We start from the raw sequence: 57,159 nt of genomic DNA, 5'->3' as shown, positions 1-57,159 counted from the left end.
TTCAATTCTGTCAGCCCTTCTTCCGTTACAAGGTATAGAGGATTGTGGCCACAGTTCACGTATTCAAAGGTTCGGGACCTGAAATCATATATGCCTAAAAAGAAGGTAATAAAATTCTCCCCATTTCCGCTGTGGGTAATCACATGATTAAGTTCTGTAACAATCTCCTTTGGGTCTTGTGTTTTACGGACGAGTGTTCGCAATGATGCCTGGAAATTTGACATTAATAAAGCCGCGGGAACGCCTTTTCCGCTCACGTCAGCCACACAAACCAGAAATCGGTCGTTATCAATGGCCAGATAATCATAATAGTCACCTCCCACATCATGATGAGGCAGATAAACTGCTTCTATTTTTAACCGGTGAGTTTTTGGCAGAGCTTTAGGGAAAAGGAAGTTTTGCACCTTTTTGGCTATTTCAAGCTCTTTACGATAAGCCTCCTGCTGTAACTGCCTTCTGGCCAGTTTCTTATTCTCAATGGCCACAATGATAATATTGGTAAGTGCTTTAAGAAATGTAGACGAGCTGGTGACATCTTCTTTTGGCAACCCTCCCACAAAGACTACTGCCAACTGCTTATTTTTATGTGAAACAGGAATAACCTGATCAAAAGCCTGAAAATCTCCATCTTCACTTCCCAGGATACGTATCTGATCCAGTGACTGAAACTGGTCCGGTAAATTGACTTTTCCCCAGTCGGTCTTTGTGCCAAAATGCACCTTACATATCCAGTCTTCATCCTTTACATACAACGCCAGTTGCTTTACCTTCAGATCACCCAATACCGTAAAACGGTAAATCCTAAATAAATCTACCTCCGATAAATTATTATTTATCGCCTGTGTGATCTCCAGGAGCGCGTTAAGCTCCAGGTCTTTTATATCTAGGCCTGCAGACATACGGTTTAAGAATTGTGAGCCATTAAGCCACTTTTGGTGGCCATAAAGTAATAATTCTGCTGGTCGAGGGCTTTAAAATCAAGCTTATCCCTGGAAATCTCATCATCTATGTTTTCCAGTATTTTTATCCAACCCTTATGATAAATACGTTCGAGGACCGGAACGAGCTCTTTTTCAGACTTACCGGTAAGGCTCATCAGTTCTTTAAAGGACTGAACAAAATACAATTCATCTAATACGTCAAACTCGTCATCGGTCATTTGTATTGCCTTCCTTTCCAAGAATATTTCCCAAAAATAGAAGCTAATCCCAAGAAAGTCACGAAGAGAGGGTAAAATATCTCCACCAGCAAAGAGACTCCAAAAAGCTTTTTTTGGTTTAAAAAAGTCAAAACCTCGTGAACAAACAAATAGGTGAATATCCAACGGATTAGAAAGATAAAGGCAAAAAGATAAAAGCCTGTAACACTCAAAATTCCCTCTGAAAATCCATACAGGACAGAAGCATAATTAAAAAAGACCAGTATTGCCATTAGGCGGATAAAAGAACTCTTATGAAATTTCCATTTTCCAGCCCATCGGACACGCTGATTGATCAATGATCGTACGGAACTTTTAGCCGAGGTAGTAACCACCGCATCAGGGTTATTCAAAAAACTAACATCTTTAGGGTGTGTATCATGTATTTTTTGCAGAAGAAACTCATCATCCCCGGAAGGAATGTGTTTGTTACCTTCATACCCATCCACTTCCACAAATACCTTTTTCTCATAAGAAAGATTGGCTCCATTACACATCCCTGGATTACCTGATCTTAAACTTGCAGCCCCTACTCCCATCAGGGCGGCAAATTCATAGCTCTGCATCCGGTGAAACAGGCTTGCACCTTCCATCCGCACAGGACCAGTGAGCATTGCATGTCCGCTTGAAGTATAAGCCGCATTATAAGCCTCCAACCACTCCGGACCTACCCGGCAATCACCGTCAGTGGTCAGAATAATTTCTCCGTTGGCATGATTTACACCTGATGTAATGGCCTCTTTTTTACCCGAAACGTCATCCAGGATCAGGATATGATAGGACAAAGTCAATTCCTTTAAAATTTCCCTGGCCCTGGATGCTGTGCCATCGTCAGAGTGATCGTCTACTACAATGACCTCAAAATAATCTTTAGAATAGAGCTGATTTTCAAGGTCATGCAAAAGATTTCGGATATTTGACGCTTCATTTCTAACGGGAATAATGACTGAAAAAAAATACCCGGGTAAATCTTTATTACTCAAACATTCAGCACGAGGGATCTTTCGCCAGTAGTACCTTGCCCAGGAGAAAAAAATGTTGTGAAGTACGGAAAAGGCAATGAAAAAGATCATTGCGCAATGTTAACCCTTAATTTCAATAAAAAGAGCGCTCCGACAACCGATGGTAAAACGGTGTTGATCACCCAAATCAAAAAGCATGGAATAAGGATGAGTTCGGGATTTGAAAGGAAAGAATTAAAAAAGAACAAAGCGCTGGCTTCCCTCACTCCGAAGTTGCCAAAAAGCGAAGGAATGAGAGAGCGAAAGAGGAAAACCCAACCAATACCCAGACAGATAAGTAAAGGTGGAATAGTGGGTAAACTTAACCTGATCAATAAATAAAACTGGATAGTAAATATTGCATACCTGGCAACAGACAGGAGAATGATCTTTGTTACCTCTCCGAATGTAGACTGAAACGTTGCTTTACTCTTTAAAATGAAAATTATGAATACTGCACCGGCACTGGTTAATAACAATAAGGTCCACCCATTAAGCATATCGAAGTAGTACAAAACCGCCGTACCTCCGTACACCCCGGTAAATAAAAGCATCACAGATCTATTGAGGAGCAAAGCAAGAGCTGATCGCTTTTTGTCCTTGAGTGGGGCAAGCCTTCCTCCGACATCTCCAAGGGTGAAAGGAACTACCCAGTTCATCGCCAGACCTGAGAGCACTCCCTGCAGCGCCTGATTGAAAGAAAGGCGCTCATCCGGCAGGGATATCCTCCACCGTTCAGCTTCAAGAGCCCAATTAACGAATGACAAACCAAAGACAACTGCAATGCCAAGGTTAGTGGAAATGTTTTGAGGAATTGTGCCATTAGCCAACGTGCCGGCGTCCATGTGCTCATAAATGAAATAAAAACAGAGGGCGCTGATTGTGATCTTTATTATCCACTCTCCGCATTTTTTCAAGTTCTGCTGGTAATGGTTAATTTGCACCAATGTCTGTAGTTGCCTCATCTGCAAAAGAAAAAATCATTTTAGGACTGGACCCCGGGACCACCGTGATGGGCTACGGAATCATCAAAGTCAATAAGCAGAAAGTGGAGCTGCTCCAATTTGGTGTGATCCACCTCCGAAAATATACCGGACATGAGCTAAAGCTAAAAAAAATATTCGAACGGGTACTAAGCCTGATCAATGATTATCATCCGGATGAAGTCGCGCTGGAAGCTCCTTTTTATGGAAAAAATGTCCAATCCATGCTAAAACTCGGACGTGCACAAGGTGTAGCCATGGCAGCTGCCCTTTCCCGGGAAATCCCCATCACCGAATATGCCCCAAAAAAGGTAAAGCAGTCTGTAACCGGAAATGGTAATGCTTCCAAGGAACAGGTCTCGGCAATGCTCCAAACTCTCCTTAAGTTTAAAGATTCACCGGACATTATGCTGGATGCTACCGATGCATTGGCGGTAGCATTGTGTCATCATTACCAGGGAGGAAAGGCACAAAAAAGCTTCAAAAGCTGGAAGGCATTTCTGAGTGAAAACCCTTCCAGAGCTAAATGAGCTTATATTTCTTCTTTGATTTTTTTAGCTATCTCGGCCAGCTCCTCTTTAGAAGGCGATAGCTTCATACGGCCAAAGTTCATATCATCCACGTTATTAATGGGGATAAGGTGTACATGTGCATGCGGAACCTCCAACCCAATAACGGTAACACCTATTCGCTCACATTTTACTACGGACTCAATCCCCTTAGCCACCCTTTTTGCAAATAAATGGAGACCTGCCAGCGTTTCGTCGTCCAGGTCAAAGATGTAGTCCACTTCCTTTTTTGGAATAACCAGCGTATGGCCTTCTACCAAAGGGTTGATATCCAGAAATGCAATATAGTTTTCATCCTCTGCCACGATATGAGCAGGAATCTCTTTCGCAATGATGCGTGAAAATATAGAAGGCATTAATACGAGATTGAAAGTATTTCAAATTCCATTTCACCAGCGGGCACTTTAATCATAGCTTTTTCGCCCTTCTTCTTACCTAAAAGACCCTTTCCAATCGGAGATTTTATCGAGATTTTGTTTTGCTTCAAATCAGCTTCCTCCTCTGCCACGATCTGATAAGTCACTTCCATGCCATTTTTGGCATTTTTGATCTTTACAGTGGAGAGTATCCCCACTTTTGATGTATCAAGGTTTGATTCGTCGATTACTCTGGCATTACTCACCACAGTCTCCAGCTTAGATATCTTGAGTTCCAAAAGCCCTTGAGCATCCTTTGCGGCATCATACTCAGCGTTCTCACTAAGGTCACCCTTATCTCTGGCCTCAGCAATCTGCTTTGCCATATCTGCCCTACCCTTAGTTTTCAGTTCAGTTAGCTCATTTTTGAGCTTCTCTAAACCTTCCTTGGTGTAATAATTGACTGCCATAATTTTTTTATACTTTATGCCATTTAAACAAAAAAGAACGGCCCGTAAACGGACCGCCTTCCTTTATTTAAGTTTTCTTAATTTTCTATATCGAGTTTGCAAATATAGGGCTTTTACAAGATCAAAACAATTTACCCCGCATAAGCCAGACCCTCTTTTACCAATTTTGAAACGATCACCTCATTTATTTTACGATAAGACTCAAATGTCCATCCGGCTACATGAGGTGTCATGATAACATTTTTCAGCGCTGCTAACCTATCAAAATCAGCTTTTTGCTCCGGTGAGTGATTATTAAGCTTCTCATTTTCCAGCACATCCAGACCAGCTCCCAGTAATTTACCTGCATCAAGCATGTCCGCCAGTGCCGACAATTTTAAAACCTCGCCACGGGATGTATTGAGAATAAACTGCAGCTTTCTAAATGCATGGAGATAATCAGCATCAAAGAGAAATCTGGTTTCAGTAGTCAGCGGCACATGGATGCTCAAAATCTCAACCTCTCGCTGAAACGTATCTACATCCACTTGCTCCACAATATCATTGGAGATGCCCGTTTTGTATTTATCAAAAGCCAAAATCCGTACTCCAAAGCCTCTGAGTTTCTCCGCAAAAGCTGAGCCCATAAAGCCATAACCATAAATGCCGACAGTTTTACCCATAAGCTCATAGCCTCTATTCCCTTCACGATCCCAGTTCCTCGCTTTCACTTCCAGATTAGCAGTGTGTAGCTTATGCATCAGAGACAGGAGCATCCCTGTTGTATGCTCGCCTAAAGCATCACGGTTGCCTTCCGGAGCATTCACAAGCTTTATTCCCCTTTCAGAAAGATAAGCGTAATCTATCTGATCCAGTCCGGCTCCTGCCCTGGCCACAAAACGCAAACTAGTAGCCCTGTCTACAAGCTCTTTATCTATTTTTAATTTACTTCGAACCACAAGTCCGCCGTATTGATCAATAACAGACAATACTTCCTCCCTGGTAATCGCAGGTCGATAATCCGGCTCAAAACCCGCTTCTGAAAACAATTCGCTGATGCTGTCATGCATAGCATCAACAATCAGTACTTTCGGAGAATCCTTCATAAACTGTAAAGCAAATGGGCGACGGAAAAATAAACGGCTAAACCGATCAAATCGTTCGCAGTAGTGATAAAAGGCCCGGATGCCAAAGCAGGGTTAATACCAAATTTATTAAGCAAAAGAGGGGTAATGGTTCCCATGAATGAAGCCAGCAATACAACACTAAACAGTGCTATGGAAACTGTTGCAGCCAGCGACTCATTCCTATTTACCAGCATAACTACACCAAAAACCATTAGCGCCAGGATGACACCATTCACTACAGCCACAAAAAGCACCTTGATGAGTCTTTGGAAAAGTGATCCTGCAAAAACATTAGGATTAGCAAGACTCTGAACAACAATAGATGAAGACTGAATCCCTACATTACCACCTGTAGCTGTGATCAGTGGTATAAAAAAAGCCAATGCAGGTATCACAGCAATATCTCCTTCAAAGAGTCCCAGAAACTGAGCACCTATCAGCCCTCCTACCATACCAATGATCAGCCAGGGCAGACGAGCTTTTGACAACATCCAAACGGTATCATCCTCCTCTACATCTGAGCTGATACCAGCCATCATTTGTCGTTCTTCTTCAGCCATTTCGGTGATCACATCCACCACGTCATCTATGGTAATCCTACCTACCAGCTTTCCTCTGGCATTTACTACAGGTACAGCCTCCAGGTCGTACTTTCTCATAATGAGGGCTACTTCCTCCTCGTCCATGTAAGTCTCCACGGAAACCACCGAGTCATCATAAATGTCTGCTACCCTGGCATTATCATCCGCAAGAATGATCTTTTTCAAGCTCACCTTACCAAGCAGCTTACCCATGTTATCTACCACATACACGGAGTAGATCTTCTGAACATTTTCGGCCTGTTTTCTGATCTCTTCAATGCACTGGAGAATCGTCCAGTTCATATTCGCTTTTATAAGCTCTTTAGCCATCAGACCTCCCGCTACATCTTCGTCATAGCGAAGCAGGTCTATCAGGTGACTTGCCTTCTCTTCATTGCTGATAAATTTGATGACCTCTTCCCGCTTTTTCAGGGACATCTGGTAGAGGATGTCAGCGCCATCATCAGAATCAAGGTGCTCCAGGTATTGTGCCAGCTGTTCGGGAGTAAATTCAGCAATAAAGTCCCTCCGAACATCATCCTCCAGGTCATTTAAAATCGCCGCGTCAACTTCCTTCGGCAACAGCTCAAAAACATATCTGCACTCCTCAGTATCAAATTCATAAAGCAGCGCTGTAATATCCGCAGGGTTCACCCCATCGAGTGATTCTTTGATAAAAGCCTCATCCTTCTCATCAATTGCTTGCTGAAAACGCTCCAGGTATTCCCTGGAAAGCTCAAATGGCATCACTGCTTCCATCCTCAGAGATATAGTTTGTTAGTGAGATAAAATCTGATACTGAAAGTTGCTCGGCTCGTTGATCAAAAACCGGCTTTGAGGTATCAAACTTCAAATTTAGGTCTTTTAAAGCGTTGCGCAAGGTCTTCCGTCTTTTTCCAAACCCCGCCTTTACCACCCGCCTGAAGAGCTTCTCATCGCAACCTAATTGATCAGTGTCATTACGCACCAGCCTGATAACAGCTGACTGCACCTTAGGTGGAGGATTAAAAACATGGGGTGGCACAGAAAACAGATATTCTATATCATAAAATGCCTGTAAAAGAACACTTAAAATGCCATATGTTTTATTCCCTTCTTTTGAAATAATACGATCAGCCACCTCCTTTTGGATCATACATACCACCTCTATTACTGCATTTTTATGATCCCATATCTTAAAAAAAAGCTGCGAGGAAATATTGTAAGGGAAATTACCAATAACCGCTAATGGAGGCTCCAGCTTTTGAAGATCATATTTCAAAAAATCCTCAAGAAGGAAATGATCAGTGCTGGCCGGATACACCTCTTTAAGGAAAGATATAGACTCATTATCCACATCAAAGGCCAAAAAATGGAGTGACTGGTTCTCTAATAAGTACTTTGTCAGAACTCCCGTTCCAGGCCCTATTTCAAGAATTGTTTTTGCTTCGTTACTTTGCAAACCATTTACAATCTTCTGAGCGATGTTTTCATCTTTCAGAAAATGTTGGCCTAAATACTTTTTGGGAGTAACTTTTTTCAAAGAGTGACGATCATTTAAATTGGACTTTCAAAATCGATTTGTAAAATTGACAAATATGAGTGAATCTTCTCACAACAAAGGTGATTATCCTGTTATCGGTATTTCGATCGGGGATATAAACGGCATAGGACCTGAAGTGGTCATAAAAGCCCTGAATGACAACCGAATCAACCGATACATTACGCCGGTTATCTATGCGGACGGTCGAGTGATTTCTTACTACAGAAAAAACCTCGACCTTCATAGCTTCAACTACAACCAAACCAAACAAATCGATAACATTCATCATCGCAAAGCCAATGTTATCAATCTGGGTGAAGAAAACATTGAAATCACTCCCGGCAGGGGAAACGCTGAAAGTGGAAAGTACGCCCTCCTCTCCCTGAAAGCAGCGCTGAAAGATCTGAAAGAAAGCAAAATAGATGCGCTGGTCACTGCTCCATTGAGCAAAGACCTCATTCAGACCGATGACTTTAAGTTTCCGGGCCATACAGAATTTTTAGCTCAGGAAGCCGGGGTTCAGGACAGTCTTATGTTTCTGGTCTCCGAAGAGCTGAGAGTAGGTGTAGTCACCGGACACATACCTCTGCAAGAGGTACCAGGTGCCATTACCCAGGACAAAGTCAAAAGCAAACTCAAGCTGATGCTTCAATCTCTCAAAAAAGATTTTGGCATAAAAAAGCCGAGAATTGCACTCCTGGGGCTAAACCCCCATGCAGGAGAAAACGGCTTATTGGGCGATGAAGAAAACAAAATCATTGAACCAGTGATCAAGGAATTTAAAGATTCCGGAAACCTGGTTTTTGGTCCCTTCCCTGCAGATGGGTTTTTCGGATCATCTCAGTACAGAACCTATGACGGTATCTTAGCCATGTATCACGACCAGGGACTGATCCCTTTCAAAAACATCGCCTTTGATAATGGTGTTAATTTTACCGCAGGACTGCCTTTTGTAAGAACCTCACCAGACCATGGTACAGCATTTTCTATAGCAGGAAAAGGTGTGGCGGATGAAACTTCCATGAGAAACGCGATCTTTATGGCGGCAGACATCGTAAAATCCCGCAAGGAAACCGGTAGCTAAACTTAAAATCATACCTGATAAATTAGTTTTTTTATATCTCGTTTATTCCTAAATTTGCGGTTCTTTAAGCAAAAGAAGGAACTGTGCTATGAAGGGGCTGCGGGAATTTCAAATCGACATTTACAGCTTAGGCCATAAGCTGCATGAATTCGAATACGAAATTACTGATAAGCTTTTCTCGTTTTATGAGCACAGCATTGTGGACAAAGGTCGTGGTAAGTGTAGGCTAACCATTGATAAGTCCGAAACCATGATGACCCTTTATTTTGACCTGGATGCAGAGGTAGAGTTGACCTGTGACAGAAGTCTTGATACTTTCTGGCATCCGATCAAAAGCAAAAAAGAGATTATCATCAAGTTTGGCGATGATAATTATTCGCTTAGCGAAGACGTACTGGTGATCAAAAGTGAAACACCCAGTCTAAACGTTAGCGATTTTATTTATGAGTTTATCAGTCTGGAAGTACCTATGAAAAAGCTGCATCCCCGATACGAGGATGTAGAAGAAGAGCAACCTGACCTGATATATTCATCAGAAGATCACCCAGATGAGGAATCCGGTGGTCGGGATCAGGAAATAGATCCAAGATGGGAAGCATTAAAAAAACTAAAAGGAAATAAATAGAATAGCACAATGGCACATCCAAAACGTAAAATCTCAAGGACCAGGAGGGACAAAAGAAGAACACACGTAAAAGCAACTCCTAAGAATTACGTGATCTGTCAGACCACTGGCGAACCTCACTTGCCTCACAGAGCCTTCTGGCACGAGGGGAAACTATATTATAAAGGAAAAGTAGTGATGGAAAAAGAAGTTTTGGCTTAAGTTAGTCAAACAATTCGATCACTATGACAAAAATCCGAGCAGCTGTCACCGGAGTTCATGGGTATGTCCCTGATTATGTGCTTACCAATCAGGAACTGGAAACCATGGTGGACACAAATGATGAGTGGATTCAATCCCGAACGGGCATTGTAGAACGAAGGATCCTGAAAGGAGATGACCAGGGCACTTCAGTGATAGGAACAGAAGCCGTAAAAGGGCTACTGGAAAAAACAGGTACGGATCCAAAAGAGATTGACCTGATTATCTGTGCTACAGTTACCCCGGATATGCCTTTCCCTGCTACAGCCAATATCATCGCTGACCAGGTGGGCGCGGTTAACTCATTTGGTTATGACCTGAGTGCGGCCTGCTCAGGCTTTCTTTACGCCCTGGCTACAGGTGCACAGTTTATTGAAACGGGGATACACAAAAAGGTCATTATCATAGGGGCAGATAAAATGTCTTCCATCATTGATTATACAGACCGTACTACTTGTATCATATTTGGTGATGGTGGAGGAGCTGTTCTTTTAGAGCCCACAGAAGAAGAAGTAGGAGTTATGGACTCTATTTTAAAATCAGATGGATCTGGTGCACCATATTTACATATGAAAGCAGGTGGAAGTCGCCGCCCCGCAACTGCAGAAACTGTGGCACAACGTGAGCATTTTGCCTACCAGGAAGGGTCTACTGTCTTCAAATTTGCAGTGACCAATATGGCGGATGTAGCTGCCCGGGTTATGGAAAAGAATAATCTGACAGGAGATGACATTGCGTGGCTGGTGCCTCACCAGGCCAACAAAAGAATTATAGATGCCACCGCCAAAAGAATGGGTGTGGGTGATGATAAAGTCATGCTCAATATCCAGCGATATGGCAACACTACCGCAGGCACACTACCACTTTGCCTGTGGGACTATGAACCTCAGCTGAAAAAAGGAGACAATTTGATCCTGGCTGCTTTTGGAGGCGGATTTACCTGGGGAGCTACCTGGCTGAAATGGGCATATAATCCTAAATAGCATTTTAACCTTTTAGTAAAAAATCATGGCAACGACTGCTGATTTCAGAAACGGATTGGTGATTGAGTTCAATAATGACCTGTACACCATTGTAGAGTTTCAACATGTAAAGCCGGGGAAAGGTCCCGCCTTTGTACGAACAAAACTTAAAAGTCTGACTACAGGCAAAGTCATCGACAATACGTTTACTTCCGGCCATAAGGTTGAAACGGCCAGAGTAGAACGAAGGGATTATCAGTACCTGTACCAAGATGATATGGGCTACCACTTCATGGATAGTAACACCTTTGAGCAAATACCCGTACAGGAAGAATTAATCAACGCTCCTCAGTTCCTTAAAGACGGACAGGCAGTGGAGGTGATCTTTCATGCCGAAGAAGAGCGCGTGCTGGGTGTAGAGCTTCCTCAACACGTGGTCTTGCAGGTTGTGTATACGGAGCCTGGCCTGAAAGGTGATACGGCAACTAATGCTACTAAACCAGCTGAACTGGAAACCGGAGCGACAATTCAGGTGCCATTATTTATTGATCAGGACGAAGTGATAAAGGTGAATACTCAAACCAACTCTTATGTGGAGCGAGTAAAATAAAATTATATACCTTTATCCCGGTTCAGATAACAGAAAAACAACACTGAAAAAAGCTAAATAATGAAAGCAAAAGAAATTCGCGATTTGATCGACTTTATTTCAGCCTCCGGGTTGGAAGAGGTCAATATAGAAACCGAAGAATTCAAAATAAATGTGAAACGATCTTTAAATCAGGCCGTTTCTTCACCAGCTCCAGCCCCCACAGCACCTGCACCTGCTGCTCCCAGTCAGCCTGCTCCTGCTCCATCAGCAGCTGGCGAAGCACCCAGGGCAGAGTCTCCTTCTGATGAGGCTAACCTGATTCCGATCAAATCTCCTATGATCGGCACATTTTATCTCACACCAAACCCAGACTCAGATCCATTTGTAAAAGTAGGAGACACAGTAAAGCAGGGTGACACGGTTTGCATCATTGAAGCAATGAAATTATTTAACGAAATCGAATCTGAGGTTTCTGGTAAAATAGTGAAGGTATTAGTGGAAAATGCCACCCCGGTTGAATATGATCAGCCACTTTTCTTAGTAGATCCATCATAAAATATTTATCCTGTGTTTGATAAAATTCTAATAGCTAACAGAGGAGAGATTGCCCTCAGGATTATTCGTACCTGTAAAGAAATGGGTATTAAGACTGTCGCAGTTTATTCTACAGCTGATCGGGATAGTCTTCATGTGCGATTTGCCGATGAGGCAGTCTGTATCGGACCTCCCGCCAGCAAAGATTCTTATCTGAAAATACCACAGATCATATCTGCTGCAGAAATCACCAATGCTGATGCCATCCATCCTGGTTATGGTTTTTTGGCTGAGAATGCGGAGTTTTCACGTGTTTGTGAAGAGTACGGGATTAAATTTATTGGCGCTTCAGCAGAAATGATCAATGCTATGGGGGATAAGGCCACGGCTAAGGCTACTATGGAAAAAGCCGGCGTACCTACTATCCCCGGATCAGAAGGCTTACTGGGAAGCTTTGAAGAAGGGCTGGGTAAAGCTGAAGAAGTTGGTTATCCTGTAATGCTAAAAGCCACTGCCGGAGGGGGCGGAAAAGGAATGCGGTTTGTGAAAGACAAGAGTGGCTTTAAGAAAGCCTGGGATGACGCCAGACAAGAAGCCGGAGCTGCATTTGGAAATGACGGGCTCTATCTTGAGAAATTTGTGGAAGAGCCTCGTCACGTTGAGATTCAGATCATCGGCGATAGCAACGGAAAAGCCTGCCACCTTTCAGAACGAGACTGTTCGATTCAAAGGAGGCATCAAAAGCTGGTAGAAGAAACTCCCTCGCCAATTGTAAGCCAGGAGCTTCGTGAAAAAATGGGACAGGCTGCCATCAAAGGAGCTGAAGCCATCAAATACGAAGGCGCCGGAACTGTGGAGTTTCTAGTAGACAAGTATGGAGATTTTTACTTCATGGAAATGAACACCAGGATACAGGTAGAGCATCCAATAACTGAAGAAGTAACTGACTTTGATTTGATCAAAGAACAAATCAAAGTAGCTGCAGGAGTGAAAATATCCGGAAGAAATTATTACCCACAGCTACACGCTATCGAATGCAGGATCAATGCGGAAGATCCGGCGAATGGATTCCGTCCAAGCCCGGGTAAGATCACTAACCTTCATTTACCTGGTGGTCACGGAGTTCGTGTAGACAGCCATGTGTATGCAGGCTATGTCATTCCTCCGTTTTATGACTCTATGATAGCAAAGCTTATAGTGTCTGGTCAGGATAGAGAGGAAGCGATTGTCAGGATGAAACGAGCTTTATCAGAAATGGTCATCGAAGGGGTAAAAACCACGATCCCATTTCACCTGAAACTCATGGATGATAAACAGTTTAAGTCAGGGAAGTTCACGACCAAGTTTCTGGAATCGTTTGACTTTTCAGACCTTTAATAGAGAATAAAATGCAGAAGACACCCTGGAAAGTTTTTTTCAGGGTGTTTTTTTTTATAACTAACCCATTGGCTGACTTCTTTCTTTCGTGGATCATTACCTAATATCTATCTTTGAGAAAATTCGTTAAAGGTTACAGATTGGCTTCACAGGACCATATAAAGCAACTCACAGAAGAACAGCATGAAATTGTTGCCGAACTGGTGAATAATGCGATGGCTAAGGCCATTACGTCCATGGAGCAGATGCTTCGAATAAGGGTAAATGCCAATCATGTAAACTTTGACGTGGGTCCCTTAAGCAGCATTACAGAGCTGGACCAGCTTGGAAGATTCAAAGTGCACCTGGTAAAACTTGTTTTCAGCGGTGATATACGCGGAGCATTTTACTTTGTGATCCTTGACCATGAGGTAGACCTGATAAATTCGGTTTGCCTTCCTGAAGAGTTTAAATCAGACAAGCGTACGGAAACCAAGCTTATGAAGCATGGGTTTATGTCAGAGATCGAAAATGTCATTGCAGCATTATCTATCAAAGAAATATCCGAGTACCTTGGCGTACAGCTAGAACTGAAAGTACCCCAGATACAGATCATTCAGTGTGATAAAGTAAACGAGTTTTTTGAGAAAGAAAACAGGATCTACAAAACTGCATTTCATGTAAAATCGGTCCTGGAAGGAGTAGTGGTCAACATTGCGCCGTTTTTCATCTGGATCCTCGATGACAACTTCATCAAAACCCTTTCTCTAAATACTTCCGGAAAGTAATTTTTCTTCTAAATGGCAAAACCGATGATCAGGACGTCATCAAGCTGATCGCTGGACCCGGACCAGTCCTCCACAAAGGACAGTATATCCTCCTTCTGCTTCAAAAGTGGCTTTCCAAAGTTCTTTTGTAACAGGTCAGTAACTCCCTTTTTTCCTAATTTTTTGTCTTCAGGCCCACCAATAAGATCTTTAAATCCATCAGACGAGAGGTAAAAGTTAGACTTTACACCATTTTCGAGTGATACCTCTTTTGTACTATACTTGTGGTCATAATCCCAGAGGTCTCCTATCTGCAATCTGTCAGACTTTACAATATCAAGCTCACCACTCTTAAAATGCAGAAGATCAATTTTAGCACCTGCAAACTCAATCATACGAACCGAGAGGTTAATCTTCAATATTCCAATATCTGCACCTGACCCAATCTGTAGATTGTCTTTCCCCTTAAACTTTTTGGCTATTTCATCATGCAGGTTTTCCAGGATAGCTCCCGGGTCTTTGATCCCGTTTGTTTCTACTACCCGGTTCAGGGACTGGATATACACTCGTGTCATCATGCTTGCCATGTGTCCATGTCCCATACAATCAAATACAGCAATATACAGGTAGTCAGATTCCTGATGAACCCAGAAGCCATCTCCTCCCACTTTCCCAGCCATCGGTTTATTGATGATAAATGCATCAAGAACACTGGCTATCATCTCCTCCGGGAAGAGGGAAAAATAGTTCTTCTTGGTCTCATCACCTGATACTCCAAGGTTAAAATATGCTGGCTCCTGACTAATCATTGTAAACCTATCACTACAAATGCTTCATGTTTATTCCATTCGATCGGGATAACGTAGATGGACACATCTTCAGGAATTTTTAGTTGAGACGGCATTCCCTGAAAAACAAGCGGTACGGAAATCATAAAATTAGCTCCCAAATTAGCTCGTACATTTCCCGCCACAACATTAGAAATTTCTCCAGCCATATCCAGTATATCTTCGTCGGAAGGATCATCTATACCGATAAAGATCTTTATCAGGTCTTCATACATCTCCCTGTCTGCAGAGATATATACAAACCCCTTACGGTTTCCCGAGATCCCTATCATTCCTGTAAAATCCTTCAAAACCAATCCTTCGGATTCCTTAAGGTAAGGAACATTCAGTTCTGAATCAATTTCAGTTAAATGTCTGAAGTAATTATTAACAGAGTTAATAAATAAATTGCACGTAGCGTCAAATTCTGCCTTACTCGTTTTCATCCTCTCTTCAATAATTTATCAAACGCTTTTGCTAAATCCCCGGCATTTACCGGCTTATATAAGAAGCCTCTTGCTCCTTTATCCAGTGCTTTAAGACCCGTGAGCTTATCAGATAAAGCTGTGATGATCATAACTTTAGCTGATGGCTGAATAACCATAATCTCCTCCAGACAAGCCAACCCGTCCATTCCGGGCATGGTAATATCCAGCGTGATTACGTCCGGCTGTTTATCTTTTACTATCTCCAGGGCCTCTTCACCATTAGCTGCCATGCCAATAATTTCAATGTCATAGTCCTTCAGATTTTTTTCTATGATTCGTCGCATGATCGACGAGTCATCAACTATCAGCAACCTCATGGTCTTCTATTTCATCTTGAGTAATACTTATTGGTAATTTGATAGTCATTTTGAAAAATCTACCTTTTTCAAAATCAACTTCAAAAGTCCCATCCATTTCTTCTATCAGGCTTTTGACCAAACTCATCCCCTGGCCTCTTCCGGCATTTTCATCTACTTCTCCGGCCGTACTGAATCCCTTCTCAAAGATCAGCCCCACGACCTGTTCAGTACTGAGCTTTTTGGCTTCAAAAGCAGTAACCAGGTTATTTTGTATGGCCTGATCCTTAATTTTATCTATGTCCAGCCCCTGTCCATCATCTTTATAAATAACTTCCAGACCCTCATCTAACTGATCCAACTCAATGGAGATGCTTCCTCTCAGGTGCTTACCGGATGATACCCTTTCATTTTTCTCCTCGATACCATGCTTCACTGAGTTTCTGATCAATTGTATCATTATATCCCTGAAAGAGTCAATGTTATCGTTTGGTAAAACTAAGTTTTTCTCATTCTTAAAAAAGAAATCTACCGGCTTATCCATTTTCTCAGATAACACGCTCACAGCCCTCTCCAGTGTGTCTATCAGCATAATGTTAGAAACCACATGCCCTCCGGAGGGGTACTTTCGGTAGATATCTGCAACCTTACGAAGCATGGTGCTCATATCATCTATGATTTTATCAGCATCATCAATTTCATACAATATGGTGAGAAAATCCTTACCACTAATGGCTTTGCCTTTAAGTTTATCAAGAGCTTCCTCCACTTCATGAAACTTCTGGCTCATAATATCGAGACCAATCACTACAGCATTGCCTTTCAAATTGTGAATGGTTTCAAAAGTGAATTGAAGGAGCTCCTCAAGATCTTTCTCTTTGTTTTCCTCGTACCTTTCTGAGATGCCCTTAAGGGTACGCTTTGCATTGTAAAGGAAGCCTCGGATAAGAGAAGGGTCAATCTTCAGAATGCTCAATACCTGCTCGGTTTCCTGCTTTTTCTTTTTCTCAGCTTCTTCCAGGTGTTTCTGAAGTAAAATTGATTCGGTTTCGTCAGAAACGGTCACCATGATATTGGTAATCTTATTTTTTCTCCATATACGGGTAAAGTTCACACGAATGTGCTTAGTGGTTACGACACCTTCGTCCGTTTCGCTGTAGATCTTTACCTGCTCAATAGGATTTAGCTGATTTACCACATCCTCATCCATGTCTTCATTAAAGAGATGTCTCATGAACATTTCAAGCGCTTCCAGATCTCTGGGAATAATGAGTGGACGCATGAAATTTGAAAAGTTTTCGCCCGCAATTTTCTGCACCCCAAAAATCTTCTCCAGTGCTTTAGAGTACAATCGACTCATTTTGAAATTTCTATCCAACAAGAAAATTCCCTGATGGATGTTTTCAAATACCACCAGTGAAACCCGATAAATATTGTTGTAGAGAAATTTAGCCTTATCCCTCTCCTTTCTGAGAATCTCATGAGACTTATTGATCTCATCCACCATTACATTAAAGGTCTTTGCATATTGACCTATCTCATCCTTCGTTGCTACTCTTACCTTCTTCGAAAGGTCTCCTTTGGAAATCCTCAAAGTAAATCGCTCAAGAATTTTTACGTTGGTAAGCAGGTTAGTCACAATGATGGACATCAACCAGATAGCCAGTACGCCTATGGCGATATCAAGGACGATAAATGTCCAGAAATTTCCCAACGCTGCTTGAGAAATTTTTGCAGTTCTGCTGACCAGCCTGGAAGACATATAATCCTCTACATTCTTTAGAGCATCTATCCTGCTGGTGGTCATTTCGTACCAATAGGTAGGATCTGCATCAAACTGGTCCCTGTCATGAATAATTTTTCTGAGTCGATTAACCTCCTCCACATCATGGCCGGAAACCAATCGATCATAAGCATCTTGTGAGTCCTGATCCGCGATAACTAAAAAAGCATCCATGTAAGAGCGTTGTTCAGCAACTAAAGTAGTGAAGTCACTGTACAGATCGTTGTTCATCTCTTTAGTAGAAAATGCCTGGGTACCAATAGCTCGTTCAATACTCGCTCGCTCTTTTGATTTCAGAAAATAAATCAATGCATGAACCTGCTGAGCAATGTCCTTATCCCTGGTTTCATTGATCAGCTGGTCAACAGCATTGAGAGCTACTTCATTGATATCTGAATAATAGCGCAGAACCTGATTGGCCTCCAGAGTAAACCGGTCAATCTTGTCACGAATGCCTTCTATAGTAGAAAAATTGGACTTAAGAAGTTCTATATCATTGGCATGTACTGCAAAAACCCCTTCCAGGTCAGCATTCTTAAGTTCTTTATAGAACTGAGCCAATGTACTGTCAGTAACTTCTCGTTGACGAGTAATTTGAGCAAACTCATAGCCCTCACTTGAGAGGTAACCAATAGACATACTTCGCTCTTTTTGTAGCTCATGTACCACATGGTTTATCTCAACACCCAAAATTATCGTCTTATTCAGCCGCTTTGAATCAGCGTAATCCAAATAATGGTCCCGGATCTGTAAATAATCCAAACAGACAATTATAAGGATAAGCGGAACGAGAACTACCGCAAATTTTTTCCTTATGGGTAGATCGTATAATATTCTCATTACTGGTTTTCTTTTTAGGCAGGTTGCCTTATAATATATGTATTATAAGACTCGATTTACAACTTCCAAAAGGCTTTCTGAAGTGAAAGGCTTAACTATATAGTCAGAAGCTCCCAGTTCTTTCCCTTTGTTTACAACAGTCTGCTGTCCTACAGCACTGATCATAATAACTTTTGACTCAAGTCCCTGGTCTCTTAATACCTTAAGGATTTCAAATCCCATCATATCTGGCAGGATATTGTCCAATGTAATTAAGTCTGGTTGTGTTTCCAGGGCCATATCTATAGCTGTCTCGCCATCTTTGGCCTCTCCGGCGATTTCTAAGCCAGCTTCCTCAAGAGCACTTCTGATCAAAGATCGCATGTAAATTGAGTCATCAACTATTAATACTTTTTTGCTCATATCCATAATTCATTTTGCGTATAAACGCGGGTCAAACCAATTCTTTTATTTTATCGACAAATTCTTCCTGAAAAATCCAAACAAAGTCCGGAGATATATCTAACTCCACTCCCTGAAATAAAGCTTTAAAGTGCACAATAGAATCAAATTCTCCTGATTCTCTTTTAAGATAATCATTGACTTCACCAGACTTTAAAACCGTGAGCGATGGCACATGGCCATAGATTTCCAATCCCAGAAAATTTGAGAACTCAGTAATTACTGCTGCAGCCATCATGTTGTCAATTTCCGTCAGAAAACCCATTTTCATCATAGCGCTCTCCGGCGAGTCACTTTCTAAGATCTGGGCAGGAAGGCAAGCTTTATAAATTTTAGCTACTTCATCCTCTTTGAAAATTAGATGGCTTGTTCCTTTCAACTCACCTTTTAGTTCTGTTTTAATCGCATGAACACTCTGGTTATCAATTTTCAGAAACTGTGGTAAGGGGACACTTACAGTATCACTGTAGTCAATCTTCTCCATAGAAATGGGGCTCTGTAAAATCAGCTCCATTGATTTTTTAGCCATGGAAAGCCCATCAAAGACCAGCTTTGATGCGATTTCAAGCTCGTTATTATTGAATTTATCCAGCATAGATTAAATTGATTGATAATGTAATCTGTTTAAAAACTTTTTTTTCCTCAAATGAAAGTCGATCAACGGCGACAAATTCATGGTGGACTAGGATATTTTAAGGTAAAAGTGTGAAAAATACGTTTAGTTCATTTCCATGTATTTACTCCAGTACTTTTTTGATTTCTTCCACTAATCTACTCGCATCGAACGGCTTTATCAAATATGCGGCCGCTCCAAGGCTTAATCCCTCCTCAATTGCCGATTGCTGACCCACGGCACTGACCATAATTACTTTTGACTTTAGGTTTTGATCTTTCAACGTATTGAGGATCTGGAGACCGGTCATATCCGGCAAAATATTATCAAGAGTAACCAGGTCCGGCCTCAGTTCCACAATCTTATCTAAAGCTTCAGCTCCATCTCTGGCCTCCCCTACTACCTGATAACCAGCGCCTTCCAGAATATTTCTTATCGTAGACCTTGAAAAACCTGAATCATCGACTATTAATACAGAATAGCTCATCTCTAAAAATAATGGTTAAGCGGTAAAATCATTTAATTTTTTTTCTATAAACCCGAGTCTTTATATCATCTACAGCAAATAGCTTTTTGCCCTCGTCCGGCATTATGTCGTAATACCCAATGATCAGATAACCGTTTGGCTTAAGGCTCTGATAAATCAGGTTCAGGACCGTTAGTTTAAGTTGGTCATCAAAGTATATCATCACATTACGGCAAAAAATAATATCATACTTCCTGTCCACCTTATCATGGACCAGGTTATGTCGCTCAAAGTTTATCCTTTGCTTGTAATGCGGCTTTATCGTGGCATGCTTGTCATGAAAATCAAAATAATCCTCCAACTGACGATTAGGAAAAAATTTTAGAAACGGATTCAAATATTGTTTAATCAGCTCTAACGGATAATCACCCTTCCTGGCTTTATTAAGAGCTTTGGTGCTCAGATCTGATGCCGCAAGCGTTGCCTTACCAAGCAATCCTTTTTCTTCAAGCACGATTGCCATGGTATATACCTCCTCACCGGTAGAACAACCGGCATGCCAGATGCTTAATGGTCCATTTTTAAATTGATCCAGAATCTCATCTCTCAGCTTGATCCAAACATCAGGGTTTCTGAATAACTCCGTGAGGTTAACTAACAGATCGTCTATGGCTGTCATGAAGAAATCATAATCCTTAAGAATTCTGGACCACAGGTCAAAAGAAGACTCCATTCCATGTTTCATCATGAGTCTGGTAACACCGCGCTTCAGAGAGGTTTTTTCATAATTGGTAAAGTCAAGCCCGTACCTATTCTTAATGGCGACCATGAGGGCATTCATTTCCTCATCGGTGATAAGTTCTACCTGGCGAAATTCTTTTGGAAGTCCTGTATCTATTGGCTTCATCCGTTGACTTTTTCTTGTGTTTGAAGCACTTGTTTGTAAATGAGGTCAGAAATTATGGCTACATCCACTACGGGGCAAACGTTCCCATTACCAAGGATCGTTGTCCCGCTTAGTAATTTTATCCGGTCATAAGGCTTAACTAATGGCTTCTCAATAATCTCTTTTTGCTGAAGGACCCGATCCACCAGAAGGCCGGTAGTGTGGCCCGCATAGGTCACGATAATTGCATCCAGCATGGTCTCATCATCTTCCAGCGAATCAAATGTTTTATGCAAAACCCCTTTATTGTTTATTTCAGAAAGGTTCTTCATTTCGAGCAGGTCTTTCAGGAAGACAATTGAAATAGCTTCATCCTGAAACTTAGTCATGAGGCCGCCGCTCAGCTTGTATATCTCACCTTTTGGGATCGCTACTACTGCCTCGGTATAGGAAAGGGCGATCGCATATTCCTGATCATTTACTTCAAAGAGTAGCGTCCCTTTCAATGCAAGCGATGAAGGAACATGTAAATGGATGCTCGTGCCTTCTCCTACGTTGGTCTCTATCCGTACCTGTCCACCGATAGATTCCACTGCTTTTTTCACTACATCCATGCCCACACCCCGGCCGGAAAGTTCATTTACCTTGTCGGTATTCGAAAAGCCGGACTCAAAAATGTACCTGATAATCTCCTGCTCACTAAGCTTAGCGGCTACAGCGTCCTGTACCAGACCTTTTTCTACAATTTTCTTCCGGATCACTTCCGGATCTATTCCGCCACCATCATCCCGAACGGTTATTACCACCCGGTCGCGCTCGTAACGAGCTTCCAATGTTACTGTGCCGGTAACTGGTTTGCCATTTCTCTTCCGTACTTCTCCAGCTTCAATGCCATGGCTTACCGCATTTCGAACCAGGTGGACCAGTGAGTCACTGATAATTTTCAGAATATTTCGGTCTATTTCTATTTCAGAACCTCGAAGCGCCAGATCCACCTTCTTGTTTTCGATAGCTGCTGCATCCCTGAGTACCCTGTGGAATTTATTAAAGAGGAAACCGACCTGCACCATACGGGCATTCATGATGCTGTACTGCAGATTTGACGTAATGCGCTGCAACCGGTCAAATTCAGAAGTTTGTAACCCGAGCTCCTGTGAGTATGCCATCAACCTGTCCCGCTCAATTAGCAGCTGACCTACCTCATTCATGAGTTCGTCCATTTTCTTCACGGGAATCTGTATCACATCAGAAAAGGTAATCTGAGTGCTGCCACCCCCATTGGATGCCGGAGCTTCACCCTGATCATCAGACGCAATTTCCGCATCTTCTTCCTTTTTATCTCCTCCTTCTTTCTCCAGCTCATTTTTCAGGTGGATAGAAAGACTTGTTTTCACCCCCAGGTAGCTGACTTTTTCGCCAGACTCCAGTGACTTTACAAGACCTCCTAACTTATCATTTGCTCTGAATAACAGCTGGAAAAGTTTTTGCCCAAGATCAATCTGCTTATTGCGGATTGCGATCATCACATCTTCCATCAGGTGAGACAGCTCTGCTACTGACTCAAAACCCATCCCCATGGCGTTCCCCTTTAGCGTATGGGTAATCCTGAAGATTGCATTGATAGCATCCTGGTTACCATGGTCCTTTTCCAACTCCACAAAGAGCTGATCTAATTCCTCGATATTGTCTTTTGCCTCAACGAGGAACAGTTCTTTATATTCTGATTCTTTTGATTTCAAAGCCTATAAACAGTTAACCAAATATCCACCTATTTCTTTTATATGCAATACGGTACCGGCCGCACCGGTCTCATACGCAATCTTTGGCATACCATAGATCACACTGGAAGTTTCGTCCTGAGCTATGGTCATTCCTCCGGCATCTTTTATGGCCTGGAGTCCCTTCACTCCATCTCTCCCCATTCCCGTAAGTAAAACCCCTATGGTCTTACTTTTATACGCTTTAGCTACTGACAGCATCAGCGCATTAATGGACGGATGGTTATATTCCCTATATTTTTCGTCGGTAAAATCTACCCGAACGTTTTCTTTTTTCTCCCGCTTTACTACCATGTTAGAGTCCCCCGGAGCTATAATAACCATGCCGGGTTGGGGCACCATTCCTTTTCTGCCCACCACTACATTGAGCGGACTCAAAGCATCCAGCCGGTCTGCAAACGACGGAATAAAGTTTGCCGGCATATGCTGCCCTATGATCACCGGCACATTCAGATTAGCCGGCAATGAGGATATTACCTTTTCCACAGCAGTAGGTCCGCCGGTAGAAGCACCAATCACAATGACCTTGTAATTTCCACTATCATCAAAAGTATGGGGCAATCGGCTCAACCCATCTCTGACAATATTGGTGGTCCTGGGTTTGGCTCTGGCGACCCTCTTTACAGTAGACAATAGATGAGCATTGATCTCCCTGATTTTGGATCCCCCGCGTACGGGTTTATTGATATAGTCAACCGCGCCCAGCTCAAGCGCATCAAATATGGTGTCCAAATTGGTATTTCCCACCGAGCTTAGGATAAGAATCGGGATCGGGTTTTCGTTGATGATGTGCTCTACAGCATAGAGGCCGTCATACTCCCCCATATTCATATCCAGCAAAACTACGTTTGGCTTAAGCTCTCGAGTCTTTTCCACTGCCTCTTTGCCATCGGTAGCAGTCCCGGCCACTTCCAGATCAGGATCATGGGATATGAGGTCTGTCAGCAACAACCTCATGAATGCCGAATCATCTACTACTAAAACCTTGATCTTTTTACTCAAAACGCAATGGGATTCTATTCACTAACAACTCTTGCCTTAAGCCTGTCACCCTCTACCAGCTCATCTATATCCATGAAAAAAATCATTCGGTCACCTAACCGTATAAGTCCTTTTATGTAAGTTTCGTCCAATGCGGTATCGGAAACACTATCAGAAACACTCTGCACCTTGCTACCGGACACCATTTGATTGTAAGGCACTTCAGGGACCAATATACCTACCGTGAACCGATTGGTCTGGATCACTATGGTATAATTGGTTCTCTCTTTAATGTCCTTATTAGTCTCTGCTAAGCCCAGCTTATAAGCAATATCCAAAGTCACGATACCTTTGCCACGGATGGTAGCCAGTCCCGGGATGTAATCAGGGGCATGTGGCATACGGGTGATACCCGGAGTAACAACCACCTCATCGACTTTATCTATTTCTATAGCAAACTCTTCATCACCAACCCGGAAGACAATTAAGTGAAGCTGCTGCTCCTGGAGATCCTCTACCTCTTTTTTGAATTTCTGATGTAGTGAATGACGCTTTTCAAACTCCTCTTTTCTCAGTCCCTGCTTAAGCGCTATGGGTTCCTTTTTCTTTTCAGCCGGCTTACTCTTTTTAGACTTAGTAGTCGTAGTCTTCTTACTGGTTGATTTATCAGTACTTTTCCTGGACGAAGATTTTTTAGGATTCTTTTCATCATCCGGGATCAGGGGTTTCTTTTTAAGGTTACGTCCTAGAGGCATAATCAGATTACAGTTAAAAATTCATTAGCAAATGCCCGATAGTCAACCGCGCTATTGGATTCAGGTGCGTACGTAAGTACACTTTGACCAAATGAGGGAGCTTCAGAAGCACGTACATTTGGTCGGATTCTTGACTCAAAGATGAGTAAGGAATAGTTTTCTTTAATGTGATCGTATATCTCTGAGCTTAACTTTCTGCGAGAATCTACCATGACCGGTAAAATACCGAGAACTTCAAGGTCAGGGTTCAAAGCTTTTTTTATTCGACCAATGGTCTCGGTGATCAGGTCCAATCCCTGCAAGCTAAGAACCTCCATCTGCATCGGAATAATCAGTTTTTTAGCTGCACATAACGCATTAATCGTTAAAAGAGATAATGATGGCGGACAATCAATCAGCACAAAATCATAGTCGTGCAGAGGATCTAAAATGTTTGTAAGCACTTTTTCTCTACCGTCAATTTCGGCAAGGGATAGCTCAATATCCGCAAGACTCACATCCGAAGCAGCCACATCCATTCCTTCCTTGTTTTCAAGGATCTCCTCCAGCGTGGCATCTTCAGTAAATACATCTGCTATCGTTTTCTCACGGCCTGCTATGCCTAAAGAATAGCTCAAACTCCCCTGGGTATCCATATCCACCAGTAGGACTTTCTTTCCTGACTCAACCAGCGCACGCCCCAGATTTACTGTGGTGGTCGTTTTGCCCGTACCCCCTTTCTGATTGACAATCGCTATGGTCATGGTTTTGCTCATTTTATCACTTCATCTTTGAACAACTCGATCACATCTATTAAAATGATCATTTGCTTATCTTTTTTTACAATGCCTTTTATGAAGCTATCCTCCGTAGCTAAATTTTTAATCAGTGTGGAGGATGTACTGATCTGTGAGGTATCAACGGCTATAGTATCTGGAACCTGCTGAACCAACAAACCGGCATGATAAACCTCGTCTTTTAAAACCACAATAAACTCACGCTCGCTCTCTGAAGCCTCAACGCCGGAAAGTTTTCTCTTCAGGTCAATCACGGCCATTACATTACCCCGGATATTAGCTACTCCTACCATGTAATCCGGTGCCTGTGGCAGTGGAGCTATGGCAGGTGTTTTTGTCACTTCCTTCACCCGGTTGACAGGTATGGCATATGATTCCCTGCCGAGAGGAAAAACCATAAGTAACTCCAGGTTTTTCTTTATTTCACTCTCTGTCTGCTGCTGAGATTGCTCAATGCCTTCCGCCGCCTCTACCCAGCTCTTCTTTGAAAGTATTTTCTCTGTTGACTGTGTAGCCTGCGCTGTACTTTTTTGATCGCCGGACTTAAGATTTTTTCCTAAAGCCATTTAATTGATTTTTCAATAATCACATTAAAAAAATTCGTTCATCCCAAATTAAGGGATCTCCATGGTTAAACATCAGCTGTTTCGGTAAATGGTCAAATGGGTTCGATTAGACTTTTTTAAAATAAGGTTAGAAGTTAACTTAAAAAATAAAATTCTAATCCAACCCCATCACACTGGTGATTTTTCTTTTAATCTAGTTATTTTTCAACCGAAACCGATCAACCCAATCAGATAATTTCGTAGCTACCTCTGAAAGTTGCTGAGATTTTTCCACATAATTCTCCATTCCCGTAGATAATTCGGAAGCAGAGCTTGCAACTTCCTCTGTCCCGGCAGCGGTTTGCTCTGCAATTACCACAACTGACTCGGTGATAGCCACCACTTTTTTGATGCCTTCCAGCTGTTGCTGCACACGCTTCCTGATCTCTTCTGACATAGTCAGTGTTTTAGTAGAGGATCCTGTAATCTCAGTAAATGCCGCACTCGCTGAGTTGGTAGCATCCTCACCACTCTTAACACTCGCTTTCATCATCTCAATGGCCTGGGCGGTTGTTTCCACATCATTCCGCACATCAATCACCAATGTTTCGATCTCTTTGGCTGACCGCTTGGAGTCTTCGGCCAGCTTGCGAATCTCTTCAGCAACCACCGCAAAACCACGTCCGGCCTCTCCCGCCTGAGCCGCCTCAATTGCAGCATTCAGAGCCAGCAGGTTGGTCTGCGAAGCTATATCAGTAATGACTCCCAGCACTCGTGAAATTTCGTTGGAGCGCTTAGTAAGTACCTGGATGGAGTCATACGTGTCTGAGCTGAAAGCTGCAATATCCCGCATACTAAAGCCAACCTTTTGAACCAGCTTGAGTCCCTTTTCGCTACTTTCAACACCCTCCTGAGCAGCTTTATTGATACTATCTGCCTGCTCACCCATCTCATTAGAAGAACCCAGAATGCCTTCTACAAGGCCGGAAGATTCATCCACTTTTACCACCTGATTTTGGGCTCCATTGCTCATCTGAGAAATAGATGATGCAATTTCCCGGGTATTTATGGTCATTTCCTCACTTACTGACAGCATTTCTGTAGCAGATTCGTCTACTATTTTGGCACTATCGGTGATTTGGGATATCAGGTCATTCAGGTTATCCAGAGCTTTATTCAAGCTGCTTGTCATTACCTGTATATCCCCTTTGGCCTCACCTTCAAACCTGACACTCAGATCTCCATCAGCCATCGCATTTACCACTTGATTGATGCTGGAGAATTGGTCAGAAAGGATATCCAGTAGATTATTTACTGAATCACTCATTTCTTTCCAGGCTCCGAGCTCCCAGTCAGAAGTGATCCTTGCCGTACTTAGCTCACCATTTTTCCCGGCTCTCAGCACCACATCTTTTGTTTCTTCTATCACTCGATGCAGGTTCTTTCTCATCATTAGCAATGAAGTACCAAGCACATCTCGGTCACTGGCCACTTCAAAATCTACATCCAGGTTACCTCTACCAATCTGATAGGAAAAATCCGCCTTTTTTCTCAGCTCAATGATCAACTTGTTTACCGATTGTGCCAGGACACCTAACTCATCCCCGGTGTTTTCTTTCAATTTATTATCAAGGTGAAGGTTTCCCTCGGATAGCTTTTTCAGAACGGTACTTGACTTTCTGATAGAAGTAGCAATATTCATTGCAATCCGATAGGTTATTGCTATAAGCAAAACAAGCCCGATCAACCCGACAATTACAGTGGTAATAAATGTAGCAGTAATGGACCTGGTCACTTCCGTAACCGGAACCTCAACCCCCACAGCCCAAGGAGTTTCTGATCTGCCTATATGAACTGGTGAAAAAGAAATGAGAACATCTTCGTCATAATAACTATCGTTGGTCGTAAAACTGAAAGGCTCTCCACTTGCAATTTGCTCCTTCAGATCAGAATTTTCAGCATCATAAAAACCAAGTGAATCAATCGGATCATTGACAAAACCTGCTTTCTCATGAGATATTACCACACCTTTATGAGAAAGGAGAAAAGCAAAACCACGATCGAAAAAATCAATTTCAGAAATTGACAGGAACTCCTCCAGTAACATATCAGTACCAATAAGACCGGCAAAACGTCCGTCCAGCATTACCGGAGCAGAAGGGGACAACCCTAGCAAAACCTGATCCTCCTTGCCGCCGTACGCTGAATATTCGTATGGCTCACCAATTTTTTCCCGTGGGTTTCTCTTAATATCTATGTAAAGCCCACTGGCTGGGTCTCCATCCATATTGACCAGTTCCTGATAGTGCTTTAGCTCACCATCTTCATAGTAAGTTGTATTTCTTCGCCTTCCGTAGGTTTTGGTATAGGTGGGGTCTATCGCCCAAAGCTCCAGACTTACCCAGGTGGCCTCATACTTACGGTTTGATTTGAGAACGCCCTCCAGCAGCGTCCACTTTTGTTCCTCCCGCTCCTCAGGAGATAATTTCAGATATCCCTCCATTGCAATCGCCATGGACCTGGATATGGCAATGTCCTCATTCAGAATCTTTTCAATCTCCTGGGCCTTTTGGCTTGCTGCTGTCTTTACAAGTTTTTTCCCTTCTGTCAGGGCTTTTTCCCTAAGCGATAAAATGATGTAGCTAAGGGTAACTACGTATGTCAAAACACTTACTCCCACAATCAGGAGCATCATTTTCCTTCTTATAGTCAGATGGAAATTCATGGTTGATGCAGTTAAAAAAGTATTAGTCTATAGCTATAAGAGTCACCTGATGTGCCTCTCAACAACATAAATAAAAACATTTTAAGCGAGAAGACCACCCATAATCAAGCTGATCAGGCATTTTTTTGGTGTGATTCAGCAGGCAAATACTCCTGCTATAAGACTTGAAATACCCACACTTTTAAGGTCTGTTTTTCAGAAAACGGATTCTATTAGGAGATTTGCAATAAAAGAGAATCCAGGACCGATAAAATATGGAGCTTCTAATTATCACCAGGTCGCTCAATAGCATCGCAAAGTTCCTGGTACCAATCCTCACCAAACCTTCTGATCAGAGCTTCTTTTAAAAACTTATAAACGGGAACGGAAAGCTTTTCACCCAGTGTACAGGCAGGAGCACAGATACCCCAACGGTCGTAATTTAAAGCAAGAAATTCGTGAAGCCTCGCCACTCTGATCGGATACAGGTGACAGGATACCGGTTTTCTAAAAGAGGTCTTGCCATCCTTCCACGCTTGTTCGATACCACATTTCAAAATGCCTTTTTCATCGTAAAAAGCAAAGGCGCATTCTTTATTATCAATGGTAGTGGTACTAAAATCACCCTCTTCATCTAATAGATAGGCTCCATTTTTTTCCAACGCCTGTCTGGCCTCAGGGGACAGATATGGTTTTACTACCTCTACTACTTCCTCGATCTCCGCCAGCTCATCTTTCTCCAGGGGAGCCCCCAAATCCCCCTCTACACAACAGGCTCCTTTACACTTATCCAAATCACAAACGAAAAATTTCTCCTTGATATCATCTGAAATAAGCGTCTTCCCTATCTGTATCATAACTGCTCCTGCTGTTGGGGTTGCAAAGTTATAAGTAAGAAATCTCTATTGCTACAATTTTTTTCACGATTATCTAAACTCTTTTTGACTTCTGTCGTTATAGGTGTATTAACATACATGTACATACATTTAATTTTTGAAACTAAAGCACCATGTTACAATCAATTTTACTATCACTAACAGTTTTATTCTCTAGCGGAGATGGAACCAAAGCAACTTACACTGTAGATACAGATGCCAGCAAAGTAGAGTGGCTGGGCGAGAAAGTCACAGGAGAGCATAATGGCACTGTGAGCCTCAAAGAAGGGAACTTCACCTTTGAAGACGGTAAACTAACCGGCGGCACTTTCACAGTAGACATGACTACCATCACCTGTGAGGATCTCTCTGGTGAGTACAAAGGAAAGTTAGAAGGTCACCTTAAGTCTGATGACTTTTTCGGAGTAGAAAAGTACCCTACTTCTACTTTTGTGATCACGAAAGCAGTACCTCAGGGACCAGGCCGGTATAAAGTAATAGGCAATATTACGATCAAGGAAACGACAGAAGAAATTCAGTTTCCGGCAACGCTGGAAGAGAAAGACGGACAGGTTGTTGGGACGGCTGAGCTGACTATCGACCGATCTAAATTCAACATCCGATACGGCTCAGGAAGCTTCTTCGATAACCTCGGAGACAAAACCATCTACGATAATTTTGGACTGACTGTGAATATTGTAGCAAGTAAGTAAGGACAAACATTTTCAAATCTTGACGAAAGCCGATTGACGAATCAATCGGCTTTTTTATTTCCGGGTATTGAATTAAAATTAAGGTGTATATTTTTACCAGAAAGATATTCTAGTGGCACGCCTTCCTATATTAATATTCATTTTTACTTTCACTTTTGAGTTTTCAGGCAATTCACAAAACCCCTTTGACTCACGTATTGAAAATCGTGTTTCCTGTGAAGATGTCTTTTACTCGGCTTTTTATCTCATTCCAAAATATTATGAAAACTCTGAGCTAGACTCCATTAGACAGTTTTTAAACTACTGGGAAGACAAGTGTGGACCCAATAACTTCTCAAAACAAGTCCGAACTCTATTCGAATTGGAAAAAGGAGTTTTTAACTCCAAATCTGTAGACTATGAACTCTTTCAACACCTAATAGGCGCTGTGGGATATGTAGAGTATCTCTCTATGATGGACTCCATGAAGCTTTCATACTCCTCTATGCCCCACGAGACTCGCGAAGAGTTAGCATTATCTTATGAATTCTTTGTTTTCACTTCCGTTTGGGCTACTGACCTTTTAGATAAGTATGAAAGCTGTACGGACGAACACTTAATCCTTTTAGCTTATGCCAGTGACTTTGATTCATTTTTCAACACGCTGAAAGAAGGGAAATGCACATCAAGTGTCATATCTCAATTTTATAATGAGGAAGTTCAAACCTATTTAAACAAACCCGAAGGAGATTTGGGCTTGATCGTAGGTATGTGGAATCCACTGGGCAATGCTCGTATTTTAGGCATTCATCCTTCCCTGGGTTTTTATCTTGGGCTTCAGGATGGTAGACTTCTTTGGGATCTTACCATGCTTTTTCGGTTTATCAAAAGTCCCGAGCCATACCTGGTGGTGCATGATGGCGCCCCTTTGGAAACTACTCACTTTTTGGGTGGCTATATCGGTCTGGATGTTGGTTACCAACTCCTAAATACTCCCAATAGCAACTACTTCCTTGTGGGAGGAATGGGATTTGATGGGTTTGATGCTTTTAAGCCCGATCCTGATACGGATGAAGAGCCATCTAAATCTATTAATTCCTTAAACACCAATATAGGCCTGGGTGCAAGGTGGTTTTACAATGAATCAACCTATATCGGCTTAGAGTGTAGATACAATGTAGTGCGTTATAATAACCCCGGAGGAACCGACCTTTCAGGAAATACACTCTCCGTCAGGCTATTATTTGGTTTTACGAATAATTTCCAAAAACGACAAGCTCTAAATCAACTAAGATACTATGATTAAGTGGCTGATCCTTCTTTGTACTATCTGTGGATGTGCCTGGTATGGATCTTCAGGAAAGATTTATAACAGGAATATTGAAAAGGGGGACATTTTGGTCATCTTTCACAGATCAACATACTCGAACTATAGTGATGATTTACTCTTCAATAAAGAAATTATCTCCGCACTGAAAAAGCAAACTACAGGAATACGTTTCCAATATTTGAATCAGGATTACACCCCAAAAGCTTTCCACGCATCAGAAAATTTCAATGAGTATAGAAATACAGTTAAAGGATTCTTATTTGTTAATTCATCCTATAGAGCTAATTACGTAGACCTTGAAGTAGAATTGCTACTCTACAATAGTGACTTTGAAAAAATCTTACAAGCCAGGCATAATACATTCTGGGGAAATTCATACTTTATGCCGCCATCCAAAGAGCAAACAAGCCATGACGCAGCACATGGAGTCGTAAGGAAATTCTCCCGGAAATTAGAAAGGATACATTAACACATTAAAAATGCTTCCAGCCCTGCGCCCTTAGCTCCACCACATTCCCATTCCGGGTTACCATTGCTTTGCCCTTTCCGGCTTCCTGCATGTAGCCAATTGTATGAACAGCATCATGGTTTTTGATCTTCTCAAAATCATCCTGGGTAATGGTGAATAAAAGCTCGTAATCCTCTCCGCCATTCAGCGCACATGTATTCGGGTCAAAGCTAAACTCAGCTGCCGTTTCATAAGCTTCTTTATCAATAGGAAGCTTATCCTCATATATGGCTGCTCCCAAACCTGACGCTTTACAAAGATGAAAAAGGTCTGAAGCCAGTCCGTCAGAAACATCGATCATGGAAGTAGGTACTATACCAAGGTCTTTAAACTCGTGAATAATGTCCATTCGCGCATTTGGTCGTAGCTGTCGACCCACCACATACGGGTATTTATCCAGTTTTGGTTGCATGTCAGGGTTTCCGAGAAATTCCTGTTTCTCCCTTTCCAGCACCTGCAGACCAACATAAGCCGCTCCCAGGTCACCAGTCACACATAATATTTCTTTGTCGCCGGCTCCACTACGATAAACTACCTTTTCCTTTTCTACTGTACCCAGGGCAGTTACGGATATGACCAATCCGGAACGGGAAGCTGTGGTATCTCCTCCTACCAGATCTACATTGTAAGCCTCACAAGCAGCTTTGATTCCTTCGTAGATAAGCTCCACTGCTTCTACCGAAAAGCGATTGCTCAGGCCGAGACTGACGGTGATGTGCTCAGGCGTGCCATTCATTGCTGCAATGTCTGATACATTGACCGCTACAGCTTTAAACCCAAGATGCTGAAGAGGCATATAGGCCAGATCAAAATGGACACCCTCGATCAACATGTCCGTAGTAGTAAGCAGATAATGATCTCCTGCATCTACCACAGCCGCATCGTCACCTATTCCTTTAATCGTATTTTTATGATGGATCTTTACCCCTTTAGCAAGCTGGTCAATCAGTCCAAACTCACCCAGATCCCCTATTTCTGTTCGTTTTTCTTCGCTCATGTTATTTTATTTCCTGACACAGCTCTACTAACACGCCGTTTGTACTTTTGGGATGCAGGAAACATATCAATTTGTTATCCGCACCTTTCTTTGGATGTTCATTTATCAGTTGGAATCCCTCGTTTTTGAGCCGCTCCATTTCCCCGTGGATATCATCCACCTCAAAGGCTATGTGATGGATGCCCTCACCTTTTTTGTTAATATATTTTGAAATGGCGCTATCTTCAGTACCAGACTCCAGCAGTTCTATTTTGTTTGGCCCCACTTTAAAAAAAGAGGTGGTTACCTGTTCAGACTCTACGTTCTCCTCTTTATATGCAGACACTCCGAAGAGTTTTTTGAAAAGGTCATTGGCCTGACCAAGGTCCTTTACTGCGATACCGATATGCTCTATCCTGACCATGATGTCTTAATAATGTATTAATTTCGCAAAAATGAAGAAACTTTTTCTGGATTTGAAGGGTTTCTCAACATGTTGTATTTTTAAGTAAATGCGCGTTTATGGAATACCGGACTGACGTCCATGTAGAAGCAGCTAGAATACAGACCGAGATCCAGAACTTTCTTGGTCTAAGAAGCGCTGATCTGGTTTTTGAATATACCAACAATGATGGGAAAGTAAAGCTGGACCTCATTACCATAAACCCAAGACATAACCAGTCTTTTTTGTTTAAGTCCGTCACCGGTTTTGATAAGACCGATGCTCTAAACAAAATGCTGGACTATGTAAAAACGCATAAGGAAAAAGAGAGCTCATATACCATCCAGTGGACTACCAGGGGAATGAATGAGCTGCAAACCTCTTACTTCCGTGCAAAGAATATTTATGATGCCATGGATAAATTATACTATGGTCGTGATATGAACAACATCACCGTTTTTAGTGTTGTATTAAATCCAATAGCCTGATATGATCAACGTAACAGATAAAGCAAAAGAACGAATAGCAGAACTGAGAGTTGAAGAGGGTCACTCTCCAAAACACAATGTACGTGTGGCGGTAAAAGGGGGTGGCTGCTCCGGCCTGATGTACGATCTGCTTTTTGATGATAAGCTGACAGACAGCGATGAAGTGTTTGAAGATAAGGGGGTAAAAGTGATAGTAGATAAGAAAAGCATGCTCTATCTACTGGGAACAACGCTCGATTTCTCAGATGGATTGAACGGTAAAGGTTTTCAGTTCATCAACCCCAATGCCTCCAGAACCTGTGGCTGTGGAGAAAGCTTTGCCGTCTAAATACCGAACAAAATGTACTGGCGAGCCAATCCTGAGGGTTGGCTTTTTTTATATCCAAAAAATAAACGACGCCCTGAAGGCGTCGCTTATTTCATATTAACCAGTATAAATAAAGAAGATTCTTCATTATATTCACCCGAAGGGGTGATCCCGGACAGGCGAGCCTGCCCGGAATAGTAATCATCGAAACGAAATCATTTCGATACCCGCATATTCAATGTATTTGGTCTTTGAGCCCTGGATGATCACCACGCCCTGGTTTTTGTCACTCACATCCTGAGCTTCTCCCAGCAAAAAGCTGTCTCCGTTCTTTAGCGTTACAGAGCTGTAATCATAATTTTTAGGCGTTATCTCTTTGATGTTTCTGAATGGGATCAAAAACTCCACATCATCTGACATCCCCTGCAGTACCTCAAAATTGTAGGTCTCGTCCAGGTCAAAAACAATCTCTCCGGTAAAGTCTGCACCTCCGTTTGCAGTCACTTTTCCTTCAAGCTTCACCTGGTCACTAAAGTCTTTGTAAGCAGGACCGGAATGTGGAGCTTTGGAGAAAGTCACTTTGTCAAATTCGTCCCACGGGATATCCACTCGACCAAGTCCCTCTACAGTCACAATAATGCCGCGATTTTCATCATTTACATCATTGCTTCCTCTCAGGGTCAGCTCCCTGCCAGACTTTAGCACTACGATACTTCTGCTGCTGCCATACCGCTCGATGGACTCAATATTTTCAAACTCGATGGAAATATCTCCATCCTCGGTATCACCATCCAGCACATCCGTACCTACCCGCTCATCATGATCCCACTGCACAAACCCGGTAAATGTACCCGCACCAGATTCTACCGTACCGTAGAGTGGCTCACCAAACTTATCCTCCAGGCTATTGGGAGTTGGCATAAACTCTATTTCTTCTATTTTACCCCATGACAATTCGATCGTCCCCAGCTCAGGGTCATTTACCCGCACTTTGGTGCCAATATCATTGTACCCTTCCCCATCTACTTCGTAGTGCAATCCGTTTTGCAGGAAAACATCAGCACCCTCTCGTCGGTATGGCACAATCTTCCTGATCTCTCCAAACTGGCAAACAAACTGATGAGTAAAATCATAGTCATCTCCCCACTCGCCATCCCAGGCAATGCGGATCAGGTTATTACCGCTCCAGCCATCTCTTCTTCGATCTTCCAGCGCTTCACGCTCATCTCTTGAGAGGTAGTCCAGGTTGGTATTTTCTTCTTTGGCAGCATTGAACATATCCGTCCAGAAGACTTCTTCCTTGCCCCAGCGAAGCGCCCCGACATACTTATCTCCATCGATAGTGGTCACCTGACCATAAATGAAACCCGTGTCCTGAGCGCAGGTCTGCTGAAACCCAAACAACAGCAAGCCAGCTAAAAAGAAGTAAAATGTAATTCGTCCATTCATGATGAGTAGTAGTTTTTGTTTTTGATTCTTTAGGTTCAATCATTAGCGATTGATGACATTACGAATATGAAAGGAAAGCGCACCTTTTAAAATAGATTCCCGACGAGTCGGGCTGTGCTAAAACCGAATCGGGATATGGGGAGGCTTAAAAAATAGTAGGCAATAGGCTGAATAGGCAATAAGCAAAATGGTAATAGGCAAGGTTGTTAAGGAGCAGTAGGCAAGTGGCAGAGGCAGAATAGGCAATGGGCAATGGGCAATGGGCAGTATGCAAAAACACAAAAGGGATCTTATCCCTGAAAAGAAAGAAAATACAACTAATCCTTAAAAAAAGAGGTGAAGGAGGGTCGCCTCTAGTTGGTATTTCATAAACCCAATTTTTCTTTCCTTTCGGGTGAGTTGAAGCTTATAGAGTATTAACTAGTGGTTATGGAGCCAGAAGGTGTACTGAAACTACGGTTTGTTTGATCCGTATAATTTCTTCAGCAAGGAAGATGGATCTTGTCTGTTATCCCAAACGAGTAATAGCTTCAGATAGTCCGGATAGTTTCGGTAAAATAGGGAGACAGACTTATGGAATATCAGCTGACGAAATTCACTGTTTTTTGAATGTCGGAGCTAGTTCCGGGTTGCGTTGTATTTGCTCTATTCGGAATTAAGAAACTCATCTACGACTTGTTCATTCCAAAGCTCCAAAATAAAGTCAACTGTCTCTTGTAGAGAGTCTCTGGCAATGGGTGTCCATATAACTCGCTTCACTATCTCTTAAGAAGGGTTCTGGAATCAGTGTGATCTATACAATCCTCTTCTTTGGTTTCATCTAAAAGTAATAGCAGATCAACAATCTCTTTTGGCAGCTCATTTAAAGAGGCACTTCGAAAACCTTCTATTTTGCTGATTACCTTCTCGTCATCCAGGTTAGTAATCCAGTTAATAAGGGATATTTTCCTTTTTTCAATGGTTATAAAGAAAAGTTAATAATTTCTAGGCTGAAGACAATTGTCAAGTAGGCAGTAGGCAACCTGTGGAGAAATGATGTCTACTTTTTAAGGTACTCAGTTAAAACAATATGCATCTCCCTTATGTTGTTAAGCTGCTCTTCATTGAGATTAATAATTGGAGATTCAAATGCTAGAAAATGGGTATCTCTTAATTCAACGGGCCAGGACAAGTAACCAAAATGAGTTCGCCATTTGAATGAGTTAATACTTTGAAGAAGGTCCTCCAACCGTTTTTGGATTTCATCATTATCCAACCCCTTAATGATCACTTTCTTCTTGCCGAAAAGTGACTGCCTGGTCTTTATCAATAATTCTCTTTCCGGAACTTTTGAGAAAACTCGAAACTTACTGCCATACATGTTAATTGGCTTGGAATGTCTCAGCTCATAAAATAGAGCACCTTCCTCTTCTAATTGATAGTAAGTGACTTTTCCTCCAATGTATGGCACTTCTTCAACTTCAATATTCAACTGATTTTCAGAAGCAAAAGACTTGATATTTTGATCGAGTTTTTTCCAGTTCAATGGAGATCGTATTTAGATAGGCCAAATTGATCAATCACCCTTGCCACCTTTCCATTCCTGGATCACTACAATGTTAGCAATGATTATACACACAAAAGCAGTGTTCCTTAGCCAAAATCCAGCATTGGAGACGTCAAACTCAAAAATGAAATTCAATACCATGCAGACTAAGCTTATTAGGATAAGCACAAGTGCTTTTGTTTTATTCTTCATATTTATTTACGCTCGTGTGGTGGGTATTCGAGCCCGCCTTTGAGATCCATTCTTTCATGTAGAATTCTGGTTATTTCTACTTTATCCAAGGTTACTATTCGATAGAATATAATATGTCGGTTCACCTTGAGTCCAAATAGGTCATTGGTTATTCCATTGTAATTTCTGCCAGAGTTTGGGTTATCAGCAATTTTCTTAAAGCCATTGACGAGTTGTTCGTAGTAATAATCAGCTTGTTCTTCAGACCATTTATCAAAAGTGTAGTTCCAAATGTCAGCTAAATCCTTGACAGCAAGATTGGTCAGATGATATCTAGCCATTGGCCTTTGCAGATTTCAGCTGTTCCAAATGAGTTGTTGGGTTAAAATTATCCACAATACCACTGTCTATTCCTTCTTGAATGGCTTTTTTTAATGTAATAGCCTTGTTTTCTTCCTCTTCAAGAAGTCTTAATCCCGCACGAATAACTTCACTGGCATTCTTGTATCTACCTTCCGAAACACTGTGCCTTACAAAGTTGTCAAAATAGTTTCCCAGAGATATTGATGTGTTCTTGCTCATAGCTAAAGACTTTTCGCAAAGGTACCAAAAATTGGTACTTATTGCAAGCCATTTGCCTCGCGAGGCTCATATTCGTCATGTTTAGGTTACCCCAAAGCCCTCACCAGTCGCTCGGCTGTGTGTAGCAGACCAGGCCGAATGACTAATATGACCGAGGCCTCCGACCGTACCCCTCGCTCATACTCCACCTTGCCTATTGCCATTTGCCTACTGCCTATTAACATATCCTGTCTTAAATCTTTAGTCTTTCTACTTAAGTCTAAAGATCTCACTGATCCAGCCAGCTCTTAAACTCAGGCGTTTTATCAGCGCTGATGACCAGCTCCAGGTCTGATGAAGGGTTCAGGTCCAGCTTCAGTCGGCCTTTAAAATAAGGATGGATCTCAGCGATAGCCTCAAAGCTGATGATAAACTGTCTGTTCGCCCGAATAAACTTCCCCGGATCCAGCTGCTCTTCCAATATCTCCAAAGTTTGATCCATGGGTAATTTTTTACCCTCTTTGGATACCAGGTAAGTCAGTTTATTCTGGCTGTAGAAATAGGCCACTTTCTCCACTGGCACGGCCACAATCTTCTGGCCTACTTTGATCAAAAACCGGGACTTATAAGATCGTTTCTGGTTCTGGATCAGATTGTACAGGCTCTCAAAATCTGCGGGAAACTTATTCTGAGCTCGCCGGTCTTTAAATTTCCGGATGCTTTCCTGGAGCTTTTCCTTTTGGATCGGTTTGAGTAAGTAATCGATACTATTTACCTCAAAAGCCTTGATGGCGTACTGATCATAGGCCGTCGTGAAAATCACCGGAGTTTCCAGCTCCAGTTCCTTAAACAGATCAAAGCTGAGACCATCCAGCAAGCGGATGTCGCTGATCACCAGATCCGGCGCTTCATTGGCTTCAAACCATTCCTTCCCTTCTTCCACAGACTTCAGCACATCCACGATCTCAACCTCAGGATCAATATCATGGATCAGTTTTGTCAGCCGGTCTGAGGCTAGTGTTTCGTCTTCCAGTAGTAGAATTTTCATGTGCTTAAAGTCTCAAAATTTGACATTTGGTACATACTTCAGTTATGTCGATTGGACTACGCGTCCCGGTGTTGCTCAATAATTGGGTCGGACCGCGTAGGTTGAGGCTACGCGCCCCGGCATCATGCTCATTTCATGGCTATAACACTTCAATTTCAATTAATGGTAAGCTGGCTCTAAACGTACTGTCCCTTTTCTCCAGCTCCACCGGCTCATCCGAGTAGTAGCTGTATCGTGCTTTTATGTTTTTCAGCCCTGTCCCTGATTTTGTCTTTAGATCTTCGGGCTTTTCATTGATGTTATTTTCCACAATCAGGCGATCGCCTTCCCTGAAGATCCTGATGATCAAGGGCTTCTTCTTGGTTATACTGTTGTGTTTCACTGCATTTTCGATAAGCATCTGAATAGTGAGAGGTGGAAGCATCAGGTAGTTTGCTTCCTCATCCAGGTCGATCTCAAACTGAATGTGATCCTCAAAGCGTGTGCGGATCAGATAGATGTATGTCTCAATAAAATCCATCTCCTCCTGAACCGTAATCAGATCCTCGGCTTTGGTCAGGAGCATGGTCCGGTAAACCTGAGCAAAACGCCCCAGAAATTCCTGCGACTGCTCCGCATCTTTATCAATAAGCGCACTGAGGATATTCAGGTTGTTAAACAAAAAATGCGGATCCAGATGATTTTTCAGGGTTGCCAATTGAGAGCTCATGCTTTCTTTCTGAAACCTTTCCATTTCCAGCTCAGACTTCTTCCAATGCTCGAGAAAATGAAGGCTGAAGTAAATGGAAAAGATCGGGATAATGACGATCGCTCCGTAAACATTGGTCACAATCATCTGCTCGGTAGTTGGTAAAAAGTCAGTCAAAATGGATTTTACAAGAAAATAAGCCACATTGATCAACCCTATGGAGTAGACTATGCCAATGACTAAATGAGTAAAAAACCTTCTCAGACCAAACCGTGTCCAGGGAAACCACTGGTCAAGCTTTCTGGTTATAAGCCGATTTCCCCACCACAGGAAAATGACAACTAACAGAAAGGTAACTACCGTATAATACAGAAAAATCTCCGGTTGGTAATACCAAAATAAAAACACCACTGAAGCGATCAGCAGTGCATAAATGATCAGAGCTCTTTTGGTTGGTTTTTTAAACATTAATTCTGGTTATTCGGCGAAATGCTATTCGGATCAATCAAAAGTAATCTCAACAATGTCCTTCCATGGAATGTATTCCGGCTCATTGGCGCCTCTCTTGTAGACAAGCAGACCATCGTTTTGGTCAGAAACATCCCGGCCGTCTCCCAGCAAAAGGCGCTCTCCGTTTCTCAGTTCCACCATGGAATAATTATAATTCTTGGGAATGATGGCCTTAATGTTTTTAAATGGCACTTCATACTCCACACCATCATCCTTGCCTTCCAGCATTTCTACCTCCCAGGCTTCGTCAATATCATAAAGTATCCTGCCTGCATGTTTCTCTTCACGTACTGTGTATACGGTCCCTTGCAAACCTTGCGGCGCTTTGTAAGTACCGTATGCCGGTCCGCTATCCGGGTTTTGAGTGAGGGTAACCGATCTGAAATATCTCCAGGGAATATCCACTCTCCCTATCTCAGGTATATCGACTATAATCCCCCTGTTTTCATCATTCACATCGTTAGAGTTGGTCAGATAAAAAGTACGACCACTAAAAAGGATCACTTTGCTTCCGTTTCCATCCTTTTCGATGTACTGGATCTCCCTAAATGGGATAGAGATATCACCATCGCGATTATCACCATCCAGTTTTTCATTGCCCAACCGCTCATCATGATCCCACTGTATCAGCCCGGTAAAAGTGCCTTTTCGGAAAGTTTCCACTGTTCCATAAATAGGTGTAGCCAGTTTGGTTCTATACCCTTTGGGCGCAGCAAAAAACTCTACTTTCTCCATACGGTCCCAGTCAATGGATATATCTCCAAGCTCTTTGTCATAGACAATGATGTCCGTACCTATATCATTATAACCCTGACCGTCCAATTTCTTCTTTTGGCCATTTTTGAGCTCCAGGATAATCTGTGAGTGACCGTCGTTATAGATGGATCTGATATCACCAAACTGGCAACTGAACTGATGAACCACATGTGACTTGTCCTCCCATATGCTTTTGAGGTCCCAGTTGAAATCACTCCAATCCGATGATTTTTTCTCTTCTTTTTGACGGTAAATTTGCAAACGATCATCTTTTCCCTTAGAAGCATTGAAATGGTCCGTCCAAAAAGTTTCCTCCTTTCCCCAGCGGATGTTCCCTTCATAGAAATTATCACTGGTGGTTACCCGTCCATAGATATACCCCTGAGCATCCTGTGCTTTTACTTCATTGAGTATAATGAGGATGGCAATCAGGTTGCCCGCCAGGATCAAAAGAGTGCGTTTATGCTTCATCATCCATTTGTGTATTTCGCTTACACGTATCATAACCCCAAATATGGAGCGATGGATTCCTAAATATAAAGTACAATTGACTCACCCGGGTAGACTTCCTCCCGAATCTGGCTATTTACTTACCGAAATGGATGGAGGTCTTAGGAGATTATTTAGGTATTGTAGAGTGTCAATCCACTTATAAATCCAAAATCCTTCTTCCCGGCAGAGTCTCCTGAAAGGGACTCTGCCACTCCTGATTAATATATAACCTGACACTTTCTGGGTAGCAGGTGATCGGGATGATTGGAGTAAACCCCATCCTTTAAGGTATTTGTATCTGAAGCTTTTTCTATTCGCAGAGTCCCTGACGGAGACTCTGCTGGGAATTAAGGTAATGTTCTCCTGTCCAATGGATTTAAGTTCACTAACAATTCGTGGGTTTTCTTTATAAAACTCGATAAGAATATTTGTATCACAGAGGACTAATGACTTCTCTCCCATGCTTCTTTACGGAGTTTTTTTGAATCAATCTGCCTACCTTTCAAAAGACCTGCAGAAGCAAAAAAATCATACTTATCCTTTTGTTTTTGCTTGCTTTTCCGGACTTCAATAAATTCAAATTGACTTAACAGTTGAAGCAGGAAATCTACTTTCTTATCATCTTTTATAGTAAGTGTTATTTTTTGCATAGCATAATGCTTTCATACAAAAGAAACGATTTATTTGAATTTTTTGATTCAAATAGCCTGATTTTCTATCGTTCTCTCAATCCCTGAACCTCATATTTATCCCCGTCACTTACTAAAATAACCTCTCCGGAACCGAAAGCCTATGATGAAGTAAAGACCAAATACCACAAAGACCCCTACCGCTGCGGTAAAGGAGAATGGAACTTCGAAAAGCTGCAAATCAAACCAGGAAGCCAGCGTTTGAGTTGGTAATGTCCAATCCGTTAAAAAGCTGAAATCAAACTGATCCATAGAAATGGCAGGAAAGCTGGAACCGGTATCCAGCCAAAACAGGTAACTTATCAGCATTACAAAACAGCTTGCCATAGTGATCCATGCCCTCTTTCCAATCACAGGCTTATATTCAAACACCTCCCTGGCTTCCATAATTTCCTTCATGATCTTGTTATTAAGATCCGGAGAGGGTTCGGAGGCTGATTGTCGAAACATAGCTTTTAATGCTTCCTCCTCATATTGATTTCCGTCTTTTAATTCCATTCCGCTACTCCCATTTTATTTAAAATCTCAAGTAACTTTTTTCTGCTTCTGTGTAAACTCACTTTGACATGAGAGGCTTTCTTTTCTGAAATATCGCAGATCTCTTTGATTGATAGCTCATTGTAGTAAAAAAGGGTCACAATGGCCTTTTCCTCTTGAGAAAGTTGATCAAGCGCACTATCCAGAATCTGTCTCATATCGCTTAAATCAGTCAGCTGACTCACATTGTCAGCATAAAGGTCTTTTTGGTTCTCCACCACATCCCCCGTGATCGGCCTTACCTTACGCAGCTTTGTCATGCAGGTGAAATATGCGATACGCAACAGCCAGGTAGAAAACTTAGCTTCATTTCGAAATTGCCCAAGAGATCTGTAAGCTTTAACAAACGTATCCTGAACAACTTCATCAGCATCTTCCTTATTGCGTAATGTGTATAATACAAAATTGAACACCTGCTTCTGATACTTATCTACCAGATCTGAGAAGGCAAGATCATCTCCCCCTAAGATCTTTTCAATCAAATAAGTATCATCCAGGTTAGGCATTTGCTCTATAGACTACTCTTGGGATCTCCCGGTTACAATTAAATTTAGGTTTTTCTGTAACCAAACTTCTTACCCGGTAGTCAATCAGGGCAAAAATCAATTTTTAACAAATAATCTATGGAACCATTAATCGTTTTTCTTGCTTTGTTTGCTACCATTTTTGGTATCTCTTATGTTTTCCTTTCCACCCGAAATAAAGAGCGTCTCGCATTGATCCAAAAAGGTGCTGATGCTTCACTATTTGAAAGGAAGGGCACCAAATTTTCCATTGCTAAATTTATACTGAATCTTGCACTATTACTGGTCGGCATTGGATTGGGGATATTGATCGGATTTTCACTTCACGAGATCTTCAAACTGGATGAAGAAGTGGCCGTTCTATCCATGTTATTCACTTTTGGAGGATTAGGGCTGATCGCTGGTTTTTTTATAACCAGGAGGATAGAACGAAATGATACATAAAAAACGACAAGGTCAAAACCCCTTGTAAAGGCCTCAAAATTCAAAGGAAGTTTTGAGGTTTATTTTTTTAAGGAAAACAATTAAACTAATTAAAGTCCAACAATGGTATTCACAGAAGAGAAAAACTTTGACGCCTTCTTCCCGGCAGAATCTCCTGAAAGGGACTCTGCCACTCCTTATTAATTATATAACCTGACATCTTCTGGGTAGCAGGTGATCGGGATGATTGGAGTAAATCCCATCCTTTCAGGTATTTTGTGTCTGAAGCTTTTTCTATTCGCAGAGTCCCTGACGGAGACTCTGCTAGGAATTAGAACTTTCCGAAAACAACTCAATTAAGCTGCATCCGTAAACAATGGAAATGAAAGCAAAAATTACCCGAATTCTTCCTATTCTCATTGTTTTAATTGTCAACATTAGCTGTGATCAGGTGTCAAAACAGCTAGTTAGAGAAAATATTGTCTACAATGAAAAAATAGGTTTTCTAAACGATCACCTCCTCCTGACAAAGGTTGAAAACGAAGGAGCATTTTTAAGTCTGGGGGGCACGCTCCCAAAACCAGTTCGTTTCCTGGTTCTGACTGTTATTCCTGGATTTGTTCTTTTGTTGGCTTTGTTTTTTATTACATCCAAAAAGAACCTTTCGAGGCATACCGTATTCGGTGCCAGTTTTGCGCTGGGAGGCGGGATAGGCAATCTTTATGACCGGATATTATACGGTTCCGTTACAGATTTTCTGCACATTGATTTTGTGCTTTTCAAAACCGGGGTTTTCAATGTAGCCGATATGTCCATCATGTTTGGAATGATACTCATCTTATACGATGCTTATATGCATCCTCGTATGACTTCTTTAAGAAAACCCTCAAAGTTGGGGAAGGAAATTTGAGAATGAAACTCGAGGTAGAAGGCTTTGGAATTAGCTATTGACTAGTCGTTCCTTGAAAAACGAATAATACCTGCGATACCCATCCCTGCTAGTGCGATAAACATTAATATTATTATTGCAATTTCAAACATCCTTTAGTTCTTTAAGTTTTCTCAGGTTCCTGACAACTAAACTAATCAATAATGCTACAAAGATAACCAAAATTAATCCTCCACCTCCCACTAAAATCTTCATAACAAGAGATGAAGGTTCTTTAATAATTAACGCAGATACCCCTCCAGCTGTTGCGATAATCGCAATCGTCAGTAATCGGATCAAGTCAGTATCAAACTTAATAGCCTCTTTTATTGCATCCCGTTGTGATTCACTCATGAAATCTAAAATTAAACCTCAAAATCTTCTTGTCCTAAAAAACAGATGGAGGTTTTAGCCATTTATCATCGCTGACAGATCTCCTTATACGAACAGTAACTACATTTTTTCTCATCATCTGTCTGATCAAAGAAGGTCCCCGGATCATAGATCTCTGTTAAAAGGTCAGTAAGTATTTTTTCATACTCATCAACAAATCTTCTGAATTCTCTTACCGGTGTACTGCTTCTTCCCTCCTTCTGATCGATCCACCAGCTAAAATTCTCATCAAACAGATCCCGACTGTTGAACAACCCGGGCTCGATCACATCATAATCACCATCATAACCCTTTAAAAAGAGGTAGCTGTAGAAGAAAACCTGGAACACGGCCTTTCTTCGTTTACTTTCCTCCCGATCGATCAGCGACTCAATGGTAGAGAAGTTCTTCTCATCCCGGCCGGTTTTATAATCAATCACGCGTACTTTCCCTTCTTTCATATCCAGGCGGTCAATCACCCCTTTCAATCGTACCGTTTTCTTGCTTCCATCAATCTCAATGGGATACTCAAGGCTATATCCATCCCGGGTACCTGCCTCCAGCCCCAGGATCTGAAAGGGTGCATACTGCTGATCATAATCCAGGATCTTCTCCATGAATTTTTTCAGTACATCTGCCGCAATCAGCGAGCGTCCCTCCAGCTTAAATTTCCTGGTGTTTTTAATCCCGTAATGATTGATAAACGTTTTATTCAGCGCTCCATCTATGCCAGCTTTGATCCAGAAAATATCTTGTGGGTGTATTGTAGTTCGCTTTTCCTTTTGAATGAATTGTTTGTACAAGAGTTCCATGCTATTGTGCAGGATATTTCCAAAGACCATAGGATCCAGCTCCTCCTGCACCTCATCCGGCTCATAGAGCTTTTCGATGTATTTGAAGTAAAACCGCAACCGGCAATCCAGATACGTATTTAAAGCCGAAGGTGTAAATCGTGAGGCATCTTTTCCCTCATATCCTTCGAGAAACCGCTCCATTTTCTTTTGGATAAGGGGAGTCTTTCGGATGGTGATAGGGTCCGGCGCGGTTGTCTTAATGGGGTTTGCAAGAATACGCTTTTCAATCTTATAGTCTGATTCTACTTCAAGCTGCTGAACCAACCGGCTCAGTTCCCCATTGACATTGAATTCGGCTACAGTATTGTAGAAGAAATGTACGGTTTTGGCTCGCTGAAGCAGGCGATAGAACAGGTACGCATAGATCGCATCATTGTGATCAAATGTTGGCAGTTCAAAGGCTCGCCGTATGTTGTAAGGAATGAATGATCCTCTCTTGGGAGTAGCCGGCCAGCTGTCTTCATTCATGTTCAGGATATAGACATGATCAAAGTCCAGGTTTCGGGTTTCCAGGATACCCATGATCTGCAACCCATTCAATGGTTCACCGGTAAATGGAATTTTCAGGCTTCTGGCAAGTCGCCTGAAAAGTTTAATCAGAAAATCGTAGCTGAGATCATCTGCCCGGTCACCCATCATGACCTGAAGCTGATTTACATGCTGGTAAAACCGGCTGATAAACTCCAGCTCCAGGTCATGACCTTTGTCTTTCCAGGTCTCATAAAGCTGACGCAGGATATCTGAAAGGTAAAGGAGTGCATGGTCCGGCTTCTGAAAGATCAGATTGAATAGCGGATGTTCAAACTCCAGGTCTTCCTGGTAAACAGAGATCAGGTTACGCTTTTTGATCTCAGCAATAAATTCTTTGACCTTATTTTCTTCCAGCACAAACAGCAATGGATGCTCCAGCAACTCAATAAGTGGCTTATGATAAAATGCAACCCCATTGACAACACTTTCACGGCGCATATTCTGCAGCACGAGAGCGCTCTCCAAAAGACTGTAAACAGGCGTGTCTTTGAGCGGATACCCCATGGTGATGTTTACCTTGTCTATTTCATCGGGAATAGCATGCAAGGTAGGGAACAGCATATGCTCATGAGGAAGCACCACCACTGTTCGTTCGGGCTGAAAATCCTTTTCTTTAGAGAGCCTTACCAGCTCCTCGGCAAGTGTTTTGGTCTGGCCAACTTCCAGGGATACTCCGGTGGAAACCATCTTTTTAGGAGTTTTCAAGCGATAGGGAAGCTCCTTTGCAAAGGTTTTTCCAAGAACGGAATCCCGGGCGTACTCCCGAAGAAAAAAACCCGCTTCCTGTTTCCGATTGCTGAAATAGTAATCATCCACATCCCAAACTACACTGGCATTGCATTCATGTACAAAGTGCTTTATGATCTTCTCCTCCGCAAAAGTCAGGGCATTAAATCCGGCAAAATACAACTCCCGGTCAGTGGTTATTTGTTCCTCTCCTAAACGCCCGGAAACATCCCGGTAGATCAGACCGCCATACGCTTCCCCCTTTTTCTTCAACGCATCCTGGAAAGCCTCATAAACCGGCAGCAGGATCTTCCAGGTCTCCAGGAAGGCCTCCTGGGATTTGGTGGTTTTTGGTAAAAAACTGCTCCAGAATGTCTGGATTATTTTCTTATCTTCCTCATCCAGGAAATAGAATTCTTCATCCAGCTCCTTTTGCGTTTTGATACTGGTAAAAAGATGTTCCGGGTTGACCAGGTACTGATCAATCTCGTCAAAATCGCGAAGGATCATCTCTCCCCAAAAAAAGAACTGGTCAAATGTTTCTTCCTTCTTTTGATGGGTCTTGTACACTTCGTACAGAGCAAACACCGCCTCAAGCGTCTCAATCTTTTTATAGGAGGAGAATTGCATCACAAAGTCTTCCATACTGTATACCTGAGGCATCCAGATAGGCTTATCGATGTGCTCAGCCAGAGCCTTGCGGAAAAACAAGCCCGCCCTGCGGTTAGGGAAAACTACCGTCACTTTGTCCAGTTTCCCTTCATTTTCGTGAAGGATACGTTCTGCAAGCTCTGATATAAATGTTTGACTCATTTTAATCTTTGTGGTTTTGACATTAAGCTGTTTTGCCAGGATCCGGCAAAATATTCCTAGTTGATTATGATTGCTCAGTTTTCATTCTTTCGAGTAAGATCCCTCCTCCGTCGGGATGACAAAGGAGAGAAATTATGTCATTTCTGTCAAAGGCATACCTTCGGTAGACGCTAGGAGAAATCTTACTATAATATTTCCATGTCATTCAGGTGGCTACCTCCACCACTTCCAGTTCCTTCAAATACACCAAATAACCAACCACACCCGGATAGCCCATCTCAGCCATTATTTTCATATACTCCTTCACCTGACCCTTGTCTTTCTCTCGCTGAGATCCGGTCTTAAAATCAATGATTACCGTTTCTTTATCTGACCTGTTAACCCTGTCGATCCGCCTAAAATCTCCTCCCGGCAACAAAATGGGTACTTCAGTATCCACCTGCCAACTTGTATCAAACCAGTTTTTCAGCTCGGGATGTTCTACCACTGCCGTCAGCTCCACACGCTCCGGCAAATGTGAAAATTGCTCCAGATCGTCTCTATACTTCACCCTGCTTAAGAGCTGATGCAGCTGAATGCCACGAAGTGTTGCATCTACAAATACAGCTTCATTGAGCTCCGCTGAGCCTTTAATCTGAAGGCTTACTTTTCCCCGCCACGGACTGCTGAGGTAGTGGTCCAAACCAAACTCCAGAGTTTCCTGTTCTTGTTTTTCGGGCCGCAACCTGTCCCCTTTTATAAACCTCAGTTGAGACTCGTCCCATTCCGCCTGGTCAGTAAGATATTGGTAAACCAGATCATTGATCCCCGTGAGCCGACTGTTTGTTTTTGGTAACTTACCCATAGCATAAAGAGCCCCGACCGGCCTGGTAAAGGCCACATACAACAGGTTAAGATTATCCAGATAAGCCTTGAGCTTTTCATGGTAATAGGCTTCCGCCCAATACGTTTTTGCCAGCTTTTGACCGTACTTTACAGGCACGACAGGAAGTTGATTAAAAGGCGGATGGTCTACACCTTCACACCATAAGATGTTGTCCTGCAATGCTTCATGATCCAGAGACCAGCTGAGAAATGGCAAAATCACAACCGGAAATTCCAGCCCCTTGGCTTTATGGATAGTCAGGATCTTAATGGCATTGTTTTCGTCTGCAATCTGGATCGCCCGCTCTTTTCGAACTTCCTCCCACCAGTCAAGAAATGACGGGATATCTCCCCGCTCGTTTTTCGAGTAATCCAACACCGCATCCTGAAACCCCTGCAAATAAGTAAACTCCTCCCGAACCTTATCCAGGTCAAAAATCTTGATGATACTTTCTACCAGCTCATAGAGCGGGAGTGTTTTCAGGTACCCTTTTTGCCTGACAAACTCCCCCGGTACCAGCCGTTTCCAGTCCTGGGTAGCAGAGAAGATCTGACTACCCTCTTTCTCACTCTTTTTCACATAGTGCAAATACTCATAGAGCCACTCGGAGAGTACGATGGTGTTCTTCTCATCATTCAGCCATTTGATGAGTGAAACGACAAACCGCACCAGGTGACTGGAAGTCAAAAACAAGGCTTCTGAACTCACCACCTCATACCTCAGGTTCTCGTCTGCTTGCCCGGAATTTCGATATTTAATAAAAGCATCCGCCACCTTTTTCCCTTCTTTCGCATAGCGGGTCAAAACAGCTATATCTCTCAGCTCAAAACCATCTCGCTGTAAATCCTCGACCAGCCTGATTGTTCTGTTGATGGCCTCATCCTTCCAGTTTTCTTCTTCGCTAGTTTCTTCATCATCAATGAACTCAACCTGAACCATCCCCTGAGCCGCTACCCGGTCTGAAGGCGCTTTTTGAGCTACATCATCGAATGTGGCAAATACACGATCCACCTGACTACCCACCTGATCCCGAATCTGATCATCTGAGATCTCAGTAATGGCATTCCTGAAAAAGTCAACAGAAAACTCCTGGAGATTCTGAAAAAAAACATTGTTGAAATCGATCAGCTGTCCGGAGCTTCGCCAGTTTGTATCCAGCTGGAGTTCCTTAACATGATAGTCACCAATATCCTCCTTGATCCTGCTTTGTAAAAGGTCCCAGTCGCCTCCACGAAACCGGTAAATCGACTGCTTCACATCCCCTACTACCATGCTGAAATTCCCTTCATCGGTAGCATTTTTTACCAACGGCTTAAAGTTGTCCCATTGAAACGCCGAGGTATCCTGAAACTCATCAATGAGATAATGATTAAACAGAGTCCCTACCTTCTCGTAAATGTAAGGAGTGTCGCTATCCTGGATAATTTGATGTAGGAAATCGGGAAGATCCGCGATGAGCATCACATCATTGTCATCCCGATACTGCTGCAGATACTTGTTAATCTGGGCCAGGATCCCGAAGGCATAAAAATACCTGAGCACCTCCTGGGCCGATAAGTAGTTGATCAAATTTTTATCGATGTAGCTGATCACCTGCTGATACTGATCCAGCACAAAATCATCCAAAACCTGATTTAGCCGAACATCACCCAGATCCGCTTTCTTCAGCCATTTGGATTTATCACCAGCAGCCGCCTTACGTGAATCCGACACCTCAAACCGTCTGGAATCAGTCCCGAGCAGTTTATAAAAAACGCCAACGGGACCACTCAGCCCCCTGGTAAAAGATGTGGGGTCTATACCTTCATTTTCAAGCTTCCCAATCACCTCCCTGGCCATCCTGGTCAGCTGGTTTTCAAAGCTGTATTTTACCTTGTTCAGGTCTTTTCGGAGTTGGTTAAAAAAACCAGGTTGTTCACTCAGCTTTAAGACCTGTGAAGCATACGCTTTAAAATCATCTTTCAGTATCTCTTTACCCAGTGCGGAGATGTCTCTGCGAAAATCCCAGGACTGGCCTTCTTCCACCTTATTTTCGGCAAATTGTGTCAGCCAGCTTCTCAACTCTTTTTGCTTCTCTTCCCCTACTTCCAGGAGCATCTGATCGATCACCAGTTGCAAAACCTTATCCAGGTCCAGGTCTATGGTAAATGTACCCTGGAGTCCCATCTCACGAGCAAATGAGCGTATTACCTGGTGAAAAAAACTGTCAATAGTAACTACTGAAAAACGACCATACTGGTGTAGAATATCTGACAGGGTTCCGGAAGCTCTTTTTTGCAATTCATCTTCGGTGATCTCCAGCAAATCACAAAGGTCTTTTCGCATTGGGTGGTTCTTCCCTTCAGCCAGATCCTTCAGAATATCCACTATCCTGCTTTTCATCTCTTCGGTAGCCTTATTGGTAAAGGTGACACCAAGAATGTTTCGAAAAGCATTGGGACGGCTGAGTGCCAATGTGAGATAGGAACGGGCTAATGTGAATGTTTTTCCGGACCCGGCTGATGACCGGTAGATGTGAAAAGGTTTGGGGTTTTCAGTTGAGCGTTCCGTCAATGACATACTACGCAAATTAGACGGATATCTATTAAGTATCAATTTCTAACACGAAAAAAGGACAGCCCTTCAAATAAAAACCTATCGGGGCTGTCCTTACTTTTTACTATTAGGTATTTAATATTGTTTCAGGCGCCTTCACCTGCTGTAAACTGATATTCCGCAAAGATCTTCTGAACGACTTTGCGAACGCCATCAAGCTCACGGTCTAAAACGTAATCATCCTTAATGCCAGAGGCATATCCTGTCCAGATTCTGGCGTATGTATCCATATCTACAAAATCAATCAGCAAAGTACCATCTTTGAATCGATAATTCCGTATGTCATCTCTTTCTCTGATTTCAGCTTCCGGTACTATGCCAATCATATCTTTTCTTAACTCGCCAGGTGTCCAGTAGTTCTCATCTTTATAGACATCTACATACCCTGGAAATTCACCCTCTTCCTCAAATACTCTGAAATTTACCAGAAAGTCCGGGTCAGACTCTACTTTTTTATATCCTCTTGCTGCTAACTCATATTCTATGGCTTTTCTGATCTTCTTCTTCAAAACCATATCATTTAGTGTATAAACAGCATCGTTTTCGTTTTTAGCATAGCTGGCCCATGTGTAGGTTTTTAGCTTGCTAAAGTCGGTTCTCAAGCTTTTATCTGTTGCTACAAATACTTCCTGTGCTGACAGTTGACTTCCTACAAATGTCAGCAACAAAGTCAATAAAGTAGTTTTTATTAAATACTTCATCACTTTCAATTTGTTTAAATCCAACATAGTGTCGAAAGGCTACTTAAGTCGGTTTCGACACGGGTACAATTCTTGCACCCAAGAAGGAGAGCAATCCTTTATAAAGCTCTCATTATCTGCAACTTATAAGTAAGGTTATTGTTTTGGATGATTCCGAATCGAAAGGAAACCTGGCTAGTTCCCTTGGAAACTGGAAACTTGTTGGTGACAACACCCCAACAAAGGCGGAAGGCGGAAAGTTGGAACCTGATTTCGAATCAGTACCATTCAGTTAAGCTCATTTAGTCAACTTCTGATACGCATCACGTACGTGACCGAAAGGAAACTTATCAAGTTCCCTTTTTATTTTTTCAGCTATTTGATCATTGGCTAAATTTCCTATACTCCCCAAATGCTTATGGTCAATCTCCCTGTTAGCTTTATAGGTACCTTCTTCCACTTGTTTGCCCACTTCCTTGTAAGCTTCTCTAAAAGGGACGCCTTTTAAGACCAGTTCATTGACCAGCTCAACGGTGAACAAATAATCATATTTCACATCCCTGATGACAGTATCGTTTACTCTGATTTGTTCCAGTGAAAAACTGGCAATATCCAGGCATTGCTTCAGGGTCTGAATACCGGGGAACAGATGTTCTTTTAATTGCTGCAAATCCCGGTGATAGCCGCTTGGCAAATTGCTTAGTAGCAAATTCAGCTCATTAGGTAATGCCATCAGCTGATTACATCTGCCGCGAATCAGCTCAAAGACATCCGGGTTCTTCTTGTGAGGCATGATGCTCGATCCGGTAGTTAGTTCATCAGGGAATGAAATAAATCCAAAATTCTGACCAGCATACATGCAGATATCCATAGCTAGCTTACTCAGCGTGGATGCCACCGAAGCAATCGCATTTGCCAGCCCAACTTCTGTTTTACCTCTGGTCATCTGTGCATACACCACATTGTAATTTGGTTCCTCAAAGCCCAGGAGGCTTGTCGTCATTTCCCTGTCCAGTGGAAAAGAAGATCCATATCCGGCTGCCGAACCTAATGGGTTCTTATTGGCCAGGTCATAAGCACCCTTCAAAGCGATCAGGTCATCTGAAAGACTCTCGGCATAAGCCCCAAGCCACAAACCAATGGAAGAAGGCATAGCCACCTGCATGTGGGTATAACCCGGAATTAATACCTCCTTGTATTTTGTACTCTGCGCAAGTAATACCTTTGAAAGCTGCTCAACCAAACCCACTATCTGCTCAATCTCAAACCGAAAATACATTTTCAGGTCAACCAGCACCTGATCATTTCGTGACCGTCCGCTATGGATCTTTTTACCCACATCCCCCAGTTTTTGGGTCAGGAGTAGCTCCACCTGGGAGTGTATATCTTCAATGCCCGGCTCTATGGTAAGCTCTCCGGCTTCCGCTTTTTGGTAGAGCAGCTTCAATTCTGCCTCAAGAACTTTCAACTCATCCTCAGTAAGCAGATTGATACTTTGGAGCATCCTTATATGTGCCAGTGATCCCAAAACATCAAAAGGCGCCAGCAAAAGGTCCAATTCCTGGTCATTCCCGATCGTGAATTCTTCAATTTTCTTATTGACATCCGTAGATTTTTGCCAGAGCTTCATCAGTATCTAATTCGTTTTAAAAAGTTTATTTAGTAGTGTCAGGTAACCCGAAATCCCTTCTCTGATTTCACTCAGGTAGATAAACTCATCTGCGGTGTGTGAGCGGTCAGAGACTCCCGGACCAATTTTAACAGTAGGGAAAGGCATCAATGCCTGGTCGCTCATAGTCGGCGAACCAAAAAAGTGAATCTCCAAAGCCTCAGCAGCCTTGATCAACTCATGCTCTTTGTCTATCCTGGACGGCTGTAGCCTGGTAGAGCGCTCCTTTACCTCACAAGAGACATGCTCTCTAATGATGTCCAGGGTTTCTTCATTTGAGTAGGCATCCGTAGTGCGCACATCTACCACAAACCGGCAGCTTTCGGGAACTACATTGTGCTGCGATCCTGCTTCGATCATCGTAACCGACATTTTTACCGGTCCCAGATGCTCCGATTCCTTTGGAAACCTGAATGACCTGAACCAGTCAACAGCTTTCATAGCTTCATAAATGGCATTTACACCCTCTTCTCGTGCTGCATGCCCCGAGACACCCTTTACTTCACAATCCAGCACCATCAATCCTTTTTCACTAACAGCCATATCCATCTCCGTAGGCTCACCAACGATCCCAAAGCTGATATCACCTATTTCCCTCAAAACACTCCTTACTCCTCCGGCTCCTGAGATCTCCTCTTCGGCGGTAGCAGCAAAGACAATATTATACTTCAGGTCCTGCTGTGTGTAGAAGTACAGAAATGCCATCATAAGTGAAACCAGGGGCCCTCCTGCATCATTACTCCCGAGCCCATACAGCTTCCCTTCTTCCTGGATCGCTTTATGAGGGTCTTTCGTATATCCTTTATTTGGTTTGACAGTATCGTGATGGGAATTTAAGAGCAACGTAGGCTTGCTTCCATCAAAATGGAGGTTCTTTACCCAGATATTATTACCCTTTCTGGAAACGGAAACCTCGCGTTCTTCAAAATACCGCTGAATATAGTCAGCGGTCTTATCCTCCTCTGTGCTAATACTCGGTATTTCTATCAGGTCAGCAAGAACCTTGACGGCCTCCTTGTGAAGCTGGTCAATACTATATCTGAAGGAAGGTGCCATTTTTAGAATGAATTTGGTCGAATTTACAAATTCTTACATCCTTCACTCCTTTGGAAAGTGCATAGAATGCATTTTCTAATTTAGGGATCATTCCGCTGTGGATCGCACCGGAAACTTTCATTTCTTCAAAATAGTCATGCCGGAATGTTGGGATCAGTGAGTTTGGATCATTAATATCCTTCATCACACCTTCCAGTTCAAACGTCAGAGACAGTTCCACATCAAAGTATGCTGCCATGGCCACAGCTACTGTTCCAGCCATGGTATCAGCATTCGTATTCAGGATCTTCCCATTTCCATCATGAGTCAGCGGGGCTATCACCGGAGTAAGGCCCGCCTCAAGCAGTTGCTTCAGCACCCCGGCCTCAACTTCTTTTGGGTCTCCAACCCATCCGTAATCCACACCATCCTTAATCGGTCTCTTTTGAGACTTGATGATATTGCCGTCAGCACCCGTCATACCAATGCCATTGATCCCCATGGACTGTAAGCGAGCAATCATTTTTTTATTTACCAGGCCTCCGTACACCATAGTGACAAGGTCAATGGTCTGATCATCAGTCACTCGCCTGCCCTCTACCATATTGGCCTTTATTCCCTGCTTTTCGCCAATTTCGGTAGCGATTCTGCCTCCTCCATGAACCAGGATTTTCAATCCTTCAACCTGCTGAAAGCCATTCAAAAAAGACTCCAGCATCTCAGGATTCTCGATAACAGCTCCGCCTATTTTTATGATATGCAGTTTTTGCTTGCTCATAAAACTTCCAGGATTTCCTTCAGCACTGCCTGGGCTGAGTATATCCGATTGGTAGCCTGCCGGATCACTACAGAGCTGCTACTATCCAGCACATCATCAGCTATGACTACATTTCTACGTACCGGTAAGCAATGCATGACCTTAGCATTGTTTGTACCTGACAGTTTTTTCTGTGAAACCATCCATTCAGGAGCCTTTTTCACAGCGCCATAATCCTGATAACCTGACCAGTTTTTCACGTAGACGAAATCCGCATTCCGTAAGGCTTTTTCCTGGTCATATTCGATGGCAACGCCTTTCGTAAACTGCTCATCTAATTCCATTCCCTGAGGGTGCGTAATGGTAAAGTCAAAATCTGCCTGGCGCATCCATTGAGCAAAAGAATTAGGCACAGCCTGCGGCAAAGCTTTCACATGCGGAGCCCAGGTCATGACTACTTTGGGCCGCTTCTGCTGTTTCAGCTCCTCAATCGTGATCCAGTCAGCGAGCGACTGCAACGGATGCAAAGTAGCGGACTCCAGGCTTACAACAGGCACTCCCGCATGCTTTTTAAAAGCATTGATGGTAAGTTCCTGGTAATCTTCATCTCTGTCTTGTAGTCCCGGAAAGGATCTGATTCCGAGGATATCACAGTAAGCCCCTAAAACTGCCGCCGCTTCCCTTACGTGTTCAGCTTTCCCGGCATCCATTACTACTCCATCCTCCATCTCTATTTGCCAGGAGTCCTGAGTAATGTTCATTACCAATACATGCATGCCCAGGTTTTGAGCAGCACGCTGAGTACTCATTCGGGTTCGCAGGCTGGAATTAAAAAAGAGCAGGCCTATCGTTTTGTTCCGTCCCAGTGATTCCCACTGAAACGGATCTTTTTTGATCTCTAATGCTTCCTGTACTAACCCTTTCGGGTCACTCACATCATCAACAGACGTAAAGTGCTTCATTTATTTGATATTTTTAATCTTTTCGTATGATGTCATTAACCCTCTGATCAAGGCAGAGCTTAGTCCCTGATGTTCCATTTCATTGAGGCCGGCTATGGTGCATCCTTCCGGAGTAGTCACTTTGTCTATCTCCACCTCAGGGTGCTGCCCATTCTCCAAAATAAGTGATGCTGCTCCTTTTGCCGTTTGTACTGCAATCATCTGTGCGTCTTCAGAATGAAAGCCCATCTGGACCCCGCCCTGTGTGGCAGCTCTAAGATACCGCATAAAAAAGGCGATCCCGCTGGCCCCAAGCACCGTAGCTGCCTGCATTAGCTTCTCTTCTATGATAAGGGTCTTTCCCAAAGCATTGAAGATCTTCTGCACCTCGATCAGGCAATCCATACCATCCTCTGAAGTCAGACAGGTCATGGACTCACCAATGGCTATAGCCGTATTTGGCATAGCCCGCACCACAGGGACGTCAATATCCAGGTGTTTTTTGATCTCCGCTATAGAGACACCAGTGATCACTGAGACCAGAATGTGGTCTTTACGAATTGCCGGTTTTATCTCTTCCATCAATGCGCCCAGCTGCTTGGGCTGCACACAGAGCATAATAATCCGTGATGATTGTACCGCTTTATGATTATCTTCCGTAACTCGATAATCTTCCTTTAGCAGGTAAGAAATAGCCTCCGGATTTCTTCTGGTTAAAAAAATATATTCAGGATGTTGTATCCTCTTCTTAGTCACCCCTCTGGCAATAGAAATACCAAGATTTCCTGCCCCGATAATCGCAATTTTGTTTTCTTCCAGTTCCATTTTTAAAAGCTTGTAGATTTTAATTTAAGACCCATTGTTTCCTCCATACCAAACATAAGGTTCATGTTTTGAACCGCCTGTCCGGAAGCGCCTTTGAGCAAGTTGTCAATGATTGAGATCACTAACAGCTTAGATCCTTCCTTCTGTAGAAAAACCAGGGCTTTATTGGTATTTACCACCATTTTCAGGTCCGGATTACTTTTGATCACATGAGTAAAGGGGTGTGATTCGTAAAATGCTGTATATTTTTCGTAAGCTTCCTGTTCTGACATCTCAGTTTCAAAATAAGAAGATACGATTATCCCCCGGGTAAAATTTCCCCGGTAAGGAATAAAATTCACGGTAAAGTCTTTTCCACTAACCTGCTCCAGGCTCTCTCCGATCTCACCAAGATGCTGGTGTGTAAAAGCCTTGTATACACTCATGTTGTT

62 protein-coding genes (2 of these 62 cut by a window edge) are annotated in these 57,159 nt (G+C 42.6%); 16 read left to right on the top strand and 46 right to left on the bottom strand.

The features are described from left to right. The 4 genes in view from AC3E9V_RS06510 to AC3E9V_RS06495 are tightly spaced (at most 5 nt apart) and all read right to left on the bottom strand, a layout consistent with a single transcriptional unit that may run on beyond the window. Positions 1–899, bottom strand: the 5' portion of a protein-coding gene (locus AC3E9V_RS06510) for a PP2C family protein-serine/threonine phosphatase (protein ID WP_488752386.1). Its footprint begins 295 nt before the window's first position; only the first 899 of its 1,194 coding nucleotides appear in the window; the start codon lies at positions 897–899; its stop codon lies beyond the left edge, outside the window. Positions 900–904: 5 nt separating this feature from the next. Further along, positions 905–1,159, bottom strand: a complete 255-nt coding sequence (locus tag AC3E9V_RS06505) for a hypothetical protein (RefSeq protein WP_488752385.1) — start codon at positions 1,157–1,159, stop codon at positions 905–907. After that, positions 1,156–2,271, bottom strand: coding sequence for a glycosyltransferase (locus AC3E9V_RS06500; protein WP_488752384.1), 1,116 nt, complete (start codon positions 2,269–2,271; stop codon positions 1,156–1,158). The genes AC3E9V_RS06505 and AC3E9V_RS06500 overlap by 4 nt, the downstream gene beginning before the upstream one ends. Next, entirely contained in the window at positions 2,268–3,116 is an 849-nt protein-coding gene (locus AC3E9V_RS06495; protein ID WP_488752383.1) for a lysylphosphatidylglycerol synthase domain-containing protein, read from the bottom strand. Before AC3E9V_RS06495 ends, AC3E9V_RS06500 begins: the two co-directional genes overlap by 4 nt. Before the next feature lie 29 nt (positions 3,117–3,145). On the opposite strand from AC3E9V_RS06495, the gene ruvC reads away from it, so the two are divergent. Continuing rightward, positions 3,146–3,712, top strand: a complete 567-nt coding sequence (gene ruvC, locus AC3E9V_RS06490; RefSeq protein WP_488752382.1) for a crossover junction endodeoxyribonuclease RuvC — start codon at positions 3,146–3,148, stop codon at positions 3,710–3,712. A gap of 2 nt (positions 3,713–3,714) precedes the next feature. On the opposite strand, the gene AC3E9V_RS06485 is transcribed toward ruvC, so the two are convergent. The 5 genes from AC3E9V_RS06485 to rsmA form a co-directional block, all read right to left on the bottom strand. After that, positions 3,715–4,107, bottom strand: coding sequence for an HIT family protein (locus AC3E9V_RS06485; RefSeq protein WP_488752381.1), 393 nt, complete (start codon positions 4,105–4,107; stop codon positions 3,715–3,717). After that, positions 4,107–4,577, bottom strand: a complete 471-nt coding sequence (gene greA / locus AC3E9V_RS06480; protein ID WP_488752380.1) for a transcription elongation factor GreA — start codon at positions 4,575–4,577, stop codon at positions 4,107–4,109. Before greA ends, AC3E9V_RS06485 begins: the two co-directional genes overlap by 1 nt. Before the next feature lie 131 nt (positions 4,578–4,708). Further along, positions 4,709–5,662 carry an NAD(P)-dependent oxidoreductase gene (locus AC3E9V_RS06475; RefSeq protein ID WP_488752379.1) on the bottom strand — a complete coding sequence of 318 codons (954 nt, stop codon included), beginning with the start codon at positions 5,660–5,662 and terminating at the stop codon, positions 4,709–4,711. Continuing rightward, positions 5,659–7,023, bottom strand: a complete 1,365-nt coding sequence (gene mgtE / locus AC3E9V_RS06470) for a magnesium transporter (protein ID WP_488752378.1) — start codon at positions 7,021–7,023, stop codon at positions 5,659–5,661. The genes AC3E9V_RS06475 and mgtE overlap by 4 nt, the downstream gene beginning before the upstream one ends. Next, positions 7,001–7,786 carry a 16S rRNA (adenine(1518)-N(6)/adenine(1519)-N(6))-dimethyltransferase RsmA gene (gene rsmA / locus AC3E9V_RS06465; protein ID WP_488752377.1) on the bottom strand — a complete coding sequence of 262 codons (786 nt, stop codon included), beginning with the start codon at positions 7,784–7,786 and terminating at the stop codon, positions 7,001–7,003. Before rsmA ends, mgtE begins: the two co-directional genes overlap by 23 nt. Positions 7,787–7,841: 55 nt before the next feature. Here rsmA and pdxA point away from each other — a divergent pair, with 55 nt between their 5' ends. From pdxA to AC3E9V_RS06425, 8 genes are all read left to right on the top strand, one after another. Then, positions 7,842–8,870 carry a 4-hydroxythreonine-4-phosphate dehydrogenase PdxA gene (gene pdxA / locus AC3E9V_RS06460; RefSeq protein ID WP_488752376.1) on the top strand — a complete coding sequence of 343 codons (1,029 nt, stop codon included), beginning with the start codon at positions 7,842–7,844 and terminating at the stop codon, positions 8,868–8,870. An 88-nt stretch (positions 8,871–8,958) separates the two neighbouring features. After that, entirely contained in the window at positions 8,959–9,495 is a 537-nt protein-coding gene (locus AC3E9V_RS06455) for a YceD family protein (protein ID WP_488752375.1), read from the top strand. Positions 9,496–9,504: 9 nt separating this feature from the next. Then, positions 9,505–9,696, top strand: coding sequence for a 50S ribosomal protein L32 (gene rpmF, locus AC3E9V_RS06450; protein WP_488752374.1), 192 nt, complete (start codon positions 9,505–9,507; stop codon positions 9,694–9,696). Positions 9,697–9,719: 23 nt separating this feature from the next. Next, the gene (locus AC3E9V_RS06445) at positions 9,720–10,718 is read left to right on the top strand and encodes a beta-ketoacyl-ACP synthase III (RefSeq protein WP_488752373.1); all 999 of its coding nucleotides are present in this window, start codon (positions 9,720–9,722) and stop codon (positions 10,716–10,718) included. Positions 10,719–10,743: 25 nt separating this feature from the next. After that, on the top strand, positions 10,744–11,307 hold the full coding sequence (gene efp / locus AC3E9V_RS06440) for an elongation factor P (protein ID WP_488752372.1): 564 nt from the start codon (positions 10,744–10,746) through the stop codon (positions 11,305–11,307). A 60-nt stretch (positions 11,308–11,367) separates the two neighbouring features. Next, on the top strand, positions 11,368–11,844 hold the full coding sequence (accB, locus tag AC3E9V_RS06435) for an acetyl-CoA carboxylase biotin carboxyl carrier protein (protein WP_488752371.1): 477 nt from the start codon (positions 11,368–11,370) through the stop codon (positions 11,842–11,844). A gap of 12 nt (positions 11,845–11,856) precedes the next feature. Next, positions 11,857–13,200 (top strand): acetyl-CoA carboxylase biotin carboxylase subunit, encoded by a 1,344-nt coding sequence (gene accC / locus AC3E9V_RS06430; protein WP_488752370.1) that lies wholly within the window; start codon positions 11,857–11,859, stop codon positions 13,198–13,200. A gap of 113 nt (positions 13,201–13,313) precedes the next feature. After that, positions 13,314–13,967, top strand: coding sequence for a hypothetical protein (locus tag AC3E9V_RS06425; protein ID WP_488752369.1), 654 nt, complete (start codon positions 13,314–13,316; stop codon positions 13,965–13,967). Between the two features lie 8 nt (positions 13,968–13,975). Here the strand turns inward: AC3E9V_RS06425 and AC3E9V_RS06420 are convergent, their stop codons facing one another. The 15 genes from AC3E9V_RS06420 to AC3E9V_RS06350 form a co-directional block, all read right to left on the bottom strand. After that, positions 13,976–14,755: a PP2C family protein-serine/threonine phosphatase gene (locus tag AC3E9V_RS06420; protein ID WP_488752368.1), complete on the bottom strand. Its 780-nt coding sequence runs from the start codon at positions 14,753–14,755 to the stop codon at positions 13,976–13,978. After that, entirely contained in the window at positions 14,752–15,219 is a 468-nt protein-coding gene (locus AC3E9V_RS06415; protein WP_488752367.1) for a chemotaxis protein CheX, read from the bottom strand. Before AC3E9V_RS06415 ends, AC3E9V_RS06420 begins: the two co-directional genes overlap by 4 nt. Further along, positions 15,216–15,578 (bottom strand): response regulator, encoded by a 363-nt coding sequence (locus tag AC3E9V_RS06410; RefSeq protein ID WP_488752366.1) that lies wholly within the window; start codon positions 15,576–15,578, stop codon positions 15,216–15,218. Before AC3E9V_RS06410 ends, AC3E9V_RS06415 begins: the two co-directional genes overlap by 4 nt. Then, positions 15,559–18,180: a nitrate- and nitrite sensing domain-containing protein gene (locus AC3E9V_RS06405; protein WP_488752365.1), complete on the bottom strand. Its 2,622-nt coding sequence runs from the start codon at positions 18,178–18,180 to the stop codon at positions 15,559–15,561. The genes AC3E9V_RS06410 and AC3E9V_RS06405 overlap by 20 nt, the downstream gene beginning before the upstream one ends. A 42-nt stretch (positions 18,181–18,222) precedes the next feature. Then, positions 18,223–18,582 carry a response regulator gene (locus AC3E9V_RS06400; protein WP_488752364.1) on the bottom strand — a complete coding sequence of 120 codons (360 nt, stop codon included), beginning with the start codon at positions 18,580–18,582 and terminating at the stop codon, positions 18,223–18,225. A gap of 31 nt (positions 18,583–18,613) precedes the next feature. Next, positions 18,614–19,216, bottom strand: coding sequence for a hypothetical protein (locus AC3E9V_RS06395; RefSeq protein WP_488752363.1), 603 nt, complete (start codon positions 19,214–19,216; stop codon positions 18,614–18,616). Between the two features lie 142 nt (positions 19,217–19,358). Continuing rightward, positions 19,359–19,721, bottom strand: a complete 363-nt coding sequence (locus AC3E9V_RS06390; RefSeq protein ID WP_488752362.1) for a response regulator — start codon at positions 19,719–19,721, stop codon at positions 19,359–19,361. Positions 19,722–19,749: 28 nt separating this feature from the next. After that, positions 19,750–20,607 carry a CheR family methyltransferase gene (locus tag AC3E9V_RS06385; protein WP_488752361.1) on the bottom strand — a complete coding sequence of 286 codons (858 nt, stop codon included), beginning with the start codon at positions 20,605–20,607 and terminating at the stop codon, positions 19,750–19,752. Beyond that, positions 20,604–22,325 carry a chemotaxis protein CheA gene (locus AC3E9V_RS06380; RefSeq protein WP_488752360.1) on the bottom strand — a complete coding sequence of 574 codons (1,722 nt, stop codon included), beginning with the start codon at positions 22,323–22,325 and terminating at the stop codon, positions 20,604–20,606. The genes AC3E9V_RS06385 and AC3E9V_RS06380 overlap by 4 nt, the downstream gene beginning before the upstream one ends. 3 nt (positions 22,326–22,328) lie before the next feature. Then, positions 22,329–23,366 carry a chemotaxis-specific protein-glutamate methyltransferase CheB gene (gene cheB / locus AC3E9V_RS06375; RefSeq protein ID WP_488752359.1) on the bottom strand — a complete coding sequence of 346 codons (1,038 nt, stop codon included), beginning with the start codon at positions 23,364–23,366 and terminating at the stop codon, positions 22,329–22,331. 14 nt (positions 23,367–23,380) lie between these two features. Continuing rightward, positions 23,381–24,100: a chemotaxis protein CheW gene (locus AC3E9V_RS06370; protein WP_488752358.1), complete on the bottom strand. Its 720-nt coding sequence runs from the start codon at positions 24,098–24,100 to the stop codon at positions 23,381–23,383. A 2-nt stretch (positions 24,101–24,102) separates the two neighbouring features. Continuing rightward, the gene (locus AC3E9V_RS06365) at positions 24,103–24,843 is read right to left on the bottom strand and encodes a ParA family protein (protein ID WP_488752357.1); all 741 of its coding nucleotides are present in this window, start codon (positions 24,841–24,843) and stop codon (positions 24,103–24,105) included. 8 nt (positions 24,844–24,851) lie between these two features. Then, the gene (locus AC3E9V_RS06360) at positions 24,852–25,442 is read right to left on the bottom strand and encodes a chemotaxis protein CheW (RefSeq protein ID WP_488752356.1); all 591 of its coding nucleotides are present in this window, start codon (positions 25,440–25,442) and stop codon (positions 24,852–24,854) included. Between the two features lie 193 nt (positions 25,443–25,635). Continuing rightward, a complete protein-coding gene (locus AC3E9V_RS06355) occupies positions 25,636–28,146 on the bottom strand; it encodes a methyl-accepting chemotaxis protein (protein ID WP_488752355.1) in 2,511 nt (836 codons plus the stop codon). Positions 28,147–28,409: 263 nt separating this feature from the next. Further along, positions 28,410–28,982: a DUF3109 family protein gene (locus AC3E9V_RS06350; protein WP_488752354.1), complete on the bottom strand. Its 573-nt coding sequence runs from the start codon at positions 28,980–28,982 to the stop codon at positions 28,410–28,412. 152 nt (positions 28,983–29,134) lie between these two features. On the opposite strand from AC3E9V_RS06350, the gene AC3E9V_RS06345 reads away from it, so the two are divergent. The 3 genes from AC3E9V_RS06345 (at position 29,135) to AC3E9V_RS06335 (ending at position 31,491) form a co-directional block, all read left to right on the top strand. Continuing rightward, entirely contained in the window at positions 29,135–29,713 is a 579-nt protein-coding gene (locus AC3E9V_RS06345; protein WP_488752353.1) for a YceI family protein, read from the top strand. A gap of 112 nt (positions 29,714–29,825) precedes the next feature. Continuing rightward, positions 29,826–30,998 carry a hypothetical protein gene (locus AC3E9V_RS06340; RefSeq protein WP_488752352.1) on the top strand — a complete coding sequence of 391 codons (1,173 nt, stop codon included), beginning with the start codon at positions 29,826–29,828 and terminating at the stop codon, positions 30,996–30,998. Next, positions 30,991–31,491: a hypothetical protein gene (locus tag AC3E9V_RS06335; RefSeq protein ID WP_488752351.1), complete on the top strand. Its 501-nt coding sequence runs from the start codon at positions 30,991–30,993 to the stop codon at positions 31,489–31,491. Before AC3E9V_RS06340 ends, AC3E9V_RS06335 begins: the two co-directional genes overlap by 8 nt. A 4-nt stretch (positions 31,492–31,495) precedes the next feature. Here the strand turns inward: AC3E9V_RS06335 and thiL are convergent, their stop codons facing one another. Both thiL and mce read right to left on the bottom strand, forming a co-directional pair. Beyond that, a complete protein-coding gene (gene thiL / locus AC3E9V_RS06330) occupies positions 31,496–32,527 on the bottom strand; it encodes a thiamine-phosphate kinase (RefSeq protein ID WP_488752350.1) in 1,032 nt (343 codons plus the stop codon). 1 nt (position 32,528) lies between these two features. Next, entirely contained in the window at positions 32,529–32,930 is a 402-nt protein-coding gene (gene mce, locus AC3E9V_RS06325) for a methylmalonyl-CoA epimerase (RefSeq protein ID WP_488752349.1), read from the bottom strand. 98 nt (positions 32,931–33,028) lie between these two features. On the opposite strand from mce, the gene AC3E9V_RS06320 reads away from it, so the two are divergent. Beyond that, a complete protein-coding gene (locus tag AC3E9V_RS06320; RefSeq protein WP_488752348.1) occupies positions 33,029–33,436 on the top strand; it encodes a hypothetical protein in 408 nt (135 codons plus the stop codon). A 1-nt stretch (position 33,437) separates the two neighbouring features. Next, the gene (locus tag AC3E9V_RS06315) at positions 33,438–33,764 is read left to right on the top strand and encodes a HesB/IscA family protein (protein ID WP_488752347.1); all 327 of its coding nucleotides are present in this window, start codon (positions 33,438–33,440) and stop codon (positions 33,762–33,764) included. A gap of 180 nt (positions 33,765–33,944) precedes the next feature. Here AC3E9V_RS06315 and AC3E9V_RS06310 read toward each other — a convergent pair whose 3' ends face one another. From AC3E9V_RS06310 to AC3E9V_RS06265, 10 genes are all read right to left on the bottom strand, one after another. Continuing rightward, on the bottom strand, positions 33,945–35,192 hold the full coding sequence (locus AC3E9V_RS06310; protein WP_488752346.1) for a hypothetical protein: 1,248 nt from the start codon (positions 35,190–35,192) through the stop codon (positions 33,945–33,947). Between the two features lie 1,039 nt (positions 35,193–36,231). After that, a complete protein-coding gene (locus tag AC3E9V_RS06305; RefSeq protein ID WP_488752345.1) occupies positions 36,232–36,717 on the bottom strand; it encodes a hypothetical protein in 486 nt (161 codons plus the stop codon). Between the two features lie 215 nt (positions 36,718–36,932). Then, complete coding sequence (locus AC3E9V_RS06300; RefSeq protein WP_488752344.1) at positions 36,933–37,250, bottom strand: type II toxin-antitoxin system RelE/ParE family toxin; 318 nt, start codon at positions 37,248–37,250, stop codon at positions 36,933–36,935. Beyond that, positions 37,243–37,491 carry a type II toxin-antitoxin system ParD family antitoxin gene (locus AC3E9V_RS06295; protein WP_488752343.1) on the bottom strand — a complete coding sequence of 83 codons (249 nt, stop codon included), beginning with the start codon at positions 37,489–37,491 and terminating at the stop codon, positions 37,243–37,245. The genes AC3E9V_RS06300 and AC3E9V_RS06295 overlap by 8 nt, the downstream gene beginning before the upstream one ends. A gap of 268 nt (positions 37,492–37,759) precedes the next feature. Next, entirely contained in the window at positions 37,760–38,518 is a 759-nt protein-coding gene (locus AC3E9V_RS06290; protein ID WP_488752342.1) for a LytR/AlgR family response regulator transcription factor, read from the bottom strand. A gap of 139 nt (positions 38,519–38,657) precedes the next feature. Further along, a complete protein-coding gene (locus tag AC3E9V_RS06285) occupies positions 38,658–39,674 on the bottom strand; it encodes a sensor histidine kinase (protein WP_488752341.1) in 1,017 nt (338 codons plus the stop codon). 33 nt (positions 39,675–39,707) lie between these two features. Continuing rightward, positions 39,708–40,946 carry a hypothetical protein gene (locus tag AC3E9V_RS06280; protein ID WP_488752340.1) on the bottom strand — a complete coding sequence of 413 codons (1,239 nt, stop codon included), beginning with the start codon at positions 40,944–40,946 and terminating at the stop codon, positions 39,708–39,710. A 461-nt stretch (positions 40,947–41,407) separates the two neighbouring features. Next, positions 41,408–41,614, bottom strand: a complete 207-nt coding sequence (locus AC3E9V_RS06275; RefSeq protein ID WP_488752339.1) for a hypothetical protein — start codon at positions 41,612–41,614, stop codon at positions 41,408–41,410. Between the two features lie 105 nt (positions 41,615–41,719). Then, the gene (locus tag AC3E9V_RS06270; protein WP_488752338.1) at positions 41,720–42,151 is read right to left on the bottom strand and encodes a hypothetical protein; all 432 of its coding nucleotides are present in this window, start codon (positions 42,149–42,151) and stop codon (positions 41,720–41,722) included. Continuing rightward, entirely contained in the window at positions 42,142–42,696 is a 555-nt protein-coding gene (locus AC3E9V_RS06265; RefSeq protein WP_488752337.1) for an RNA polymerase sigma factor, read from the bottom strand. Before AC3E9V_RS06265 ends, AC3E9V_RS06270 begins: the two co-directional genes overlap by 10 nt. Before the next feature lie 117 nt (positions 42,697–42,813). On the opposite strand from AC3E9V_RS06265, the gene AC3E9V_RS06260 reads away from it, so the two are divergent. Together AC3E9V_RS06260 and lspA are read left to right on the top strand one after the other, a co-directional pair. Then, the gene (locus AC3E9V_RS06260) at positions 42,814–43,158 is read left to right on the top strand and encodes a DUF6249 domain-containing protein (RefSeq protein ID WP_488752336.1); all 345 of its coding nucleotides are present in this window, start codon (positions 42,814–42,816) and stop codon (positions 43,156–43,158) included. 361 nt (positions 43,159–43,519) lie between these two features. Then, on the top strand, positions 43,520–44,047 hold the full coding sequence (lspA, locus tag AC3E9V_RS06255; protein ID WP_488752335.1) for a signal peptidase II: 528 nt from the start codon (positions 43,520–43,522) through the stop codon (positions 44,045–44,047). Positions 44,048–44,170: 123 nt separating this feature from the next. On the opposite strand, the gene AC3E9V_RS06250 is transcribed toward lspA, so the two are convergent. From AC3E9V_RS06250 to argC, 10 genes are all read right to left on the bottom strand, one after another. Next, positions 44,171–44,419 (bottom strand): hypothetical protein, encoded by a 249-nt coding sequence (locus AC3E9V_RS06250; protein WP_488752334.1) that lies wholly within the window; start codon positions 44,417–44,419, stop codon positions 44,171–44,173. A gap of 65 nt (positions 44,420–44,484) precedes the next feature. Next, positions 44,485–47,361, bottom strand: a complete 2,877-nt coding sequence (locus tag AC3E9V_RS06245; protein ID WP_488752333.1) for a PD-(D/E)XK nuclease family protein — start codon at positions 47,359–47,361, stop codon at positions 44,485–44,487. Positions 47,362–47,566: 205 nt separating this feature from the next. Further along, positions 47,567–50,785: a UvrD-helicase domain-containing protein gene (locus AC3E9V_RS06240; protein WP_488752332.1), complete on the bottom strand. Its 3,219-nt coding sequence runs from the start codon at positions 50,783–50,785 to the stop codon at positions 47,567–47,569. 122 nt (positions 50,786–50,907) lie between these two features. Further along, positions 50,908–51,522 carry a DUF4136 domain-containing protein gene (locus AC3E9V_RS06235; protein ID WP_488752331.1) on the bottom strand — a complete coding sequence of 205 codons (615 nt, stop codon included), beginning with the start codon at positions 51,520–51,522 and terminating at the stop codon, positions 50,908–50,910. A 277-nt stretch (positions 51,523–51,799) separates the two neighbouring features. After that, positions 51,800–53,131 carry an argininosuccinate lyase gene (gene argH / locus AC3E9V_RS06230; RefSeq protein WP_488752330.1) on the bottom strand — a complete coding sequence of 444 codons (1,332 nt, stop codon included), beginning with the start codon at positions 53,129–53,131 and terminating at the stop codon, positions 51,800–51,802. 6 nt (positions 53,132–53,137) lie between these two features. Then, positions 53,138–54,226 carry a M20 family metallo-hydrolase gene (locus AC3E9V_RS06225; RefSeq protein WP_488752329.1) on the bottom strand — a complete coding sequence of 363 codons (1,089 nt, stop codon included), beginning with the start codon at positions 54,224–54,226 and terminating at the stop codon, positions 53,138–53,140. After that, complete coding sequence (gene argB, locus AC3E9V_RS06220) at positions 54,204–54,983, bottom strand: acetylglutamate kinase (protein ID WP_488752328.1); 780 nt, start codon at positions 54,981–54,983, stop codon at positions 54,204–54,206. The genes AC3E9V_RS06225 and argB overlap by 23 nt, the downstream gene beginning before the upstream one ends. Beyond that, positions 54,980–55,924, bottom strand: a complete 945-nt coding sequence (locus AC3E9V_RS06215) for an N-acetylornithine carbamoyltransferase (protein ID WP_488752327.1) — start codon at positions 55,922–55,924, stop codon at positions 54,980–54,982. The genes argB and AC3E9V_RS06215 overlap by 4 nt, the downstream gene beginning before the upstream one ends. Beyond that, positions 55,925–56,728, bottom strand: a complete 804-nt coding sequence (gene proC / locus AC3E9V_RS06210) for a pyrroline-5-carboxylate reductase (protein WP_488752326.1) — start codon at positions 56,726–56,728, stop codon at positions 55,925–55,927. Positions 56,729–56,730: 2 nt separating this feature from the next. Beyond that, positions 56,731–57,159 carry the 3' portion of an N-acetyl-gamma-glutamyl-phosphate reductase gene (argC, locus tag AC3E9V_RS06205; RefSeq protein WP_488752325.1) on the bottom strand. It continues 543 nt past the right edge of the window, so 429 of the gene's 972 nt are visible here — the last part of the coding sequence; the start codon falls outside the window, past its right edge; it ends in the stop codon at positions 56,731–56,733.

The organism is Marinoscillum sp. HNIBRBA16962, from assembly GCF_057801515.1.
The sequence above is the reverse complement of the archived record's forward strand: the minus strand, read 5'-3'. Positions and strand labels throughout refer to the sequence as shown.

Coding starts and splice junctions, on each gene's coding strand:
- AC3E9V_RS06265 (WP_488752337.1), bottom strand. CDS start 42,696: ATGCCTAACCTGGATGATACTTATTTGATTGAAAAGATCTTAGGGGGA.
- AC3E9V_RS06250 (WP_488752334.1), bottom strand. CDS start 44,419: ATGAGTGAATCACAACGGGATGCAATAAAAGAGGCTATTAAGTTTGAT.
- AC3E9V_RS06505 (WP_488752385.1), bottom strand. CDS start 1,159: ATGACCGATGACGAGTTTGACGTATTAGATGAATTGTATTTTGTTCAG.
- AC3E9V_RS06315 (WP_488752347.1), top strand. CDS start 33,438: ATGATCAACGTAACAGATAAAGCAAAAGAACGAATAGCAGAACTGAGA.
- AC3E9V_RS06235 (WP_488752331.1), bottom strand. CDS start 51,522: ATGAAGTATTTAATAAAAACTACTTTATTGACTTTGTTGCTGACATTT.
- AC3E9V_RS06295 (WP_488752343.1), bottom strand. CDS start 37,491: ATGAGCAAGAACACATCAATATCTCTGGGAAACTATTTTGACAACTTT.
- AC3E9V_RS06310 (WP_488752346.1), bottom strand. CDS start 35,192: ATGAATGGACGAATTACATTTTACTTCTTTTTAGCTGGCTTGCTGTTG.
- AC3E9V_RS06300 (WP_488752344.1), bottom strand. CDS start 37,250: ATGGCTAGATATCATCTGACCAATCTTGCTGTCAAGGATTTAGCTGAC.
- AC3E9V_RS06215 (WP_488752327.1), bottom strand. CDS start 55,924: ATGAAGCACTTTACGTCTGTTGATGATGTGAGTGACCCGAAAGGGTTA.
- argH (WP_488752330.1), bottom strand. CDS start 53,131: ATGAAGCTCTGGCAAAAATCTACGGATGTCAATAAGAAAATTGAAGAA.
- mce (WP_488752349.1), bottom strand. CDS start 32,930: ATGGTCAGGATAGAGCATATCGGTATCGCAGTAAAGGACCTTGGTCAG.
- AC3E9V_RS06335 (WP_488752351.1), top strand. CDS start 30,991: ATGATTAAGTGGCTGATCCTTCTTTGTACTATCTGTGGATGTGCCTGG.
- AC3E9V_RS06355 (WP_488752355.1), bottom strand. CDS start 28,146: ATGAATTTCCATCTGACTATAAGAAGGAAAATGATGCTCCTGATTGTG.
- AC3E9V_RS06455 (WP_488752375.1), top strand. CDS start 8,959: ATGAAGGGGCTGCGGGAATTTCAAATCGACATTTACAGCTTAGGCCAT.
- AC3E9V_RS06370 (WP_488752358.1), bottom strand. CDS start 24,100: ATGCCTCTAGGACGTAACCTTAAAAAGAAACCCCTGATCCCGGATGAT.
- AC3E9V_RS06485 (WP_488752381.1), bottom strand. CDS start 4,107: ATGCCTTCTATATTTTCACGCATCATTGCGAAAGAGATTCCTGCTCAT.
- AC3E9V_RS06395 (WP_488752363.1), bottom strand. CDS start 19,216: ATGCTGGATAAATTCAATAATAACGAGCTTGAAATCGCATCAAAGCTG.
- efp (WP_488752372.1), top strand. CDS start 10,744: ATGGCAACGACTGCTGATTTCAGAAACGGATTGGTGATTGAGTTCAAT.
- argB (WP_488752328.1), bottom strand. CDS start 54,983: ATGAGCAAGCAAAAACTGCATATCATAAAAATAGGCGGAGCTGTTATC.
- AC3E9V_RS06260 (WP_488752336.1), top strand. CDS start 42,814: ATGGAACCATTAATCGTTTTTCTTGCTTTGTTTGCTACCATTTTTGGT.
- AC3E9V_RS06290 (WP_488752342.1), bottom strand. CDS start 38,518: ATGAAAATTCTACTACTGGAAGACGAAACACTAGCCTCAGACCGGCTG.
- AC3E9V_RS06240 (WP_488752332.1), bottom strand. CDS start 50,785: ATGTCATTGACGGAACGCTCAACTGAAAACCCCAAACCTTTTCACATC.
- AC3E9V_RS06360 (WP_488752356.1), bottom strand. CDS start 25,442: ATGGCTTTAGGAAAAAATCTTAAGTCCGGCGATCAAAAAAGTACAGCG.
- AC3E9V_RS06245 (WP_488752333.1), bottom strand. CDS start 47,361: ATGAGTCAAACATTTATATCAGAGCTTGCAGAACGTATCCTTCACGAA.
- greA (WP_488752380.1), bottom strand. CDS start 4,577: ATGGCAGTCAATTATTACACCAAGGAAGGTTTAGAGAAGCTCAAAAAT.
- AC3E9V_RS06410 (WP_488752366.1), bottom strand. CDS start 15,578: ATGAGGTTGCTGATAGTTGATGACTCGTCGATCATGCGACGAATCATA.
- pdxA (WP_488752376.1), top strand. CDS start 7,842: ATGAGTGAATCTTCTCACAACAAAGGTGATTATCCTGTTATCGGTATT.
- AC3E9V_RS06320 (WP_488752348.1), top strand. CDS start 33,029: ATGGAATACCGGACTGACGTCCATGTAGAAGCAGCTAGAATACAGACC.
- AC3E9V_RS06225 (WP_488752329.1), bottom strand. CDS start 54,226: ATGGCACCTTCCTTCAGATATAGTATTGACCAGCTTCACAAGGAGGCC.
- AC3E9V_RS06415 (WP_488752367.1), bottom strand. CDS start 15,219: ATGAAAACGAGTAAGGCAGAATTTGACGCTACGTGCAATTTATTTATT.
- AC3E9V_RS06365 (WP_488752357.1), bottom strand. CDS start 24,843: ATGACCATAGCGATTGTCAATCAGAAAGGGGGTACGGGCAAAACGACC.
- mgtE (WP_488752378.1), bottom strand. CDS start 7,023: ATGGAAGCAGTGATGCCATTTGAGCTTTCCAGGGAATACCTGGAGCGT.
- AC3E9V_RS06350 (WP_488752354.1), bottom strand. CDS start 28,982: ATGATACAGATAGGGAAGACGCTTATTTCAGATGATATCAAGGAGAAA.
- AC3E9V_RS06285 (WP_488752341.1), bottom strand. CDS start 39,674: ATGTTTAAAAAACCAACCAAAAGAGCTCTGATCATTTATGCACTGCTG.
- AC3E9V_RS06475 (WP_488752379.1), bottom strand. CDS start 5,662: ATGAAGGATTCTCCGAAAGTACTGATTGTTGATGCTATGCATGACAGC.
- ruvC (WP_488752382.1), top strand. CDS start 3,146: ATGTCTGTAGTTGCCTCATCTGCAAAAGAAAAAATCATTTTAGGACTG.
- proC (WP_488752326.1), bottom strand. CDS start 56,728: ATGGAACTGGAAGAAAACAAAATTGCGATTATCGGGGCAGGAAATCTT.
- AC3E9V_RS06275 (WP_488752339.1), bottom strand. CDS start 41,614: ATGCAAAAAATAACACTTACTATAAAAGATGATAAGAAAGTAGATTTC.
- AC3E9V_RS06390 (WP_488752362.1), bottom strand. CDS start 19,721: ATGAGCTATTCTGTATTAATAGTCGATGATTCAGGTTTTTCAAGGTCT.
- AC3E9V_RS06420 (WP_488752368.1), bottom strand. CDS start 14,755: ATGATTAGTCAGGAGCCAGCATATTTTAACCTTGGAGTATCAGGTGAT.
- rpmF (WP_488752374.1), top strand. CDS start 9,505: ATGGCACATCCAAAACGTAAAATCTCAAGGACCAGGAGGGACAAAAGA.
- AC3E9V_RS06385 (WP_488752361.1), bottom strand. CDS start 20,607: ATGAAGCCAATAGATACAGGACTTCCAAAAGAATTTCGCCAGGTAGAA.
- thiL (WP_488752350.1), bottom strand. CDS start 32,527: ATGAGCGAAGAAAAACGAACAGAAATAGGGGATCTGGGTGAGTTTGGA.
- AC3E9V_RS06400 (WP_488752364.1), bottom strand. CDS start 18,582: ATGAGCAAAAAAGTATTAATAGTTGATGACTCAATTTACATGCGATCT.
- AC3E9V_RS06270 (WP_488752338.1), bottom strand. CDS start 42,151: ATGGAATTAAAAGACGGAAATCAATATGAGGAGGAAGCATTAAAAGCT.
- accB (WP_488752371.1), top strand. CDS start 11,368: ATGAAAGCAAAAGAAATTCGCGATTTGATCGACTTTATTTCAGCCTCC.
- AC3E9V_RS06405 (WP_488752365.1), bottom strand. CDS start 18,180: ATGAGAATATTATACGATCTACCCATAAGGAAAAAATTTGCGGTAGTT.
- AC3E9V_RS06280 (WP_488752340.1), bottom strand. CDS start 40,946: ATGATGAAGCATAAACGCACTCTTTTGATCCTGGCGGGCAACCTGATT.
- AC3E9V_RS06500 (WP_488752384.1), bottom strand. CDS start 2,271: ATGATCTTTTTCATTGCCTTTTCCGTACTTCACAACATTTTTTTCTCC.
- AC3E9V_RS06345 (WP_488752353.1), top strand. CDS start 29,135: ATGTTACAATCAATTTTACTATCACTAACAGTTTTATTCTCTAGCGGA.
- lspA (WP_488752335.1), top strand. CDS start 43,520: ATGAAAGCAAAAATTACCCGAATTCTTCCTATTCTCATTGTTTTAATT.
- AC3E9V_RS06445 (WP_488752373.1), top strand. CDS start 9,720: ATGACAAAAATCCGAGCAGCTGTCACCGGAGTTCATGGGTATGTCCCT.